The 57671-nt window shown below is 49.9% G+C and carries 52 protein-coding genes (1 of these 52 running past the window's edge); 29 read left to right on the top strand and 23 right to left on the bottom strand.

All coding sequences use genetic code 11. The features are described from left to right. A protein-coding gene (locus PPL9_RS24005) for a Gfo/Idh/MocA family oxidoreductase (protein ID WP_057465084.1) crosses the window boundary here: on the top strand, positions 1 to 220 show its final stretch. It extends 938 nt beyond the left edge of the window; 220 of the gene's 1158 nt are visible here — the last part of the coding sequence; the start codon falls outside the window, past its left edge; the stop codon is at positions 218 to 220. Between the two features lie 68 nt (positions 221 to 288). Here the strand turns inward: PPL9_RS24005 and PPL9_RS24000 are convergent, their stop codons facing one another. The 6 genes from PPL9_RS24000 to PPL9_RS23975 all read right to left on the bottom strand — a co-directional run bounded on the left by PPL9_RS24000 (position 289) and on the right by PPL9_RS23975 (position 7195). Then, positions 289 to 1290: a LacI family DNA-binding transcriptional regulator gene (locus tag PPL9_RS24000; RefSeq protein ID WP_057465083.1), complete on the bottom strand. Its 1002-nt coding sequence runs from the start codon at positions 1288 to 1290 to the stop codon at positions 289 to 291. Positions 1291 to 1447: 157 nt separating this feature from the next. Then, positions 1448 to 2467, bottom strand: coding sequence for an ABC transporter permease (locus PPL9_RS23995; protein ID WP_057465093.1), 1020 nt, complete (start codon positions 2465 to 2467; stop codon positions 1448 to 1450). 16 nt (positions 2468 to 2483) lie between these two features. Beyond that, positions 2484 to 3467, bottom strand: coding sequence for an ABC transporter permease (locus PPL9_RS23990; protein ID WP_057465082.1), 984 nt, complete (start codon positions 3465 to 3467; stop codon positions 2484 to 2486). A gap of 14 nt (positions 3468 to 3481) precedes the next feature. After that, positions 3482 to 4264, bottom strand: coding sequence for an ATP-binding cassette domain-containing protein (locus PPL9_RS23985; protein WP_057465081.1), 783 nt, complete (start codon positions 4262 to 4264; stop codon positions 3482 to 3484). Between the two features lie 123 nt (positions 4265 to 4387). Continuing rightward, on the bottom strand, positions 4388 to 5317 hold the full coding sequence (locus tag PPL9_RS23980) for a substrate-binding domain-containing protein (protein WP_057465080.1): 930 nt from the start codon (positions 5315 to 5317) through the stop codon (positions 4388 to 4390). A 702-nt stretch (positions 5318 to 6019) separates the two neighbouring features. Continuing rightward, positions 6020 to 7195 (bottom strand): phytanoyl-CoA dioxygenase family protein, encoded by a 1176-nt coding sequence (locus PPL9_RS23975; RefSeq protein ID WP_057465079.1) that lies wholly within the window; start codon positions 7193 to 7195, stop codon positions 6020 to 6022. Between the two features lie 86 nt (positions 7196 to 7281). On the opposite strand from PPL9_RS23975, the gene PPL9_RS23970 reads away from it, so the two are divergent. Continuing rightward, positions 7282 to 8298, top strand: a complete 1017-nt coding sequence (locus PPL9_RS23970; RefSeq protein ID WP_057465078.1) for a LacI family DNA-binding transcriptional regulator — start codon at positions 7282 to 7284, stop codon at positions 8296 to 8298. Between the two features lie 314 nt (positions 8299 to 8612). On the opposite strand, the gene PPL9_RS23960 is transcribed toward PPL9_RS23970, so the two are convergent. From PPL9_RS23960 to PPL9_RS23930, 7 genes are all read right to left on the bottom strand, one after another. Further along, positions 8613 to 10031: an aspartate ammonia-lyase gene (locus tag PPL9_RS23960; protein WP_082597082.1), complete on the bottom strand. Its 1419-nt coding sequence runs from the start codon at positions 10029 to 10031 to the stop codon at positions 8613 to 8615. 3 nt (positions 10032 to 10034) lie between these two features. Continuing rightward, the gene (locus PPL9_RS23955) at positions 10035 to 10580 is read right to left on the bottom strand and encodes an asparaginase domain-containing protein (RefSeq protein WP_161831445.1); all 546 of its coding nucleotides are present in this window, start codon (positions 10578 to 10580) and stop codon (positions 10035 to 10037) included. Next, entirely contained in the window at positions 10573 to 11043 is a 471-nt protein-coding gene (locus PPL9_RS23950; protein WP_057465076.1) for a universal stress protein, read from the bottom strand. Before PPL9_RS23950 ends, PPL9_RS23955 begins: the two co-directional genes overlap by 8 nt. An 11-nt stretch (positions 11044 to 11054) precedes the next feature. Continuing rightward, positions 11055 to 12362, bottom strand: coding sequence for a TRAP transporter large permease (locus PPL9_RS23945; protein ID WP_057465075.1), 1308 nt, complete (start codon positions 12360 to 12362; stop codon positions 11055 to 11057). A 3-nt stretch (positions 12363 to 12365) separates the two neighbouring features. Continuing rightward, complete coding sequence (locus PPL9_RS23940) at positions 12366 to 12893, bottom strand: TRAP transporter small permease subunit (RefSeq protein ID WP_057465074.1); 528 nt, start codon at positions 12891 to 12893, stop codon at positions 12366 to 12368. 57 nt (positions 12894 to 12950) lie between these two features. Beyond that, on the bottom strand, positions 12951 to 13970 hold the full coding sequence (dctP, locus tag PPL9_RS23935) for a TRAP transporter substrate-binding protein DctP (RefSeq protein WP_208989585.1): 1020 nt from the start codon (positions 13968 to 13970) through the stop codon (positions 12951 to 12953). 185 nt (positions 13971 to 14155) lie between these two features. Then, on the bottom strand, positions 14156 to 15208 hold the full coding sequence (locus PPL9_RS23930) for a proline racemase family protein (RefSeq protein ID WP_057465072.1): 1053 nt from the start codon (positions 15206 to 15208) through the stop codon (positions 14156 to 14158). A gap of 93 nt (positions 15209 to 15301) precedes the next feature. Here PPL9_RS23930 and PPL9_RS23925 point away from each other — a divergent pair, with 93 nt between their 5' ends. Continuing rightward, positions 15302 to 16309, top strand: a complete 1008-nt coding sequence (locus PPL9_RS23925; protein ID WP_059279747.1) for a GlxA family transcriptional regulator — start codon at positions 15302 to 15304, stop codon at positions 16307 to 16309. Positions 16310 to 16822: 513 nt separating this feature from the next. Here PPL9_RS23925 and PPL9_RS23920 read toward each other — a convergent pair. Further along, the gene (locus PPL9_RS23920; RefSeq protein WP_082597077.1) at positions 16823 to 18280 is read right to left on the bottom strand and encodes a radical SAM protein; all 1458 of its coding nucleotides are present in this window, start codon (positions 18278 to 18280) and stop codon (positions 16823 to 16825) included. 874 nt (positions 18281 to 19154) lie between these two features. Between PPL9_RS23920 and PPL9_RS23915 the strand changes: the two genes are divergently transcribed. Both PPL9_RS23915 and PPL9_RS23910 read left to right on the top strand, forming a co-directional pair. Next, positions 19155 to 20381: an ATP-grasp domain-containing protein gene (locus PPL9_RS23915; RefSeq protein ID WP_057465069.1), complete on the top strand. Its 1227-nt coding sequence runs from the start codon at positions 19155 to 19157 to the stop codon at positions 20379 to 20381. A 1-nt stretch (position 20382) separates the two neighbouring features. Then, on the top strand, positions 20383 to 21606 hold the full coding sequence (locus PPL9_RS23910) for an MFS transporter (protein WP_057465068.1): 1224 nt from the start codon (positions 20383 to 20385) through the stop codon (positions 21604 to 21606). Between the two features lie 965 nt (positions 21607 to 22571). Here PPL9_RS23910 and PPL9_RS23905 read toward each other — a convergent pair. Genes PPL9_RS23905 through PPL9_RS23895 form a run of 3 tightly spaced genes read right to left on the bottom strand, consistent with a single transcriptional unit; the run spans position 22572 to position 27375 of the window. Continuing rightward, complete coding sequence (locus PPL9_RS23905) at positions 22572 to 25088, bottom strand: Hsp70 family protein (RefSeq protein WP_057465067.1); 2517 nt, start codon at positions 25086 to 25088, stop codon at positions 22572 to 22574. Continuing rightward, complete coding sequence (locus PPL9_RS23900; RefSeq protein WP_152986817.1) at positions 25088 to 25471, bottom strand: hypothetical protein; 384 nt, start codon at positions 25469 to 25471, stop codon at positions 25088 to 25090. The genes PPL9_RS23905 and PPL9_RS23900 overlap by 1 nt, the downstream gene beginning before the upstream one ends. After that, the gene (locus PPL9_RS23895; protein ID WP_152986816.1) at positions 25465 to 27375 is read right to left on the bottom strand and encodes a hypothetical protein; all 1911 of its coding nucleotides are present in this window, start codon (positions 27373 to 27375) and stop codon (positions 25465 to 25467) included. Before PPL9_RS23895 ends, PPL9_RS23900 begins: the two co-directional genes overlap by 7 nt. 285 nt (positions 27376 to 27660) lie before the next feature. Between PPL9_RS23895 and PPL9_RS23890 the strand changes: the two genes are divergently transcribed. Beyond that, positions 27661 to 28995: a site-specific integrase gene (locus tag PPL9_RS23890; RefSeq protein ID WP_082597075.1), complete on the top strand. Its 1335-nt coding sequence runs from the start codon at positions 27661 to 27663 to the stop codon at positions 28993 to 28995. On the opposite strand, the gene PPL9_RS23885 is transcribed toward PPL9_RS23890, so the two are convergent. Then, positions 28895 to 29500, bottom strand: coding sequence for a hypothetical protein (locus PPL9_RS23885; protein WP_057465064.1), 606 nt, complete (start codon positions 29498 to 29500; stop codon positions 28895 to 28897). The two genes, PPL9_RS23890 and PPL9_RS23885, sit on opposite strands and share 101 nt — an antisense overlap. Positions 29501 to 30058: 558 nt before the next feature. Here PPL9_RS23885 and PPL9_RS23880 point away from each other — a divergent pair. The 4 genes from PPL9_RS23880 (at position 30059) to PPL9_RS23865 (ending at position 31773) form a co-directional block, all read left to right on the top strand. Continuing rightward, a complete protein-coding gene (locus PPL9_RS23880) occupies positions 30059 to 30307 on the top strand; it encodes a helix-turn-helix domain-containing protein (RefSeq protein WP_057465091.1) in 249 nt (82 codons plus the stop codon). Beyond that, positions 30304 to 31008 (top strand): helix-turn-helix domain-containing protein, encoded by a 705-nt coding sequence (locus PPL9_RS23875; protein ID WP_057465063.1) that lies wholly within the window; start codon positions 30304 to 30306, stop codon positions 31006 to 31008. Before PPL9_RS23880 ends, PPL9_RS23875 begins: the two co-directional genes overlap by 4 nt. A gap of 61 nt (positions 31009 to 31069) precedes the next feature. After that, positions 31070 to 31354: a hypothetical protein gene (locus PPL9_RS23870; protein ID WP_057465062.1), complete on the top strand. Its 285-nt coding sequence runs from the start codon at positions 31070 to 31072 to the stop codon at positions 31352 to 31354. An 11-nt stretch (positions 31355 to 31365) separates the two neighbouring features. Continuing rightward, positions 31366 to 31773 carry a DUF6362 family protein gene (locus tag PPL9_RS23865; RefSeq protein ID WP_057465061.1) on the top strand — a complete coding sequence of 136 codons (408 nt, stop codon included), beginning with the start codon at positions 31366 to 31368 and terminating at the stop codon, positions 31771 to 31773. Here PPL9_RS23865 and PPL9_RS23860 read toward each other — a convergent pair. Continuing rightward, entirely contained in the window at positions 31770 to 35366 is a 3597-nt protein-coding gene (locus PPL9_RS23860) for an AAA domain-containing protein (protein WP_057465060.1), read from the bottom strand. The two genes, PPL9_RS23865 and PPL9_RS23860, sit on opposite strands and share 4 nt — an antisense overlap. Before the next feature lie 571 nt (positions 35367 to 35937). On the opposite strand from PPL9_RS23860, the gene PPL9_RS23855 reads away from it, so the two are divergent. Next, positions 35938 to 36201, top strand: coding sequence for a hypothetical protein (locus PPL9_RS23855; RefSeq protein WP_057465090.1), 264 nt, complete (start codon positions 35938 to 35940; stop codon positions 36199 to 36201). Positions 36202 to 36453: 252 nt separating this feature from the next. On the opposite strand, the gene PPL9_RS23850 is transcribed toward PPL9_RS23855, so the two are convergent. Both PPL9_RS23850 and PPL9_RS23845 read right to left on the bottom strand, forming a co-directional pair. Beyond that, on the bottom strand, positions 36454 to 36675 hold the full coding sequence (locus tag PPL9_RS23850) for a hypothetical protein (protein WP_057465059.1): 222 nt from the start codon (positions 36673 to 36675) through the stop codon (positions 36454 to 36456). A gap of 98 nt (positions 36676 to 36773) precedes the next feature. Continuing rightward, entirely contained in the window at positions 36774 to 36977 is a 204-nt protein-coding gene (locus tag PPL9_RS23845; protein WP_057465058.1) for a hypothetical protein, read from the bottom strand. A 745-nt stretch (positions 36978 to 37722) separates the two neighbouring features. On the opposite strand from PPL9_RS23845, the gene PPL9_RS23840 reads away from it, so the two are divergent. Genes PPL9_RS23840 through PPL9_RS23815 form a run of 6 tightly spaced genes read left to right on the top strand, consistent with a single transcriptional unit; the run spans position 37723 to position 45435 of the window. Then, entirely contained in the window at positions 37723 to 39063 is a 1341-nt protein-coding gene (locus tag PPL9_RS23840) for a site-specific DNA-methyltransferase (RefSeq protein WP_057465057.1), read from the top strand. Positions 39064 to 39107: 44 nt separating this feature from the next. Further along, entirely contained in the window at positions 39108 to 39686 is a 579-nt protein-coding gene (locus PPL9_RS23835) for a hypothetical protein (RefSeq protein ID WP_057465056.1), read from the top strand. Continuing rightward, the gene (locus PPL9_RS23830; RefSeq protein ID WP_200962365.1) at positions 39679 to 41664 is read left to right on the top strand and encodes a phage terminase large subunit family protein; all 1986 of its coding nucleotides are present in this window, start codon (positions 39679 to 39681) and stop codon (positions 41662 to 41664) included. Before PPL9_RS23835 ends, PPL9_RS23830 begins: the two co-directional genes overlap by 8 nt. Next, complete coding sequence (locus PPL9_RS23825) at positions 41661 to 41870, top strand: hypothetical protein (RefSeq protein WP_057465055.1); 210 nt, start codon at positions 41661 to 41663, stop codon at positions 41868 to 41870. The genes PPL9_RS23830 and PPL9_RS23825 overlap by 4 nt, the downstream gene beginning before the upstream one ends. Next, positions 41867 to 43405, top strand: coding sequence for a phage portal protein (locus PPL9_RS23820; RefSeq protein WP_057465054.1), 1539 nt, complete (start codon positions 41867 to 41869; stop codon positions 43403 to 43405). Before PPL9_RS23825 ends, PPL9_RS23820 begins: the two co-directional genes overlap by 4 nt. After that, a complete protein-coding gene (locus tag PPL9_RS23815) occupies positions 43405 to 45435 on the top strand; it encodes a prohead protease/major capsid protein fusion protein (protein WP_057465053.1) in 2031 nt (676 codons plus the stop codon). The genes PPL9_RS23820 and PPL9_RS23815 overlap by 1 nt, the downstream gene beginning before the upstream one ends. A gap of 246 nt (positions 45436 to 45681) precedes the next feature. Here PPL9_RS23815 and PPL9_RS23810 read toward each other — a convergent pair whose 3' ends face one another. Then, the gene (locus PPL9_RS23810) at positions 45682 to 46431 is read right to left on the bottom strand and encodes a hypothetical protein (RefSeq protein WP_152986813.1); all 750 of its coding nucleotides are present in this window, start codon (positions 46429 to 46431) and stop codon (positions 45682 to 45684) included. A 375-nt stretch (positions 46432 to 46806) separates the two neighbouring features. Here PPL9_RS23810 and PPL9_RS23805 point away from each other — a divergent pair, with 375 nt between their 5' ends. The 11 genes from PPL9_RS23805 to PPL9_RS23755 are packed head-to-tail and all read left to right on the top strand — an operon-like array spanning position 46807 to position 54258. Then, positions 46807 to 47151 carry a DUF2190 family protein gene (locus PPL9_RS23805; RefSeq protein ID WP_057465051.1) on the top strand — a complete coding sequence of 115 codons (345 nt, stop codon included), beginning with the start codon at positions 46807 to 46809 and terminating at the stop codon, positions 47149 to 47151. Beyond that, a complete protein-coding gene (locus PPL9_RS23800) occupies positions 47151 to 47486 on the top strand; it encodes a hypothetical protein (RefSeq protein WP_057465050.1) in 336 nt (111 codons plus the stop codon). Before PPL9_RS23805 ends, PPL9_RS23800 begins: the two co-directional genes overlap by 1 nt. After that, positions 47483 to 48130 carry a DUF6441 family protein gene (locus PPL9_RS23795; RefSeq protein WP_057465049.1) on the top strand — a complete coding sequence of 216 codons (648 nt, stop codon included), beginning with the start codon at positions 47483 to 47485 and terminating at the stop codon, positions 48128 to 48130. The genes PPL9_RS23800 and PPL9_RS23795 overlap by 4 nt, the downstream gene beginning before the upstream one ends. Then, entirely contained in the window at positions 48130 to 48570 is a 441-nt protein-coding gene (locus PPL9_RS23790; RefSeq protein WP_057465048.1) for a hypothetical protein, read from the top strand. The genes PPL9_RS23795 and PPL9_RS23790 overlap by 1 nt, the downstream gene beginning before the upstream one ends. A 12-nt stretch (positions 48571 to 48582) precedes the next feature. Continuing rightward, on the top strand, positions 48583 to 49542 hold the full coding sequence (locus tag PPL9_RS23785; protein WP_057465047.1) for a phage tail tube protein: 960 nt from the start codon (positions 48583 to 48585) through the stop codon (positions 49540 to 49542). A gap of 60 nt (positions 49543 to 49602) precedes the next feature. Continuing rightward, complete coding sequence (locus PPL9_RS23780) at positions 49603 to 50130, top strand: hypothetical protein (RefSeq protein ID WP_057465046.1); 528 nt, start codon at positions 49603 to 49605, stop codon at positions 50128 to 50130. Then, positions 50127 to 50318: a hypothetical protein gene (locus PPL9_RS32745; protein WP_057465045.1), complete on the top strand. Its 192-nt coding sequence runs from the start codon at positions 50127 to 50129 to the stop codon at positions 50316 to 50318. Before PPL9_RS23780 ends, PPL9_RS32745 begins: the two co-directional genes overlap by 4 nt. Then, positions 50311 to 52311 (top strand): phage tail tape measure C-terminal domain-containing protein, encoded by a 2001-nt coding sequence (locus tag PPL9_RS23770; protein ID WP_057465044.1) that lies wholly within the window; start codon positions 50311 to 50313, stop codon positions 52309 to 52311. Before PPL9_RS32745 ends, PPL9_RS23770 begins: the two co-directional genes overlap by 8 nt. Further along, complete coding sequence (locus PPL9_RS23765) at positions 52311 to 52940, top strand: DUF2460 domain-containing protein (protein ID WP_057465043.1); 630 nt, start codon at positions 52311 to 52313, stop codon at positions 52938 to 52940. Before PPL9_RS23770 ends, PPL9_RS23765 begins: the two co-directional genes overlap by 1 nt. Before the next feature lie 5 nt (positions 52941 to 52945). Continuing rightward, positions 52946 to 53830: a DUF2163 domain-containing protein gene (locus PPL9_RS23760; protein ID WP_057465042.1), complete on the top strand. Its 885-nt coding sequence runs from the start codon at positions 52946 to 52948 to the stop codon at positions 53828 to 53830. Then, on the top strand, positions 53827 to 54258 hold the full coding sequence (locus PPL9_RS23755; RefSeq protein ID WP_057465041.1) for an NlpC/P60 family protein: 432 nt from the start codon (positions 53827 to 53829) through the stop codon (positions 54256 to 54258). Before PPL9_RS23760 ends, PPL9_RS23755 begins: the two co-directional genes overlap by 4 nt. Before the next feature lie 12 nt (positions 54259 to 54270). Here PPL9_RS23755 and PPL9_RS23750 read toward each other — a convergent pair whose 3' ends face one another. After that, a complete protein-coding gene (locus PPL9_RS23750; RefSeq protein WP_152986812.1) occupies positions 54271 to 55836 on the bottom strand; it encodes an LA2681 family HEPN domain-containing protein in 1566 nt (521 codons plus the stop codon). A 126-nt stretch (positions 55837 to 55962) separates the two neighbouring features. Here PPL9_RS23750 and PPL9_RS23745 point away from each other — a divergent pair. Beyond that, a partial coding sequence (locus PPL9_RS23745; protein WP_200962364.1) for a glycoside hydrolase TIM-barrel-like domain-containing protein occupies positions 55963 to 57671 on the top strand: 1709 nt, incomplete at its 3' end.

The following is a 57671-nucleotide window of genomic DNA, read 5'->3' as shown; positions in this document are numbered from 1 at the left end:
TGGCCACTCCGAAGGCATGCCCCTGGCCTTTGCAAATATCTATTGCGACCTTGCAGAGATGATCCACGCGGACAAAGCCAGCGGATCTTCTGAGAGATCAGCTTTCCTATTCCCAAGCTGTGAAGATGGTTTGCGGTCTATGGCAAGTGTTTATGCGGCAGTAAAGTCAGCGCATGCAGCTGGTGCATGGCAAGACGCAGTCCCAGCCCTGCTGAAGTAACACTTTTGAAAAGGGGCCGTATACTTACTGGCCCCTTTTTTGTAGGCGCCCCTAGTATTTGCCAGCAACTAAGCGGCCTTTAGTAAAAGTGTTCCACGTTCAACCACACGGCATGGAAACATACGTGTTTCAGGAATCCGATCTGGATCTTCCAGGCAGTCAACAAGCAGCTCAACAGAGGATGAAATGATTTGCTGAACAGGTTGATGGATGGTTGTCAGATTGATATTTGCCCAACCTGCCATTTCCATGTTGTTGAAGCCAATAAAGCCTATTTCTTCCGGTACTTTTAGACCAGCGGTCTGCGCGGCACTCAATGCTCCGATAGTAAGCACGTCATCACCACAAAAATAAGCGTTAGCGCGGTCTTTCAGCAAGATGCTCTGCATCGCTTTCCTACCTGCATCATAAGAGTAATCCTCCGCAAAATCGACGGATAATTTTACACTAGGATGCTCAGCGAGAACTCGTTGAAAACCGAAGAGGCGATCCTGCGTAGATGACGCATTTTCCGGCCCACCCAAAAATCCGATGTGCTCATACCCTTTAGAGAGCAAGAGCTCCGCAGCCAACTCACCGGCGTAACGGTTATCAATGCCTACGGTGTGCACAGTCGGCGTCGCGCTGCATCTCCCAAAGGAATGCACAACCGGAATTTTTGCATGCCGGAATGATTCAGCAAAATCAGGAGGCAGAGTGGAAGACGCTACAATTACTCCATCAACGCTGTATTGCAGAAGCATATCGAGTGATTTAGCCGGATCAACCTCACCTGAAAGGTTTACGAGAAGAGGCCTGAGCCCTTTTGCCTGCAATGACTGCGTAAACAGATCAAAGACCTGCAGAAAAACTGGGTTATGGAAATTGTTGGAAACCAGACCAATGAGCTTTGTCCGCCGCGTTGTTAAGCTGGAAGCTAAGACATTGGGTCGGTAGCCCAGCTCTTGTGCTGCTTTCTCGACTTTTCGGCGAGTTTTTGCAGAAACGCTTGCACCTTCCGTAAAGGAGCGCGACACCGCTGAAGCAGAGACCCCGGCACGCAATGCAACATCTTTTAGCGTAACAGCCATCCTCTGCCTTTTCGTTTTCACGCATCTGGAAGATACAAATTAATCCGTTCATCAATGATGGCCCAAGTAAAAAAACACAATTAAATTTTGGTGTTATTACTTGGTTATCCCTTCGAAACTGGGAGCAGACCTCCCAGCTTCGAAGTTTTACATATCATCAGGCTGCAACTCGCTTTTGGCGATAAGTATCTGCCACTACGGCCGCAACAATCAGAACACCTTTCACGATATTGATGTAATAAACATCGATACCTAAGAAGGTAAATCCTGACGTCAATGTACCCAAAATAAGCACACCAATGATGGTGCCCATAATGCGACCACGACCTCCGAAGAGAGAGGTTCCACCAATCACAACTGCCGAGATTGCATCCAGCTCCAACATCAGGCCAGTGCCAGATTGAGCGGTCATTGCGCGCGAAGTTTGAACGATGGAGGCGATGCCGTAGAGTGCGCCAGCCATGGTGTACACAAGGATTTTGTGTCTTTTGACGGCAATGCCTGCAACACGGGCTGCATCTTCATTTGAGCCAATTGCATAGGTACGGCGCCCATAAACCGTGTACTTCAAAAGCACATGGAAGACGCCAGCAACAATCAAGAATGTTATGACTGGCCAGGCTCCGGAACCGAAGATAGCAAAATCCTCAGTCAGGAAGCTCACCTGCTTGCCACTTGTATACCAACGCGCCAAGCCACGCGCTGCGACAAGCATCCCAAGGGTCGCGATAAACGGCGGAATTGCGGTAATGGCAATTACGCTCCCGTTGACAAAACCAAGCAGCGCTCCGACCGCAATGCCTGCGAGTACCGGAAAGATGATCGGCAGATCTGTAAGTGCTGGATAGACAGCTCGGGCATACTCTGAGCTTTGTGCCAGAGAGGCCGCTACGATGCCGGCGAAACCAAGAATGGAACCACCGGAAAGATCGATGCCTGCCATGATGATAATCTGACCAACGCCAATAGCAAGAATGCCAATGATTGCCATCTGCAGGATCATGATGAACAGACGTTGACCGTTGAAGATGAAAGTCTGCTCAACGACAAACCAGCCCAAAACTTCAAAAATTGCGGCGATTCCGACGAGTACCAGAAGAATACCCGTGTCCTTTGGAAGACGCTGAAGGAGAGACTTTTGCGTTTCGGCTGAGCCTAATGTTGATGATGAATTAATCAAGATGGCCTCCGAACTATGCCTTACGAGCCTGCCGACGCTGGTCAGCGATAACGGCAGCAACGATGATCATGCCCTTGGCGATTTCCTGATAATAAAAATCGATCCGCAGGAAGGTGAAACCTGATGTGATAACGCCGAGAATGAAGACGCCGATAACGGTCCCCGAAATCTTCCCTTTGCCGCCGAACAATGACGTTCCGCCAATGACGGCTGCGGAGATTGCATCCAGCTCGTACATGAAGCCCATGCCAGGCTGGCCCATTGTCGCTCGCGCACTCATGACGATACCGGCAAGACCGGCAAGGCCACCCGCAATCGAATATACAAGAACCTTATGGCGGTTTACTTTGATGCCGACTATTCGGGCCGCCTCTTCGTTGGATCCGATCGCATAAGTCCGGCGCCCATAAACCGTGTGCTTCAAAAGAATATGAAAGAGCACAGCAACACCGAGGAAAATCAGGACCGGATTAATGCCTTGCCCAATCGCCGTATATTGCTCGGTCAAACCAAAGATTGGCTGGCCTTCTGCATACAGCACAGCAAGCCCACGAGCTGCAACAAGCATCCCCAGTGTAGGAATAAACGGGGGAACACCGGTATAGGCGGTGATGGCTCCGTTGATACTTCCTGCCAGTAGCCCAACCCCGATACCTGCCAGCAGAGGAACAATAACAGGCAGATCTACAATGCCTGGATAGAAGATGGAAAAGCCGCCAGACGCCTGCGCAAAGCTCGCTGCCACCATGGCAGAGAGTGCTGCTACGGACCCGCCCGACAAGTCGATACCAGAGGTAATGATGACTTGCGTTACACCAACAGCAATGATGCCGATGATAGATACCTGAAGAACAATGATAACGAGCCGCTTAGAGTTAGCCAGAAAGCTTTGCCCAACGAAAATCCAGCCCAGGATCTCAAAAAGCGCGGCAATTCCGATCAAAACCATCAGAATGCTCGCCTCCTGAGGAAGCTTTCGGATTGCAGTAGTGTTCATCTACGTGCTCCCAATTATATGTAGCTGGCGTTTTCATGCACGCCAGTTTTCACACCTGTAATAAGGGAGACAATTTCGTTGCCATCCGTCTTGTCCGCATCCACGACGCCAACGATTTCACCACGCCGAAACACGAAGATCCGGTCTACCAGGTTAAACACCTGACGTAAGTTGTGGCTGATCAGGATCAGCGGAACGCCTTGTTTTTTCAGGCGGCGAATGATGTTTTCGACCTGCGTGGTTTCCTGAACCCCAAGTGCTGCGGTTGGCTCATCCATGATAATGAGTTTTGAGGCAAAGGCTGCAGAACGTGAGATTGCAACGCACTGGCGCTGACCACCGGACATTTTACCAATTGCGTTGCGCAAGTTGGGAATCTTAACAGCGGTCTTCTCAAGGCCTTCTTTGGCTTTCGCCAGCATTTTCTTCTCATTCAGAAAACTGAAGGGCCCGAGATTGAAATAGACTTCTTCACGTCCAAGGAAGATGTTGGCTGGAACATCCAGATCGTTTGCGAGTGCCAGATTCTGAAATACAGCTTCAATACCTGCTTCCCGAGCATCCAGAGGGCTTTTGAAGCTGACCTCCTTTCCGTCGAAGAACATCTGACCAGAAGAAGGCTGCTCAACGCCAGTGATTTGGCGAACAAAGGTGGACTTCCCTGCCCCGTTATCACCAACGATTGCGATGTGTTCGCCTTCACGGAGCTCAAAGTCTGCACCTTTCAGAGCTTGCACTCCACCATAGTTTTTGCAAAGACCTTGCGTTCGCAGGACGATCTTTCTCGCATCATTCATTGTTCTTTTCCTCACCAGGGCTGAGATAAAATCGGTCAAACCGACATCGCGGCCAATAGACTATGAGTTGCAAAGCGAGCAGCGCTCCGCACAGATGCACGGAGCGCCCTTACTGAAAGCCTGCTATTGGCTCATGTAGGATTTATGATTGTCCTGAGTGACCAGTTCGAACGGAATATTGATCCAGTTTGGCAGAGCTTCGCCGCTCATAGCTTTCACAGCAGCATCAACAGAGCCAGTTGCCTGCCCCTTGGCATTCTGGAAGACAGTGACATCCAGCTCATTTTTACTCAGGGAAGCAAGAGCGTCATCCGTTGCATCAACGCCAGCAACCAGAACATCATCCATATTCACGCCAGCAGCTTTGAGAGCCTGCACCGCGCCAAGAGCCATCTCGTCGTTGTTGGCAAATACGATATCGAATTCAAGACCAGAGCTGAGCCAGTTTGACACGACGTTGTTTGCTTCTGTGCGCTGCCATTTGGCTTCCTGCTCCGCAACAAGCTCGATGCCGTTACACATGGAGAGGCTCAGGACTTCGCGTACGTCTTCAGAACGAGTAACAGCAGCTTCGTTTGAAAGAATACCCATCAGCATAACCGCTTTACCAGTGCCTGCCGCCTGCTTGCACACTTCAAAAGCTTCCAGCGTGCCCGACCAGGTTTCATCGGAACCCACAAAGGCAGCCTTTTCACCCAGCGCATCCAGATCTGCAGGGCGACGGTTCACATAGATCAACGGAATACCCGCTGCTTCTGCCATTTTGGTAATTTGAGGGGCCGCTGCTGCACTTACCGGAGCTACGATGATTGCTGCAACGTCAGAGGCAATAAAGTTCTGAATTTGGCTCAACTGCATGCCGACATCTTCTCGGGCATCTTCGATCTGAATTGAATGCCCAAGTTCTTCTGCGCGACTTTTGGCAGCTTCTCGAAGAGCTGTCTGGAAATTATCATCAAAATTTGGACTTGAAAAACCGATAGTGTCGGCGCTTACGGCTGTTGCCATCATCGTGAACGCAGCGACTGCTGCCAGTAAACCAGTTTGTTTCATAGTTTCCTCCCATTTGCGTTAGCAACCGATTGCAAGAATTAATGAAGCGAATTTGGGAGCCATATCAACACCAGAACCCAAATAAACACTATACTAACCAAATCTTTCCTACCGATCACTACGGGATTAAACTAACCTAGCAATTACCAATATTGCAACCGCTTGCATTAAATTTACTATTTTGATGATTTGAAGTAGCCGTCTGCAGCTTCAAACAAAGAGATTAACATCAGCTCGGAAAACAACAAAACAGCCACGACGCCTACATCAAGCAGGCAACACCGCAACTGAATGGCAAGATAGGACGCTCACACCGATTGGTTGCACGTGTGGATGCGGGAAGACGGCCTGTCTGTTTTAGACTGCTCCAGTTACACTGCTTTTGCCGCGCAGTACCACGGCATAAGGTCGTTGTTATGGTTGATCTTATGATCGCAATCTCAAAGGGTGATTTGTTTGACGCCAAGCTAATCGCCGGACAGCCAGATGGGGAGCGAAGCAGCCGTCAATGCGACTAAGGCCATCATTCCCCCCCACCAAAAACCAGCTGAACCTTGGTTAGCGCCACCAGCAAGTCCAGTGATCGCCAAAAGTCAGCGCTGAGTTATTCCTTGATTGGATTCTTTCACAGATCGGCTGAGTGCGCTAAACGGATGGCGGTACTGTTGTCAAACAAGATCACTGCGATTAGGGAATTGGGCTTTAAGGCAGGCGATGGGCACTTTGCTTTTGCAGTTCCTTCGTGAAAACGTCCGCGGCCATCCCTTCATTCAACGCGCGTTTCAATAGCATTTGTTGAGTTTCAGGAGCTAACCCGCCGACTGGTGGGTCCAAATCCAGATTGGTTGGGAACGAGTACCCTTCTCCGCAGGATGCTATTGCCGCGTCAAGATGTTTGCCTGATAGCACCCCTTGCTCAGTCAGATGCTTCAGGGCCGGAAAAACCTTAGAACACATAGCACTACGATCAACACTTTCCATTGCGCGGCCAAACGCAGATGAGACCTGAAGCAAGTTCACCATACGATGAATATCTGTCGTCGTGTTTGCACCAGCTGCATGGAACAATGCAGGATTGAAGAAAACCGCATCTCCCTTTTCGAGTGGAAGCTGCACATAGTTAGCCTCGAAATATTCCCGGAAATCGTCTCGCCTCCACGCCACATAACCTGACAGGTATTTTTGTGAAAACGGCAGCAACTTTGTAGGTCCGCTTTCAAGGGGCATATCGCAGTGAGCAATCGCGCCCTGCAAGGTCATGTAGGGTGACAGGTGATGGACATGAGCCGGATAATCCTCGCAGACCTCGGCAGTCTGAAAGCCCAGATGATAATCTCTGTGTGCTTGCTGTGCTGCCCCTCCCGGATGGACCAGATTGACCTGTGTCGTCATCTGATAATTCGGCCCAAGCCAGCTCTCACAGACCGCGTCAATGAGCGGATTGGCAAAGTAACGAGCAAATACAGATGGATCTGCCAAGCATAGCTTCTGCAGGCTGTTCCAGATACGATCGTTCGCACCAGCAGCAGCAAAATGATCACCGCCATTGCCGGAAGATCTCTCAGCAGAAATAATGCTCTCAAATATCTGCGTAGCTTCGTCTATCGCTGCGATATTTTCTGCTGCTCCCTTAATCACCAGAACACCAGCTGTATTTTGCAAAACACTAGCCCACTCTGACAACAAGCTTCTGCGCTTGGATGTGTCTTCAAGCATATTTCGCAGGTTCGCTGCGCTGTAAATAGGGATATTGCTTTGCACATGGGTGGCGTTGGGAACTGTCTCAGCGGACAGCTCCTGTTCCACGAGTGCCTTGAACTCGTTTAAGTCACAGGCCGATTGCCTGTAAAATCCATCAATTTGTTTGCTACTGACCATCTTAGCCCCTCTCCTTGATGTATCAGGCATTAAATAAGCAAAATGTTGAATTGCCAGCCATATGCATTTCCATCAAGAATCCATCAATGACGCATCGTTTCCCTGTTAAAGAAATCGCTCTTCAAGCTGGATTAAGTACAGCAACGGTTGACCGCGTACTTCACAGCCGCACAAACGTAAGTCTGCAGTCTGTCCGCAGAGTACAAAACGCGATTGCAGATTTACACCTGCAGGAAAAGCAGCTGTCTGCACGCGGCAAGAAGCTCTTTATCGACTTTGTTGTCGAAGCTCCGGACCGCTTCTCCTCTGAAATACGGCGCGCTGTTGAAAGTGAAATTGGCAGATCAAACCCTGTCGTCATCCGGCCGCGTTTCATCATGCAAGAGCATATGCAAGAGGCTGAGGCCGTCAGTTACCTCAAACGCATTATGACTCACGGTAGTAATGGGGTTTGCCTGAAGCTGCGTGACACGCCAAAGCTCAGAGACATGATCAAAGCGCTCTCAGAAAGGAATATTCCTGTCCTCACGATGTTCACCGATATTCCGATCTCAGAACGACTGACATACATTGGAATTGACAATGCAAAGGCGGGAAAAACTGCAGCTTACCTGATCTCAAAGATGCTGCATTCTGCTGGCGGAACCATATTGATGAGCCGCAGCCACGAGCATTTTAAAGGTGAAGAAACACGCGCAATCAGCTTTCGATCATGGCTCACACGTAATCGTCCAGACCTGAAATTTGTTGAAACCATAGGAGGCTCTGGAGTTGATCATAAAATTGAAAAAGACCTGGCCTCTATTCTTGAGAAAGAGCAGAACATATGTGCTGTGTATTCCATGGGCGGAGGAAACAGGGCAATTATTCAAATGCTTGAGCAGTATAAGATGTATCCGGACAGCTACATTGCACATGACCTTAATCAGGAAAACAAAGCATTGCTCAACGCGGGCAGAATTTCATTTGTACTCCATGACGAGATCACTCAGGATATCTTGGCTGCCTTTTTTCACATTAGCCGTGCCAACAACATAACCCTAGCGGAGCCTCCAACTCCCAATGGTTCTGATGTTCACATAATTGCACCTGAGCTTAAATGAACCGCCCCCTCACCCACGCATTTATCCAGAAGGCTTCGATGGGAACAATTACGAAGGCCTCGCTCTCTTCAAACATTCCTCTACTTGTTCTCCAAAGTAGCTTTGTCATTCAAATCGATAATCGTGCTTACGATAGCAGTCATGAGCTATCAGCAACACTCCATGATCTGTTGTCAGGTTTTGTATCATGCTCACGATCTGAGTAGCATTCGCCTCATCCAGCGCAGAGGTCGCTTCATCGAAGATTAGAATATCAGGACTGCTCAAATGAGCCTGTTCAAGAAGCCGCTTTCGCTTTTGCAAAGGCTGGACTGCTAGATCAGGGAAATTGCTTCTTTAGAGCATTTTGCGGAGCCCCAAAGAGCAGCATTCGAGAGTTTGCTTATGATCTGTTCTCGTGACATCAAGCCCATTTCGACAATGACATCGACAAATCGTTTTCCGTTTACATCAGCTTCCTTCACAATCTTGGAGACCTCAGCATATCCAAGTATGGGTACGAATACGGTAGCAAGAGCAGATGAGTTGAGGAGATTTTGAAGCGCCTTATCTTCCAATGCTTCTATTCCATTCACGCATTTTTTCGCAAACAGATCCGCACCATGAGTAAGCAAATCTATGCTGTCAAACAATCGAGACGCGATAATCGGTTCGAAGTGGTTGATCTCGAGTTGTCCATTGAGAGCGGCAAGTGAAATCGCCGTGTCATTACCAATCACAGCAAATGCCAGCTGTTGAACCATCATAGGCATCACCGGGTTCACTTTACCTGGCATGATCGATGAGCCTGGCTGAATCGCGGGTAGCTTGATTTCACCGATGCCGGATTGTTTGTCGGAAGACATCATAATTAAATCGAGGCTGATCTTGCCCAAAATCTCAGCAGTAACTCGCAGTTCAGCAGAAAGTCTTGAAAACCCATCTGAGTTCTGCATCGCATCAAACAGGTTGTCAGATTGCTGTACAGGATGTGGCAATTCTTGACCTAAATACCGATAAACAGCTTCCTGATAACCTGCACGAGCACCGAGCTCTGTTCCGATTGCAGTTGCTCCCAACGGCAGAACTTGCAGGGCTTCAGTAGTATCCATGATTTTGTCACGGGCTCGAAGAATAGCAGCTGAGTATCCGCTGAACTCCTGTCCCATGGTCATTGGTTGCGCACCTTGCATACATGTACGGCCAATTTTGAGTACTTCGGCAAGCTCATCTGCTTTTAGCTGAAATGCCTCTCCCAGCCTTGTCAGAGCCTTAGTAAGCGCTGGAACTTTCTGCAGCACAGCCAGCTTGACAGCAGTAGGAACCACGTCATTGGTTGATTGTCCCATGTTTACATGGTCGTTAGGCTTCAAGTATTCGTAAGCTCCAGCCTCATATCCCATAATCTGCAAGGCACGATTAGCGATGACTTCGTTGGCATTCATGTTGATAGACGTACCACCGGAACCTTCCAACATGTTGATGATGAACTGGTCATGATGCTTGCCACCCATAATCTCATCACACGCCGCGGAGATCGCATTAGTCTGCTTGACGGTTAGACCTCCCAATACACCATTAGCTTGGGCAGCTGACTTCTTGATGATCGCAAGAGCCCGGACCAGAGCTTGGTCGTCACCGATCGTTGCAGAAGAGATCAAAAAGTTTTCTGCACCGCGAAGCGTGTTGATGCCGAACAATACATCATCAGGTAGTTCGCGAGACCCGATGCTATCAGTTTCAATTCTTGGCATCCGTCATGCCTCCGTAAATGTCAGGTTAGAATGATCTTTCCGTGCTCCAGGCAACGTCAGAACGCGGTTATGGAAGGCGATATAGATGCCGGGCTGTAAGAGCCGCGCGCACACCAATGCCTCAATCATGTTCTGAGAAGCATCAGACCCTTCAATGACATAGGGAACCATCGCACCTGTAAAAATCACCGGCACACGAGGTGCTTTGACCGCACAACATAATGCCTCACCACTCAGCGCCATGCTGTCTGTACCATGCGTGATAATCACCGCATCATGAGTTGCAGCAGCACTTGTAACTGAACGGGTAATTTGAGCACGTTCTTCATCACCAATTTCAAGTGAGTCCAGATGCATCAAATCAATGAACGTGAACTCCAGATCTGGTAAGCTTAAGGAGGTAATGATCTCTTTGACTTTAAGTTCAAAATTATAAAGTCGGGCTGAGTTAGGATCATAGCTTTTCGCTATCGTCCCCCCCGTCATGACAACAGCAACCTTCAGCAGCCCACTCTTATAATTCATCGTTGAGTTGGAGGCATCAGTCATGAACAGCTCTCTTGTTCTTAGGACGTACCACCAGCACAGAGCAATTTGCATGACGAACAATCTTTGCTGCATTTGGGCCCAGCAAATAATCTCCGAAATCAGGAATGTGAGACATCAGGATAATGAGATCTGCTGATAATTCATCAGCGGTTTGCAGAACCTCCGAATAGATATTGCCAGATCGAACAAACCTATTGATGGTTCCGAACTCCTCTGTTTCGGTTATCTCGCCAAGTCGGGTTTGCGCGACCTCGAGGGCTTTGTCCTTCAGCTCGCCAGGCACAAATGATGCAAAAGGTGCAGCCTGAGCGGCCTGCGCAATCACTGTGCCCAGATCAAGAACAACTGTCATGCAGGTCAACTCAACTGAGTTGCCTTTTGCATGAAGCCTTAGTTCCGGCAAAATCTCTGTCCATGAGCGTTTTTCTTCCACATCAATGGGAATGAGAATTCGAAGTGTCATTTACCCACCTCCTACCTGATGCCAGTTATGGCCATTGGCAGCCACATGGATAGTATTGGGACAAAAGTGGTGAGCAGAACCACTGGCATATATGCGAGGAAAACAAACACCAGAGTAGGTTTTAGAACCTTCGCAAGCGACGTCTGCCCTATCAAAGTACCAAAATAGAGGATTGGCGCTGTGGGCGGCGTAATAAGACCCATGCCCAGATTGGTTCCAATAATCGCAGCAAAGTGCACCGGATGTACGCCAGCCTCGGTCACCACAGGCAGCAACAGCGGAGCTGCAAGCAAGATGCCAGAAACATCTTCCATAAACATCCCAATAAGCAACAGAAAGCCATTTACAAGAAGCAAAAGTACGATCGGATCATCAGAAATGGAAAGCATCGTCTCTAGTATCTGTTGAGGCACTTCTTCAAGCGTCAACACACGCGCCAGCATGTTTGCTGTAAAGATCACAAGCATCAGTACCGAAGTCACTTGAGCTGCTTTCCAAACCACATCGTAAAACGACTTGAATGTCAGCTCCCGGTATACCAGAAATGCGACTGGCAACGCATAGGCCACAGCCACAGCAGCAGCTTCAGTAGGCGTGGTGATACCTCCATAGATAAACCCCAGGATGATCAAAGGCATTGCTAACCCGAAGCCTGCTTCTCGCGTACGCTGAAAAACTGTTTTGATCTGCACATTCAACGGCTGTGCTTCAGGAACAGTAATCTCCATCTTACGGGTCAGGACCATGTTCCAGAAGGAAAACAGACCAACCAGCAACAGTGCAGGAGCCAATGGCGCAAGGAAGCTTGCTGCAATAGAGGTACCTGTTACCCAACCATAAAGGATCATGGTTGCGCTGGGAGGGATGAGCAGTGCCAGAACAGCAGAGCAGCTGACTAGAGCAGTCGCATAGCCACGGTCATATCCTCGCTCCACCATTCTTGGAATGGCAATAGAACCGATTGCAGCAACAGCTGAGGACGCCATCCCGGAGATTGCACCAAAAACAGCCGTTGTAATGACGGTTACAACACCTAGGCCCGAGCGGTATCGACCAAAGAAGCTGTCTGCAACCTCAAGCAAACGTTTGGCAATTCCACCTTGTGTCATGATACCACCGGCTAGAATATACAGTGGTATCGCAAGTAATACGACTGAAGATAGCTTAGAAAGGCCTGCAGTTATCAAGAAGGTTGTCGAGTTGTATTCACCAAAGATGATCAGGAATGCGGCTGCGGCGACAAATGTCAATGCAACAGGCACACCAAGGATCATCAACGTCACGAGAAGCGCAACGTCCATCAAAATTAGGGAGCTCATGATTTAGGATTCCGTATTTGGTGCGTGCCAGATTATTGCGCGTAAGCTTTCAATAAACTCGAGCAGGAAATAGAAAGCCGTCAGAGCCAGTCCCACGAACATCACCCCATAGATCCAGATCATTGGGAGACGTAGCTCCGTTGATACGGTGTTCATACGCTCTGTGAAGACGAGCAGCCCCCAGAGTGAGTTGAGGATATAAACCACCAAAATTGCAGACAAGAGGCGTGTGAAGGCATGGACGCCTGCAGTGATGCGTCCTTCTCCGAATATTGTGTCCACTAGACTGGCCGAGATGTGGCTGCGTTCATGCATTCCATACGCTGCCCCAACGAAGTACATAATGACACCAGCAAAACTGGCGAACTCTTCAACACCAAAAAGCGAATAGTTAAACAGATATCGCATCACGACCTGAAGAAAGACTGCTGTGGTGAATGCGATACTTGTGATGAACATAATGAACCGCAACAGCTTCAGCTTGAGTTGCCAGATTGGGTTCTTAATGTGTATTTGGCGCTCTTGAAGCATACCGCCCTCTTTTATTTTGTCCGAGGACCGGAGGAGATCTCCGATCTTCGAAACTCATTAGTTTGAGTAGCGGCTTTCAAGCAGCTCATAGAGCTCGTCGCCGATCTGATCTTTCATCTTCGGCCATGCATCAACGCGCACGGCTTTTGCCATGTTTTCGATCTCATCACGTGAATAGATAACAACAGTCACACCATTCTTGCTAAGCTCTTCAAGGTAGCGGTTGTCAGCTTCTTCTACGGCGTTAAAGCGCTCCGTAGCCATCTGGGCAGCTATCTCGTTCAACACGGCAGCATCTTCTTCTGGTAACTGAGCCATGGAGAAGGCTGATGAAAGCAACCAGTTGATTTCAAAATGATCGTTGATCTGCAACCATGTATCGACAACACCATTCCAATCACGAACCGCATTTTCAGGAACGCCACCAACCATTCCGTCGATTACGCCGGTCTGCACTCCAGTGTAGAGTTCCGCCCAAGGCATTGTGGTTGTTGAATACCCCAGACGCTCCAGCAGCGGCTTGTGCGTACCCACGCCCGATGGCCAGACGCGAATCTTGAGCTCACTATGGTCCGCATTCGGATCTTTCGGATCATCGACAGGTTTGCCAACAGCCAAACCGCCCAAGCCGTTTGCATAAGGTGCTAAAACCTGAATTTGCTGCGGCTTTACGAGGTCATTCACGATATTGAAGAGAAAGCCACCATTGTTCCAGGCATCTTTTGCGCTGTCATAGTCAACTGCGGTGTAAGGAAACCATGTTAGAGAAAGTCGCGAGTCAAATTTCGTTGAGATTGACTGAATTGCCAGATCAACAGAACCTTGGCTCAGCTGCTCATAAACTTCCTCCCAATCACCTAGTTGGCTTGCAGGAAAAATGCGAAGATTTACGCGGCCATCAGAAGCTTCCGAAACGCGACTTGCAAAGTCCTTAGCCCAGTTATCCATGTCACTGCCTGGAGGTGATAAGTGAGATAGTCTAAGCGTTGTCTTTGCTTCAACCGCAAACGTTGAAAGCCCAATTGTCATTGCCGTCGCCAACACAACCGCAGCTGTTTTCCGCAATTTAAAAACCAAGTTCAATCCTCCCAAGTTAAATTCCCTCACTAGTTCGATTGTGAGATCACCCTGAGAATAAGAGACTGATAGCACCCTATAAAAGAACACATAAGTCATTTTGGAGAACGTAGCAGACAGGATTAAGGGGAATTACATTCAGTAACTTCCCCCATCCGAAACTTTACGTTTGAGTTGTTCGCCCGTTAGTCTAGCGCACCTGGAATAACATGGTCGATGCCAGTTCCCCAGGTGTCTGCCATGGTGTAACCCAACTGGTAAGGATCTGTTGGATCAGCTCCCAACTGCATGGTTGCATAGATCCAGGCCCTCCCAGAGATACGAGGAATAACTGCGGGTTGCCCAGCCACTTTCGTCTCAGAAAGAATAGAAGCCTCAAAACGAGAGTTGATCGTGGATCGCATTTCGAGCTGCTGATTGGGTTCAATCAATCCCTTGGCATGCATGGCAGCCAGACGAGCAGCGGTACCGGTTCCACATGGTGAGCGATCAACACGTCCTGGTGGCATAATCGTAGCATTGCGGTATGAGCTCTGCTTTCCATCAATCATATCAGTAAACATCAAAAATTCGACACTGTTGAAGTTCTCAATCTCTGGATGCTGAACTGTGAGCTGCTCCTGGGCTGCCCTTTTGATCTTGTTTCCGAGCACAACCATATCTTGCGCGACATCAGGCCCAATACGAAACCCAAGCTGTTTTACATCTGGCAGTACGTAGTAAACACCACCAAACGCAACATCCACCGTGAGCGTTCCCAGTCCTTCTACCTCAAGCTGAGCATTCAGATACTCAGCAAATGCTGGGAAGAAATCCAAGGACACTCGCTCGACACGTCCCTCTTTGCAGTGCGCAACTGCTTTTACCAGTCCAGCCGCAGTGTCCAAAACAACTGTCGTTTCAGGTTCATGCATTGACAAGATGCCAGTCTCCAGCAACACCGTTGTCACACACATTGCATTGGATCCAGACATGGCATGCGTCCCATCTGCCTGCATGGGTATAAACGCAGCATGTGCCTCCGAATGTGATGGAGGTAGCAAGAGGTTCGTTGTCATCTGAGCACAACCGCGAGGTTCACGATTTACAAACTGACGAAGCTCATCATTGGCCTTCAGGTACTCCATCTTCTCAAGTATATCAGCTCCGGGAACATTCAGTACTCCACCCGTCAAAACACGCCCAACTTCCCCTTCAGCGTGTGCACCAATTACCGTCACAGATTTATTCCAGCGCATATGCCCTCCTTGTTAGCTAAGGAGAAATGCAGTACGTAATGGGCTAATAATAGAACAAAAAAGACATTTACTTGCAGATTCGGGAGTATCAGCTTGCTAAGCCCTCACATCACAGATGAACAGATTGAACCAGACGTTCGCTTTGCCTTTATTCTCGCTCCGGCGTTTACAATCCTGCCGCTAGCAGGATTTATCGATGCTGTGCGTCACTCCTCAGATGAAGCTGATAGAAGTAGACAAGTATTCTGCCATTGGGATGTTTTAAGTCATGATTTGGAACCCGTAGCATCAAGTTCTGGTCTTGCAGTTATGCCATGGAAAACGTTTGAGGAAGCAGGGATTTATGATTATGTCGTCATCGTCGGCGGCCAACTTGAACAAATGGAACAGATTCCAGAAGAAACCTATGCATTCTTGCGAGACGTTCACGCCAAAGGGACAGAACTTATCGGACTTTGCACTGGTAGCTTTATCATAGCCAAGGCAGGCCTCCTTAACGGTAGAAAGGCCGCAATTCACGCGCACCATCGCCCGCTTTTTTCGCAACAATTTCCAAAGGTAGAGCCCGTAGAAAATGAGCTATATGTCCGCGATGGAAGTATCCTGACCTGCCCTGGTGGAACTGCTGCGATTGACCTTGCAGTAGAAATTTTGATTAAGCACTGTGGACGCTCTCGTGGAATGAAAGGCCTGACGGCCCTCGTTGTAGACGAGCATCGATCAGCACATGAGATTGGGCGGCTTCCCTATCAAGATTTAGAGGAATGCGGAAACTGGCGTGTGGAACAGGCCATTAAAAACATGCGTCAGAAGCTGAGAGACCCAGACACAACAGAAAAGCTTGCCGAAATGCTGGGTTCCACCGTCAGGCAACTGAACAGAGCCTTTACTGAACATGCAAAAGCCACACCACAAGAAGTCTGGCGTGACATGCGCCTCCAGCATGCTCGCTGGCGCCTCATGAACTCAAAACGAACCGTGACCCAAATCGCCCATGAATGCGGTTTCTCCGACAGCAGCCACTTCTCCCGCTGGTTCAAAGCTAAATTCAACCAAACCCCGAAACACTATAGAGCGCAACGTTTGGTGAAGCAGAGATGAACCAACGATTATGTATCGTCGACGCTGAAAGGAAAATTTAATATTACGGCAAGAGTAAAATATAGAATCTCCGTTGCGTCAGTTAATTTAAATATATTATATCAATAATCAGGTACTAGCCCAGATTCAACAGTTTGTTACTTATGCTCAAATCGCGGACATTCGCACTGGCGTTGACCTTTGATTATTGAGGCGCTCTTACTATTCCTGGTTGCTATCCCACTTAAAAGTGCGGAGAGACAAGAAAGTGCACTCGCCTTCCACTAGGGCAAAACAGGTTTGCGAACGAGAGTAAACACTTGCGTGGCCAATTACACGCGGCGATAATTGGCAAAATTGTGCTGTAGGACGGATCTAAGCTCTATATGCTGCAGCCTCGCATTTTTCAGATGGTTTCATTGCACGGTTAGGAATGGCTATTCTGCTTGGCTCCTTCTAGAAAAAGCAGAAGGAGCCAAGGATTATCAACTTAGGAAAAATAACAAAGTATGAGATAAACTATTCCGTACTCACCTAAATTCGTTCAACGACGCTCTGACGATTATTCGCAGTGTTGTCATGATCGATTACACCAGCGTTAATCGCCTCACCAATCTTGAAGCCTTCATGGATGTATGCATCAATGATTTTCTGGCCTTCCTCTTTCTTCAAGAGCCTTACTATGTGGCCCATGAAAACCTCTCCCAATATCGAAAGTCGGTAATCATGAGGTCCCTCGATGACAAGCGCTTCATTGATCAAATCTTGTAGAGTAGAGAGCTGTGCTTCATCCACATCTCCGGCATCAATCATTGCTTGAAGGCGATCTTTTCTCAGCCCTTCATAAAACAATGGGAACGTCCACAAAGACATGTCCTTCTGGTGATGAAGTGCTGACTTTCTGAGGTTGAAACCAAATTCACCATTACGCACAGCTTCTTTCCAATGATTGATATCTACAGTGTTTTCAAACCGGACACCTGGTGCTGAACCGATAGCCTGTGCACCAGCGGCAATCAGAAACGTATCGTAATGTGCTGCCCCAATACATTCGTTGCCCGGCAAATGATCAATGATTTCCTTACTAACGGAAGCTTTGTCGACATAAGTGTTTGTTCCACAACGAACCCAACCTGACTGCTGCAGAGTACTGTAGGAATGCAATCGCATGATTGCTTGTTCTTTATGCATTGGCACATGAGGCACCTTTTCGCTTTTCACATCCGCAACCAAAGATGGCGCTGCACCTGGTGTCAGTAGGTATGTACTGACAGCATTGATGATCGGGTGCTTCAAGGCATAATCCAAATCCGCTTCAACATCAGCAAGTGTTTGACCAGGCAAACCGGTGATAAAGTCGGTATTTACGATTGGAATCTTGCCACCAACGTATTCACATAACTCTTCTACTTTACGCATTGATCGCGGCAGACGGATATTAGCCCTGATATCTGGATTGATGCTTTGCACGCCGAAGCTGAGCTTTGTCACATCATGAGTAATCAGTTCGTCCAGAAAATCAGGTTTGGTTGTTGCTGGAGCACATTCAACTGCAATCTCCGTGTTTTCATCCATACCCTCTAGCGAACGTACATAACTTAAAAGTCTTCCGATATGGCTACGCACCAGATCTGGGCTCCCGCCTCCAATGTGTACGGAACGAATACGTTTTTGACCATAAGTCGGCGTAATTTGCAGTATCTTGCGGAGTTGCTGAATCAATAGGTCAATATATTCACCCGCATTAGCGAAATCCAGAGTATTGCCTCCGGAGAATGCACAGAATGAACACTTCTGGGCGCAAAACGGGATGTGAAGGTACAGCTGTAATGTTGTTTCATCAGTTACTGGAGCTGCGGAAATACACTGAACTATTTCCGTCTCACTTAATTTCTTACTATCTGGGACCATCCAGTAATCAATTGTATTTCGTGCCATGTATTTAAAGCGTGTATTTAAAAGATTTTCATCACCTACGCGAAGATCAACCATGTATAACCTCAAAATATAATTTGTTAATATTGCGTTGACGTTAACAAAATTAACTCACATCAATCAATTACTAGAAGTATATTATATAATGAGAAATATTTATTCATATAAAATTCGATATTATTACCAATACGCACGCGTTAGATTAATTAAAATAAGTAACATGAAATATATTATTATATAAAGAGGATTTTTATACATATATTACGTAGAGGTAGTTTTCTAAATAGCTTGGCCTTGTTCATTGAAAAATAACAAAGCCGATGCTCCATGAATTAAGAATAATGGCAATGAACGCTATGAGACAGGATCAGGCCACCAGATACTAAATTTCATGCTATTTTAAAGTAATCCATGAACTCTATACGGACTTCTTCTGAAGAATAAGTAATTTGGCTCATCAAAGCAGGTATTTTCTAGTTTTTTCACACAGCAATCAACTCATGGGGAGGCGATCAGAAAGCCTTTAGCTCGTGAGTTGAGGCTATTTGCTGCTAATATTTTGGGTTGCATTTTTCTAATCTACACGCTTATATGTTTTTGCTTTCAATATAAGATTGTCTTTTTGATTATTTATTTTAATCTTATTGAGAGTTACTTTAGAGCGATTCATCTAGCTTAATTTAAGATGACTTCTATGTGCGCATACCAAGTACATGATTAGAAATACAATTGACTACGAGCCATCGCGCTAATTTGTCAAGAAATACAAAAGACAAGCGCGTTTGATGCCCATATTCAGGAGAGTTCTAATTGGAGTGCGATCTAGATTGGCGACAGGCTGTAGGGCAGATTGGTCTCCCAGTATTGGTGAGATTGGTAAATTAATAAATTTTGTAACTTAATATAGATTTCAAATAGGATTCTTTAAATTATGAAAAAGATCGTAATATTTTTTCGTGGTGAAGTTGCCATGCACTTTAAATATCTCGACAATTTCGTGAGAGTTATAAAGGATCTGAAATATTCTTTGCATGTTATGTTCCATTCTGGAAGCACGCCACCGAAAAGCATGCTCAATAAGCTCATGACATATGAGTTTATTGACTTGAGTTCAGTGCCCGACGTGCGTGCACGAGTGGATGAGATTTGCTCTAAGGAAGCGATCGAACGTATTTTTGTTTTCCACGATGAAGATGTTTACACTGCTTGTCTGTGCAGGGAAGACAATAATATTGTCGGATTACGACCAGCAGCCGGCATCCATTTTAGAGATAAAAACGTGATGCAACAGCGTGCTAAAGAACTCGGCCTTAAAACACCTCATTGCTGCGTTCCCCATACAAGGGCCACCTTAGATGAGTTCGCAGGACAACACGGTTATCCGATAATTATCAAACCATATGATGGTTATGGCTGCGGTAATACCTTTAAGGTTGAAACGCCGGAGCAACTTGAGGAAATTTGGAAGAAAATTCGTAATGAACGCCATGATTACCGTGTTGAGGCATATATTCATGGAGTTCAATATTTTATCGATAGCTTAGTGCAGAATGGTGAGACCGTTTTCGACAATCTTTCGCAATATACTTACAATATTATTGACTATAAAGAGTCAGGACAACACCAAGGCGTTATCACCCTCGGCCAGGGCGAAAATACAGAGCAGAGAGACATTCTTGCGCAATGTCGACACCTCTTAAACCATTTTGGCATGCACACAGGTGTTGCTCATACTGAGTTCTATCTTACTGACGATGGAGAAATTTACTTCGGCGAGTCTGCTGCTCGCTGTGGTGGGGGCCCCATAATTTCCCTTATCAACCATGCCTACGGATTTGATCTGGTAGAACAATGGGTCAGGCTTGATCTTAATGAAGAAGCCCATATCACCCAAGACTACACGACAAGTTTTGGTGCCGAATACCTTTCCACTCTGGTTACAGGTTCTATAACACAGATCAGTGACAGTGACGCCATACGCGCGTTACCTTCAGTCCTTGAAGCCGAAGTGTGGGCGCAGAAGGGAGATGTTCTGAAAGAGGCTGAACATTGCTATGAAGTGCTGGGCTATTACATTTGTCATGGCGATGATTTTGCAGGGGTCGCCCAGAAATTTCGAAACATTCGCGAAGCCTTCCAGATCCAAGTAGGTAACTGATATGTTTACTATAGCCAAAGACTTCCAACAGTTACCCCGGCAACTATATTTCATTTTCCTCTGCTCGCTGGTGAATAGATTGGGTATGTTTGTTTATCCCTTCCTCACCCTATATCTCGTAAATGGGCGCGGTTTATCTGTCGCTGCTGCAGGCACTATGCTGTCAGTTGGTAGCTTGGGAATGATCCTGGGTAATCTGCTGAGCGGCAGTCTAGTCGATCGTTGGCAAGCAAAAGGAGTCATTCTCTTATCATTTTCTATCCATATCATCGGTTATTGGGGCCTGATGACCCAGGATGCATCTCCTTATGCCTATACTTTTTTTCTCTTTATCGGACTACTTGGCATGGGGATGTACGGGCCAGCTGGTAGTCTATTGATCGCCAAATTGTCTTCTATAGAGCAACGGCAGTTTGCCTATGCTAATGACTATGTTTTCAAAAACTTAGGCATGGCTTTTGGTCCATTACTCGGTGGTGTGCTTGCAGTGCGCTCATTTGAGCTTGTATTTTATGGCGACATTCTATCCAAGACGATTTGCTTGTTACTCATATATTTTGGACTAAAAGCAACAATCGGTGGTAGTCGGCAAAAAGCCCAGCAAACGCAGAATAACCAAAGCTTAATACAACTTCTCATTGCGTCCCCAGCGCTTACATTATTCTGCTTGTCCGGTATCCTGCTAATAGGTGTATTATTCGGCATGGAGTATCTGGTGCCGTTATTGCTAAAAAACGTATTTCACACCAGTGAGATAATGGTTGGTGCTGTCTACACATTGAATGCAGCAATCGTCCTTGGCGCATCATTCATTGTCGAGCGTTTGATACGTGACCGTAGTGAGCCGCTTATGATGGTTATATCTGCTTGCTTCTGGGTTGTTGGCATGCTGACGATCGTTATCGGGTTCAACACGACGGCATTGCTACTAGGGATTACATTCTGGTCTCTTGGAGAAATCATCTACTCCATTATTCTACCGGCTTACGTCTCGAAGAATGCACCGGAGCATTGTAAGGGTCGTTTCCTAGCATTGGTTGACCTTACAGTGAGTGGCGCACGTATAGTCTTCCCCGCGTTACTGGGATACATGTGGTTTAACTATGATGTGCAATCTGCTCTCTGGCTTTTGACTGTTATGCCAACTCTCGGGCTACTGGTTTATGCCAGTATTTTCCTAATGCATAGCCGTCGATCACCAGCATTGGAAACCGCTAGAGATTGACCGAGCCTTATTAGTACGAACGTTCCTTTCTGAAGGCATCTATATTTGTTCAGATCACAGCAAACGCTGCTTACCCTCTGAAAAATGAGCGTGGAACCTGAGGGAGAGCTAGACGCTATCGATATCGACTGCTTTGATGATCGCAAAATTTAGAAAGGTAAACGGGCTCAGGGTTGTCTATTTTTTTTTTGGGGGGGGGAATAGACTGATCATTTGATTTGAATAATGGAGTGTTGTGACCATATTTGCGAAGATAACAGTGAGAGATGAGCCAAAAACCAATAGTAGACAGCAATTTATGGGCAAAATCTAAAACCCTTGGGGAATAGCTCGAATGTCCAGAGTTGGCCCGTTGCACCTTGAAACAGCCACATGCATTTTCAATTTTCTGCATCGCAGCAAACGCCAGCATTATACGCATTGACTAAGCCATTGCCGCTCAGTTAAGCGCTTGGTCTGTTGGCTACGCCTACGAATGATAGTTCAATCGAGCATTAGTAGCGTACGTGGAATATATTAACTCCGCAAGCCAATTAGAAACTACATCTCATCCCAATCCGTTAGAAGAACATATGCCACTTGGCCCCCAGCATTGTCTCATCAGGCTTTTACAACTGTGCCTTTAATGTTGACGTGGTGTTGACGCGAACGCAAAAAGCCCTGAGCAGTTGGCTCAGGGCTTTTGTTATGTGTTTGATCTATTGATCGAATTTTGGTTGCGGGGGTAGGATTTGAACCTACGACCTTCAGGTTATGAGCCTCCAATTTAGCAAATTGTACTATTACTATTTTTCAATAAGTTAGGCCACAAACGACTGAGCCTGCTTAGCAACTTTCACAAAACGCTTACGGAACATACGACAACAAAAGACGTTATGTACGGCTCAAACTACGTACAGCGGTTGACGTGGTGTTGACGCAAAAGCCTTCAAAATGGCAACCATCTGATGCCCCATATGCACTCACTACCCTCCTAACAAGTGAGCTAACTCGACAATCTCAGATGCGGAGCCGCCAGTAGATACACGATTTGCAAACATTTTCCCGATTACTGCACGCAGCTGATCAACTTGGCCCATCTTAGCTGCCTCCAATCCTTCAGCAATATAATTCAAGTGCAAATCTTCATCGATGGCGAGGAAGTCCTCCTCAGCAAGAGACTTGAACATAGCAATCAAGAAGTCTGGACTCTCAGATAAAACCTTTACGCGAATACTGCGCATGTCATTGATTGAACGCCTAGCCACATCGTAGTTGCGTTCACGTATCGATCTACGCGTTGTAACGAGCAGCTTGTCATGACGCTCCTCATCTATCGATGATGATAAGTCGCGCAACTCCTCAAAATCCTTCTCAGCAGAATCTACTTCGCGATCCAAGACCCTTGCTTCATTCTGAGGGGACAATCTGATAAGGGCAATATCCTGCCGCAGCTTCCTAGCCTCTTCAGCAACAGACCGATGTGTATCAGCATCAATAGATGTAGAAAGAGCCTCATGTTGACGCTCAATTCGCGTCTTTAATACCTCATCTGGATCAGCTGCATCACCTATTGTATCTTCTAACTCATTGAGATCATTTTCCACCATCAATAACAATGAATTAGCTACTTCAGCACCCTGCTGACCATCAAAATTAACATGTCCATCTTTTGCTAAGTAAAGGTTTTTTACGTCAACTATTCTCCCAATCTTCGGTAGCTCTACCGAAAAGCTGAGGGCACCGTTATCGCTCATTTTCCAATAGATGACCAAGTCATCACCTCGATTAATGCGCTCACCTCGCTCCAATTCTTCAAAGCTGTCTAAACGAAAATTCCCAATGTGAAGGTTATGTTCCGGGTTATCAATTCCCTCAGCCATCTCATAAAATTCAAATGCAATAAAATCTTCTTCGCCACCAATAAGTGTTTTACCGGCTCGGAACCGGTGCTCACCCTGAGCGGGAAGAGGCGCTCCTTTTTTAAGGATCGGTTCCAGTTTATTCCGCTCGTAGCCAACCATTCCGGTTTGCGTCTTAACTGCAAGTGTATAAGTCATGGGAATACTAGCAGCACTAGCTTCAGATCTCTCAATCAATATTTCACGAGATATTTCGTCTACGATGCGCCCATTAGGATCATAAACAACAAATTTATATTTATTCTTCCCATGTTTACGAACATTTACGTTTATACTGAGAGGGCCATTAATTGGAATCTTCCCTGTCGAGCCGCCCTCCTCATCGAAAATTTCAACTTCAAACCCATTTGGATCTTGGGCAACAGGCTTAACTCTCACCTTAGCAGTTTTGTCTGAAACTCTAGATTTATAATCTAACGTTAGAGATATTGCCCCTTCCAAGTTCTCCCTGCTTTGAGCCGGTTTTCTTGTTGATTTCTCACCATCCCACTCACGGCTTTCAGCAAAGATAGCAGCTCCAGTCGCAACAGCTGTCATTGGATCAAGACCATGCTCCACTTCAATAGCGAGTTCAGACTGCAACACCTCTCTAATCACAGGCATCTTAGAAGGCCCACCAATTGGAACAATCCGAGAGATATCTTCATTTTTATAGCCGTTTTGGGATATTATTTTACGACAAAGGGCAATAGAGTCATCAATACGATCTTTAAGTAACTCAACCATTTCATGTCGAGACAAATCAATTGAGATATAGATTTCCTGTCCATCTAGATCGGCGACTCTAATTTCGTCTTCCGAGGCAAAAATTGATGCTGATGTAGACGCAGACAACTGAATCTTGGCTTTCTCAATCGCATAGCGACACACAGTAGCCAAATGACGAAATTTTTCATCACTTTGGAAATCAGCAGGCAGGTTAAAATTATTCAATAACCAAGGACGAACCACACTATCGAAGATAATGCGATCGAAGTCTCGTCCTCCAAGCATATTGATACCTTCATGAGCAACCACGTTTATCGCACCGGCTGTGCTCAATACAAGAGCAAGGTCAAACGTACCTCCTCCTAGGTCGTAAACCAAAAAGACGCCATTTTTTTCTCGATTGTGTGCAATCGAAGCTAGTGCTGCGGCAACAGGCTCCTGCAACAGTGTTACGCGCTCCAAACCAGCTTGACGCGCAGCTTCAATCGTTGCCTCACTTTGCATTTGGTTAAATGCAGCAGGAATTGTGATAACTGCACCTTTAATGTCACTGGTTCCCGCTTCTGATACAGCCTGCCCTACCAATGACTTAATAATCTCCGCGCTACATTCAACAGGCGTCCATTCAGCATGCCCAATTCGGATTGGGCTGCTGGTACCCATTAACCTCTTAAATCCAGACGCTATATTACTTGGAGCAGAAAGAATACGATCTTGAGCTGCTTTACCTACAAAACGATGGCCACGTCTATCAAGATAAATAACGCTAGGGAGTACATCAGAACCATCTCCTGTCTTGAAAAGCTTTAAGTTACCACCGTCTTTACCTACAACAGCAGAATTCGAAGTACCCAGATCAAGGCCAAGATACATCAGAGTTGTTCCTTTGAGCTATGCGTTTGTTCTACTAACACTCGCCCCAATTTTAAGACTTTCATGCCTGCAACAATTGCTGGCTCGAGTGTTTTAACGATTACAAGTTCGTCATTGTCTGAGAAATCTTCAGCATTATCTGCAGACGCAGAGATCCCCGCGTGAAAGATTTCACCTTCAAATTCAATAAGTTTTAGCCCTAATTGGTGGAGCAAAGAACTTAGTTGCCGCTCAGAGTACTTTACTTGTCCTTCCAACCTCCGCCCATCGGGGTCACCAACAAGAGATGTAGCCTTCCTTGTGGTTTGAACTAATTTCCAGTATTCGACGCAAAGCACTGCGACTGTATCTGGACTAAAACTAGCATTATCGATTGTTACCATAAGGATACAGTTCTCCGCGCTTCCGACCGTAAGATGCTTTCTCGTGAATCAGCCTCGCGATTGATTGAAGCTAGTACGCCCGCTCGATATCGGTAGTTTGAGCATCTTCTATTATAGTCATCTATCAAGTTATTAAACTTGATCACCTGATTACTTGTCGAGGTAATAGATCTCATAAAATTTAAACGCTTGTTCTGGAATACACAGTATCTAACTTGCAACTTATTAAGGGTCACCCCAGACCCAATAGGAGGTATACTTTCCGCATAAGAGTTTGAATTAGAATTTAATTTGGAAGGCTGTGTCATCGTGCTCGATGTGGGTCGATAAGAAGGCTTATACCTAGGACGATTCAGCTCTTCTGATATGAGAAAAAAAACGACAACTATAGCAACGGCCCCATAAAAGCCCCACTTTACCTTTTTAACATTCTTTCTTCCATCTATCTGTACCTTTAATCTTCTTAATTCCGGCAACTCTGTTTTTGTCGCATACTCCATTAATTCATCTACAATTTTTGACATGACAAAAACATTATCTGTGCTTTTATCAAGCTCATTCATTTTCCAGTTTCTATGAAGAGTACTACGTTCTTCTTTCAGTTTTTCTAGAAAATTCTCATTTGCAGATGAATCAGGAAACAAGATCAAACCATTAATTAAATAAAACGCAAGTTCAGGATCCTCCAAATCATTATTAAAATATAATGCAAGATCTCTTATGACTAAGTATGCTAGTGTATTGTTAGTCAGCAATTGAACTACATCACGAAATGCAGCTACAATATCTGCTACTGGACCTTTTTTGGCTGATCTAAATCCATGGTCAATTATACTACGCTTCAGAAGATGCGGATTTTTCTTTGCAGCTTCACAGGCATTAATCAGAGGATCAAGAAGTTGTTCTTGCTGTTGTTGCTCGCTAAGGCTCTCAAGGTCAGCCACATCTCCTTTTAACACTTCTGCAACTGACTCCAGTTCAGGAAACGTATCTAACAACGCATTGGCTAGTTGTTTAGCTTCAGTGTATTTCTGATGATCATTTGCCAAGTTAAGACATAACGCTCGAACATTCTCATATATGCGCTTTGATCTAGCCTCTTCATGACCGTGATGCTGCTCATATAATTGGACGGGCTGATTTATCTCGTCCCACATTGCTAGCAGGTTTACAATTCCGTCTATATGAACTGAAACTTCATTTATGTGTGTCGTAGCTGTGTCAATATAGCTTTCAATTTCATTTCGAATGCAGCCTAAGTCATGTTCACTACATGCGTCATAATCGCGAACTAATCGCTCTAAAAAAGAAGCTTCGGGGTTTCGTGCCAACTCCGACTGAACAAACTCATCCATCAGCTTTCCAGGTGTCGCACTCCCCCAAATGCTAGAAGCGATCGTAACGGAATGGCTTTTTTGGACTTCTGCTAATGCCTCGCGAAGCTGTGGCTCATCAACACCTGGAAATCCAGACTTTTTTCTAGAACTATTGACAAACTCAAGAAGGTACTCGGGCTCTATTTCATCCCATGTAATACCCACAGTTTGAACCAATTGAAGATCTACATTCTTTTGATCACAAAAATGCGCTAAAATATTTGCTTTAGCGAGCTCTGGAAAAGATGAAATTGCCCCAAATATCGGCGCCATATCATCATTTTTTAACGCAGCAAGCACTGCAGAAACCTGCATATCGCTGAGCTCAGGTAACCAAGAGAGTTCCTCAACGAGTCTCGTACGAGGCGTTACTAAACACTGTTGGGCTCCGTGTAGCTCTTCTGCATTATAACATTCATCAAACTCTGCATCTTCGACAAGTTCAGATATAATTGTCAGAGGTGTATCATAGCCCGCTTTTAAGACATAAAACGGGTTCATTGTTAGGCAAAAGTGATTGTTTTTCATGTACCCACAACAGGTATAGAGTGAATCGCCTCTAGAGACTATTTTGCATACTTAGTGATGGCAAGTTCGTTAATCTTAGTAACGGTCTACTTAGAACTAAATTGCTCATACATTCATTTAATATACTCACTACTTACAATATCCAGCACACATGACTGCCTATACGCCTATAAATAGCAGTCTATAGGCTTCCCCACGAGTACGCGTGCCACACCACGAGACTTTGATCTTGCAAGAGCTGGCACACTACGCATTACTTGGATGTTATGTGAGGGGGAGTGTCTTGTGCCTAGTCGTCAACGCCTTACAGAAAAGATAGCACGCGCTGCAAAGCCCACCGTGCGCCAGTATCAATTGTTTGACACTGAAGTCCTGGGCTTTGCCTTGGTGATCTATAAATCTGGCTCCAAGGCGTTTAATCTTTCCTACCGTGTCAATGGTCGCCAGCGCCGCTATACCATTGGCATGTGGCCCGCTTGGAGCGTGGTAGCAGCCCGAGAACGTGCCAAAACCATCCGCCGCGAGATTGAGATGGAGTGCGACCCGCTGGGCAACCGAGAAGCAGAACGTGTTGTGCCGCGCATGAGCGATTTGGTTGAGCGCTACATTGACGAGCATTTGCCCAAGCTTGCCGCCCGTAACCGCTCTGACCAGATTTCTATGCTGACCAAACTGGTCTTGCCGCAGTGGCGCAACCGGCTGGTGCGTGAGATTTCTCCAGCCGATGTCAACAAGCTCTTGCGTGAAATGGCTGCTGGGCGTCACCGTCCTGCCAAGAAACTACTACGCCGATCTACCCCCTGCCCGACACCAATCCGCGCTAACCGGCTTGGTGAGATCTTGCGCAAGATGTTCAATCTGTCTGTGCAATGGAAGATGCGCTCCGATAACCCTGCGCAAGGCTTTCACAAGCGTCCTGAGAATGCTCGCGAGCGCTTTCTGTCCTTTGATGAGATCAACCGTCTCTCGGAAGCGCTAGAAAACAGTGAAGACAGACGCGGAGCCGATGTCATCCGCCTGTGCTTGCTAACTGGCGCCCGCCTTGGAGAAGTGCGTCATGCTCGCTTTGAACACTTCAATCTGGAACTACTCACGTGGTTTAAGCCTGCCACAACTACCAAACAGAAGCGCACCCATCGCCTGCCCATTTCAGCAGAAGTGGCTGATCTAGTGAGACGGCGGTTAGAACTTGTACCAGAGGACTGTCCCTGGCTGTTTCCAGGAGATGGGACTGGCAGACCCGTTCATGAAATGCGCCGTTATTGGCAAGGCATCTTGAAGCAAGCAGAAATCTCCGACGTCCGCATTCATGACTTGCGTCACACCTTTGCTTCTCTCTTGGTTTCGGGCGGCGCTTCCCTTGAAATCATTGGTCGTCTTTTAGGTCACACTCAGATGAGCACTACACAACGCTATGCCCATCTAATGGAATCTCCACTGCGTGATAGCGTCAATGCGGTGGCGGAGTATGTGAAACAAAAACCATCACAACAAACACAGCAGATTGCTGCACCTCCCTCTAATTCTCCTGCTCCTTCTTCAGCGCTTCCCAAATGGGGCGAATACGGCGGCGGATGGTACTCATATCAGGCGCCTCTCCGGTTGGAGACGCCTCAATAAACCAGGCCTGTACTTCATTCGCCAACTCCTGCATGGTAGCAGGCACGCCTTCTGAAAAGACATGCGCGCAAAGCGGTGCCCACATTCCCTCCCAATCATATTTCGGCTCACGTCCACCTTTGCCTGCGCGCTGGGCAAGGCCGTACTTCTCTTCAAAGCGATAAAGATCGATGGCTGGAATCCAGAGTTCATCGGGTTGGACCCTCAAACCTTGTTCTGGCTTGGTCACATAAAGCAGCTCAGTACAGTCCTGATGAAACGGGATCACACGCCGGACCAAACAACAGCGGGAGCGCTTTCCTGTCGTACTCAGCATCCTGAACAGATCTGATCCAAACAGCTCCACCATGCCAAAAACCCGTCGATCACCGCAGGCGATATGCGGCGTGCTTGTGACAATGCGAAACCGGCCAACTTCTGCCCAACCTGCAATGGTGCCTAATGGAGCTCCCCAGCGCACGCCAGCTTCAATTAAGGTGAAATACTCTTTTGATGGCAGCGTCATTGGTTTCCCTCCCCTCACGCAACCCAAACATCATGAAGAAGAAAAGTTGAGACGCAAGGCAAATCACCTGCGACTAATGTCTGCTGTTTGAGTCCTGCCTTGTGGCATCCAGCTTCTATTGGGCCTCATCAAAGAACACGCCGCCGCATGTAGCTCGCATTCAGCCTGCCGTTTAGGTCAGGTAATTTCCAGCAAAATTTAAGATCTTTCCCGGCTAACAACAGGCCAATCTTTCAATTGTGTTGTCCCAACAAAGTTGATTTGACCAATGCGTCAATCTTTTGAAATACTGAGTGGTTTTGCAGCGACCGAAACTCTAAAACTACCCATTGATATCTATAGGATATTCCAATCCCTCATGACCTAGGCGAGATGAGTTTTGCGTCTCATTACAGATGTCGAGCTGCGTTACTCAGAAGTTTATTTCGCCTCAATAGGCAATGCCCAGGCGTTTGAACGCCTATGAACGCCCATCAACGCCTACGCGCCTATTGACCTTCCATGCTTAGCTCTTCTGCAAACCGTTTGAGCCCGAGCGGTTCTGCTTTGGAGGAGCACATGGAAGACAACGTCCCTACCCCGGAACTTGAACAAACAGAACCTAAGGCCATTCTTGATGGCTGGATGACACGGGCAGAGCTGGCCAAAGAGCTTGGCGTTTGTGTCGACACACTGAGCCGCTGGCAGACCATGCGCATTGGTCCACCATGTGTGCGCACTGGACGGCGGGTGTTTTATCGCCGGGAAGCTGTACTCGACTGGCTCAGGCAAAAGGAAATCCGCGAGAACAGGATTTCGAACCTATGAGCGTTCAAGCTATCACCTGGGCCTACGGGCGGAGCGACATCACCGATCCAATCGAGAAGTTTGTGCTCATCACCATCGCCAACTTTGCAGATGAGTACGGCCTGTGCTGGCCATCGCAAGCCACGTTGCAGGAGGCGTGCTGCTGCTCGGAGCGCAAACTCCGCAACTGCCTAACCCATCTGGAGGTGTTGAACCTCGTCACCCGTTACCAGCGTCGTCGTGCCAATGGTTCTCGGCGGTCCGATATTTTCGTCCTCACCGGCTTTGCCGAACGCAAGGCCATCCCCGATCAAAATGACCATCCTGCCCTAGAAAACTTACCGGCGATCAAATCGGGAACAAGCAACCGGCATGGTGTGCCGGAAGGCCCCACCACCAACCGGCACGTGGTGCCGCACCAACCGGCATGTGGTGCCGCTACCAACCGGCACGTGGTGCCCCCCTTGAACCGTCATTTAGAACCATCAAAAGAACCTTTTCCCCCTTACCCCCAAAACCCGACCTGTGAGCAACATCGGGCAAAACCTCCAGCACAAGCCAAGGAGAACTACCATGAGCAACCTGTTCGATCCCATGAACCCTCCAAGCGCAAAAAATCCATTTCCCATGTTTGGCAGAGAGCCTGGGATGAGGCTCTTGCAGCAGCTGATAGTCTCCCGGCCAGAACGACGACTAGCACCAAGAACGGCTCAAGAGATTGAGGAACTGGAGCAACTCCTCAGCACACTCACACAGGCCAACGCACCTGGTGGGTCAAAACCAGTGAGCCTGGCTGTTGGTCAGCTTCTCAACCACTATCCGCAAAAACGGCTCTCACCAGAGGCCATCACACAACTGATTGAAGATTGGATCCAGGATCTGGGCACCTATCCAACCGATGTGATCTTTGCCACCTGCCAGGCCTGGAGACGCAGCAGCAAGACGATCGCTCCCACGCCCGGCCAACTGATCACCCTGGCTGAACCCATCATGGCAGCTCGCAACTTCCATATCCGCGTACTGCACAGCGTTTTGGAAGCGCAGGTAACGCCTCAGTCCAACAGCTAGGAGATACTTGCTTGACCCTGAACACCACCCAGATCGTCGACCGATTGGAGCTTGCCGCCAGCACCTTGCGGCGCTTGCCCAATCCACCAAGATCCACACCACGGCGGGATGGCAACACCTGGCCGCAGGTTATCCATGATGTTCATGAAGCCTATGGTTACAACAAAACCCAAATCCGGGCGGTGCCCAGCGCCAAGGACATTCAGCGCATGGAAGAAGCCATTGATTGGCTACGATACGTCCCTGAGCCTGATGACCGGAAAATCCTTTGGATGCGGGCGGAAGGTTTCCGCTGGCGCCCCATCTGCATTCAGGTCGGGCTCACCCGCTCCACCGCACATCGCCGCGCTGTGGCTGCTATTCTGACGATACAAAAATTACTCAGTTACCCCAGTATGAGAAGCTTAGAACGACGTTAGGCAAATGTGCTTTCGTTGTACTCCGCCCATACCTCATCAATCATCTGACTAACTTCAGCCCCTCTCAGCAGAAATGCTCTTTCTTGCTGCGAGAAGGTTTGACGGTTAGCACTGAGCCAGTTGAAGCTCCCCTCCACGATGAAGTCGTGATCAACGCAGAGCGTCTTATTATGCACGTTGTGCGCAGCGATCAGTTTTACACCACTATCCTCCAGCAGTTTGCGTCCATCGACAAACCACTGATTGTTAGCTTCTTTGAGCACGTCATAGACGATGCGAACATCAACGCCACGTTTCACAGCTGCATGGTACAGTTCAATGACGTTATCTTCCTCGATTGCTGCTCGCGATAGAAACGGAGAAACAACGAGCAGACGGTTTTGAGCTTGTTCAAATGCCCGCCGTAAAATCGATTGAAACTGCTGCAGAGTTTCTATTCGCTCAGGCATCATCCCAGGAAGCGTGGTCAGCTTCGGAGCTGCATCAATGTTCTTGATCTCATTTTGGGGATCATCAAATAATCGGCGCGCCAAAATACTAGAGGCGTTCTGCGCCAATGGGTTCATGATGTTCATGTCACCAAAAACTAAGAAGCTGAGTTTAGCGCGGCTCACAGCAACATTGAGGATTGAAGCATCACTATCGAAGAACAGAGAATTTACCTTCTTCGATGCATTCGCTGAGTATGTGGTCGAAAAGATCACAATAGGTCGTTCTGCACCTTGTAGAGCATGCACCGTTCCCACAGTAATATCATCCTTAATCCCTTGCTTAGCCAACGCTGACTTGATCGCTTGTGCTTGAGATTTAAAAGGCGAAATCAACGCTACTGCTTCACTCAACCGTCCTTCCGGCAGATTTGCCTGTTTCAGCAATACCTCTCTATTTTCAGAGATCCACTGGGCGATGGCAGAGGCTTCAGAGGGATTTGCCCAGCTTCCACCCTGCTTATTTGCACGACCTTGTATGTGGGCGTAACCGAGCGGAGGCAACATTCCTTTATCGCGTGGCGCTGTCCCCTTCAAAGGCTCCATCTGTCCGCTATAAAATGCATCATTGCAGTATGAGATGATATCATCGTAGCAGCGCCTATGTTCGCGAAGGAACATACCACTTCCTCCTTCACGGTTGTAGCAACTAACGGCCATTGCCGCTGCCATAAGGCTCCCGGTTCCAGCCCGAAAGCCACAATCCTCTACTTGTCCTTCCTGCCCACCACCTGCTAAATCAGCAAATGCTTCAGTCAGGCCACACGCTTCAATGTTTCCCAGATCGACAAAATCCGGCAGCTTAGACACCGGTTTGATTTGCTTGACGTCGCCAATACAAACGGCAGCCTTTGCTAAGCCAAATGGAGCAGCACCAATATGCGGAGCGCTCTGACCAGCTTCATCAACGATAATCAAGTCGCAGAAGCCCCAAAGTGGTTCTAACTTGAAACCCCCGCTTTTACCTCGTCGTAGGTTGAAGAACTTTGCTGCCTGGAAAAAGGTTGCAACAAAACATGGCGTCAGCATTGCGTAGCGATGCAAACGCTCTTTTACTGTCTTCTCTCCGCTATTTGCGTTGATACCACCTTTTTTGGAACGTTCTGCCTCGACCTTCGGGAGATACTGAGCCATTTCCTCCAGCCAGCGAGCTTCCCAATAGCGGCATGCCAACATGAACATGTCACGGCGCAAAACTCTGTCTAGAAGATCCTGCGTCTTGCTTGACTGGAACCAATCAGGCATTTCGATGAACTTTTGCCCTTCGATGCCAAGCTTTAAGAGCAAGCCTTTCAAACGCTCCATGCTGGCTTGAAATTGTTTCTTATCTGTCTGCAGACCTTCAAACTCAAATCGATAAACATCTAAATCTCTAATTTGAGATTCCAGCTTATTACACTCGGTTTTCTGAGCTGCGATCTGCTGATCAAGAAACTCTTCTGCATCAATAGGCTTACGACAATCCAAAAGTGCGTTTGCAATGTCAAACGCTTCATGTTCGCGAAAGAATTTGGCAGATCTGCTAACTCTTCGACGAGGGAAGAGCCTATCGAGAAAACCAGCAGTGTTTAGCAGCTCACGCCCGGCATAAAGCTCATGACTGATGTGCCGTTCTTTGGCAGACTTTGTCTCTTCAAGACCTTCAACGACGGGTGCAGCTTCATTCCACTGACAATGCCTCAAGCGCTCGTCGATTTCTTCCACCACACTTGCGCAGTCAGAACCGTACTTTTTCGCCAATGTCGAGATCACAGAACACTCAGCAGAGAACGCTTTCAGCTGAGTATCTAGTCTTTTCAAGCGCTGATGTAGAGCTAGTTTAACATCAGTGACGCTTTCAAAACTTTTGGAGAATGTGGCTTCCGCAGCTTCAAGGAAATGGGATTTTGCAGCTTGGAAGTACTCCCGACTTTCAAAGAGAGTATGCCCTCCGCACCACCGGCGTTTGTTCCCATCGATCTCAAGCGTCATCGTCAAGACCTGGTTCACGTCAACGTTTTCTACTTGGCCTTCTGACGCGAGATAAGTGCCAAGAGTGTCGACAGCAACATCAGTGGAAAGAACCTTACGAGGAGACGGCAACCACCTTTTGCTTAAAGTGCTCACGTCACTACTGTTCGCTGCCTCTGCCAAGCTCTGATTTAGGTTCAATACGGCTTGGTTGTTCACAGAGCATGCGAGAACCACAAACGGATCTTTTCCTCGTAATGCAGCCTCAACAATACCGTTTGCCAATACAGACTGCATCAGTGTCGTTTTTCCGGTCCCGGGAGGACCTTCAATGGCAAGCACTTGTCCAGTATTGAGCGCTGAAACCTGCGCCTGAGCTTCTCGCTGAGAAGGAGAAAGCCCAAATTCTTTTGCGATGTGTCCACAATGGCGCGCAAGGGCGTCCTTTGAGTAACCATCCAGTGCCTGTACACCCGAGCTCTTTAAATCAATAAATGCCTGAAGCGAAGTTTTGCCACGTTGCTCACTTGCAACCTGCTTAAACCCTTTCAGGTTCTCAGCAAGGTTACGTGCAATGCCCTGCACCTCTGCCGCTCTTAAGCTCAAGATACCTGTATTTTTGTTATCGTTGAGAATGGCTTCAAGTGGTCTTCCGTTTACATTCTCCCAGAGCTCATTCATGTAACGCACCTGCTCACTCCAACCGCCTTGAGTGAGCATAAACTTGTGACTTTTGTGAAAAGACTCTTGAGCTGCAGCCTCACCAATCAAAACATCTGCATTCGCGTTTGGCGACAGCATATCCCTCACAAGAAACGGCGGTGTCTCTGTGTCCGTGGCTAACCGCCCTTCCCGGTCAACCGAAGCGGTTATCCAAATTGGAGCGAAGACCTTCGGCCTTTGCCCTAAGACCGCGCGGCGAAAAGAGAAAGGCGCGATCATGACTGCAAGCTCTTCGAGCATTGGTTCACCAGGCTGTCGCCTTTGAACCTTGCGATCCGCTACCGTAAACAACTCCTCACAAAGAGAGAGAGGAAGCACGCCACCTTTTGCGCTATCCCATTTGATGGGCACGTTAACGCCCTTCTTGATATCAGGGGCGCAGTACTCCATATCGCGAAGAGATGAAATCCAGTAATCGATGAGTTCTGACAAAGGACTATCTTCAAATTTCCAGCCTGCACAAACTACAGTTAACTGCTCTGGGCTAGCTTTAACCGACGGTACCGCTATGGGTTACACTTACAAGTTTCATAGCACCTTAGACGTTCCAGTTCTGCTGAACAATCATCAGCTTTTAGGTGCTTCCAAAAGGTCACCCAAGAGTTTTGTCATGTCTTTCAGAGAGACATTTTCTTAGAACCGTCCAATTCCAGAGTGCACAACTAAAGCCCTTTGCTACCGGCTAATGCCATGGGTTTGTGGAGGAATTCGGTTTCCTTGCATTGACACCTTGCGCCAATCATCGCATGGTCATCTTGAGGCATCACAACCTCTTTTACAGAGCGGTCACCGTAGCCGTAAACCGCGGTCATTTGTGTTTGGAGTTAGTTCTCCTTACGCAAGCTCTCGCTTATGGGCGGGAGGGCGGTGAATATAATACCCTCTCGCGGGGGGAATAAACCCGCCTGTCTCTGTCAGGTTGTGAACCTCCCGCTCACCAGTGGGTTGTCACAAGCCTTCTGTGGAGTGGTTTGTTCAACAAGCCAACAGAGAAGGCTTTATGATGACTGATACTGGTAAAGAGAAATGTGCCCATACGTCCCTTCGCAATGAAGTGGATCAGCTTCGATTATCAACCAACCACCTCAAAAATCTAGTCTATTCCATGAGCGTGGTGATGAGCGAGCGCATGGAGCATACCCAGGAATATGAAGCGTTGCTGACGCTGTTTGATACTGTGCGCAATCACATAGAAAATGCGCAGGCAAGTAGCGAGAGGATCTCCGATCTACTTGATCCTTGCGCACTGGAAGTCTCAAAAGACTAAAAAATATGGAATACCGAGAGGTCCTGCCTCTCATGGAATATTCTGGCTTGAGAGGTGCAGTGCCTCTCAGGCCTTTTCGAATTTGACCTGAGTTTCCAATGATCATCCATAGACCGGGAAGGGGCTTCACTAGAGACCCGGAAGGGGTATTGGCCTCCATTGCCTCAAATCAGGCTTCTGGCTGAACCACCCTGCCAAAAGGCAAACCCCGCACGAGGCGGGGTACAATCCATATCCTAAAATCTGTCTGGCTCAAATCAGCCCGAGTTCTCGCAGTGTGGTTGCTGCATCAAGAAGCTGATTGGTATTCACTTCCACCGTCAGTGTCATGCTGTCTGCATTGACCCGCGCCTTGATCGCGGCTTTGTCATCAAGGGCATGGGCGATCGGGTCGCAGGCCTCATAGGGCCTGTGTTCGTCAAATCCGACCTTGGCTAAGTCGTGTGCTGCAATCCTGATTGTGCTGGTTCTCATAGAACTTCCCTCTGTTGCCACCGAGCCCCCTGCTCGGTTTCACGACCACAACCCCGCACCGCTGGCGGGGTCAGGCTTATTTACGGGTTGGGCTAGATTCAGGCTTCCAGTTCAGCTGCTAGCTTCTCTCTGGCGGCGCTGAGCATGTCCAGGTACGCGCCACCCTTGTGCAGGATGATCTTGCCCGACCACAGCTCCTCAGCTTTCTTGTCGCCAAAGATCTCTCGCATTTCCTCGTTTGTATAGCGTAGGATTTCTGTGCCCCATTGGGGGTGCTCTGTGTAGATGTAAGTCACGTGCATGGCGCTTGCTCCTCTTCTCGCTTGTGCCTCCTACACATGGCTTGAGTTGGTTCTACTCGGTACCGCGCAATGCCATACCCACCCGCACAATCAAGGGCTTATAGGTGTCATACCGTTGGTTTTGCGGATGTGTCGCTGTCGTTGAGTGTGGCTGGTGCGCGCTTTAAAACAAGAGGCGTCTTGCTTGCTGGTGCCGTCCCATCCCGCCTGCTATTGTCTCGCACTCACGTTGGGCTGTGTTCAAATGCATTGCCCCGCACTCCCCTACAAATGACCCCGTACTTCTGGCGCGACAGAATCGGGCTCTCTCGGGCAGTTTATCGCTATGCTCGGCGGTGCCGTGGTCTCCTCCTCCAGCCGCAGTCAAGCCGTGCAATATCCTCCTCGCAATCCCATACCATGCTTCCCCTACCCCGGCTTTTGGGTCCTTCCGGGCCGCAATCGTATGCGGTGGGGCTTTGCGCACCAGATCGCCAGTCACAGACCAAAATTTTGGGTTCGCACTTTGGGTTCGCGGTTCGCACCCTAGCGGAAACGAATGAGAACGCTGCACCGCAACATGTCTCAATAAAGCATTGTTGCATCGAGCATTTTAACGGTGGCACTCTGATCTCAAAAATCACCTGAAGGTGCGAACTTGGAGGTTTGGGTTCGCAGCCTAGGTTCGCACTTAAGGTTCGCGGGTTCGCACCCTGATTTCCATGGTTCGCACTAAGCCGACAGGAGCTATTCTTTGCAAGTCGAGATGATACCCGTTACGGAGCTGGTGCCCTATGCCCGCAACGCGCGAACGCATCCTGACTGGCAGATCACGCAGATTGCAAGCTCCATTGCTGAGTTCGGTTTTACCAACCCGATCCTAATTGGCGGGGACAACGACATCATTGCCGGCCATGGGCGTCTGCTGGCCGCACAGCAGCTGCAACTTGAAGAAGTTCCGGTTATCCGGCTATCGCATCTAAACGAGGTGCAGCGTCGAGCCTTAATCATTGCTGATAACAGGATCGCGGAAAATGCCGGTTGGGATGAGACCTTGCTGCGTGAGGAACTGGCTGCGCTTAGTGACGTCAGCTTCGATCTGGATGTGCTGGGGTTTTCCGATGAGGAGCTTGGCGAGCTTTTAGGGTTTGGAGGCGAAGACACTCCACCACCTCCACTGGGTGACGAGGACCATGTTCCCTCACCAGAGCCAGTTCATGCGTCTGTTCCAGGTTCCATCTGGCTTTTGGGCGAACACCGCCTCATGTGCGGCGACAGCACGTCTTCAGATCAGATGGGCATGTTGTGCGATGGCGCATTGATCGATGCTGTCTGGACCGATCCTCCCTACAACGTGAACTACGAAGGGGTGGCAGGAAAGATCAAGAACGATAATCTCAGTAAAGACGCCTTCCGCAAGTTTCTAGTGGATGCGTTTTCCTGTACTGCAGCGGTAGTGCGTGTAGGCGCACCCATCTATGTGGCGCACTCTGAGACTGAAGGCGTGAGTTTCCGGCGTGCTTTTGTAGAGGCCGGTTTCAAACTGTCCAGCTGCCTCATCTGGGTCAAACCGGCTTTGGTGATTGGGCACGCCGATTACCAGTGGCGCCACGAACCTATCCTCTACGGCTGGAAACTTGGAGCCTCTCACAGCTGGTATGGCGGGCGCACTAATACGACTGTGTTCGAGGACGATGGCAAATCCTTGCGGGTAATGCCGGATGGCAGTCTACAGATCGACTTGGGTGATCAGGTGGTCATCGTTGAAGGGGAGAAGATGACCATGCGCTCACTCGATAGCACTGTCATCCATCACGACAAGCCGGTGAGAAGTTTGGAACACCCAACCATGAAGCCAGTATCTCTCATTCAGCAGATGCTGGAGAACTCCACCAAGCCCGGCGACCTGATGCTGGATCCGTTTGGCGGCTCAGGCTCCACACTGATTGCCTGCGAAAAGACAGGTCGCAAGGCGCGGCTCATGGAGCTTGATCCCAAATACTGCGATGTGATTGTGGCCCGTTGGCAGGAGTATACCGGCAGGCAAGCAACGCTTGCAGGTGATAAGCGTAGCTTTGATGACATCAGAGCTGTGGTCAGTTCCTGAAGCCAACGCACAATCGAACCGAAACCATTCAAAGGATCGGACTGATGGGGCTATCTCGGCGCGCTTATGCGGAGCATCGCAAAGCTTTGGAATTACCTGGTGCGACCGATATGGCCGTTCGTAAGGCGATCCAATCCGGCAGGATTACGCTTGAAGCAGATGGCAGCATTGATCCAGCTAAAGCAGATGTTCAATGGGCAACATCAACCGATGGCTCCAAGCGACGTTCACGCAAACACACGAAGTCTGGGCAATCTAGATCAGAAGAAGCAAGACCAGCAGCACCTCCTGCCATTCCTGAAGGCTCAGACCAACTCGGCGGTTCCCAAGGCATCACCTACGCCAAGGCCCGCGCCGCCAACGAGGCCCTAAAAGCACAGCGCTCCAAGCTGCTCCTGCAACAGCTCAAGGGCGAGCTTATCGACCGTCAGGCAGCAGTGAACCATGTGTTTGATCTGGCGCGCAAAGAACGAGATTCATGGCTGCAACTGCCAGCTCGTGTTGCCGCCAATATGGCAGCTGAGCTTGGCGTCGATGCCCACAAGATGGAACAGTTGCTTGATGAGGTCATTCGTGACCACTTAGCCCGGCTTTCCGAAATCAAGATAGAGCTCGGTGGGTGAGTATCAGGGCACAAGTGACATTCAAACCGCCTGGCTTTCGGGACTGGCCCCGGATCCGGCGCTTACGGTTACGCAGTGGGCTGATGCCAAACGCTATCTATCCTCAAAGGGCGCAGCAGAACCCGGCAAATACGCAAGTTCGCGCACCCCGTTTATGCGCGCCATTATGGATGCGCTCTCACCAAGTCACTGGGCTCAGAAGATCATCTTTGCCAAATCCGCTCAGGTTGGCGCGACGGAGGTGGGCATCAACTGGATCGGGCACACCATGGAGGTGGCGCCCGCTCCGTTTTTAGCCGTGCAAGCCAATGAGACCACTGCCAAGCGGTTCTCCCGCCAGCGGGTGGATCCGATGATTGAGGCAACACCAACGATACGAGGGATAGTGGCCCCGGCCAAGTCGCGAGACAGCGGCAACACGCAATTGGAAAAAAGCTATCCTGGCGGTCATCTCTTCATTGCTGGCGGCAACTCAGCAGCGGGCCTCAGGTCCATGCCAATTCGCTATGTGCATCTGGATGAGGTGGATGCTTACAAAGATGATCTGGATGAGGAAGGCGATCCGGTCACGTTGGCTGAAGCACGCACCCATACGTTTGGCCGGCGCAAGAAGATCTACATCTCGTCCACGCCAACCATCAAGGGAGCCTCGCGCATCGAAGCAGAGTTCGAGCTGAGTGACCAGAACCGCTACTTCGTGCCCTGCCCCCATTGTCTGGGCCTACAACATCTAAAGTTCGAGCGCCTCAAGTGGGATTGGGGCGTTCCGCGTTCCGTACGCTACCTCTGTGAGCATTGCGACCAACCGATCGAGGAGCGCTTTAAGACATGGATGATGGATCTTGAAAATGGTGCGTGCTGGCAACCAACTGCAGATCCTGAATTAATCCTCAAGGCCCATGAAGCTGGTATTGTTGGGTTTCATATCTCAGGGCTTTATTCTCCCATTGGCTGGCTGTCCTGGGAGGCGATTGCCCGCTCCTGGGAAACAGCACAGGGTAAGGATGCGCTTCTCAAGGCGTTCAAGAACACTACCCTTGGCGAGACCTGGGAAGAACAAGGCGAAGCGCCGGATTGGCAAAAGCTCTATGAGCGCCGAGAGACCTTCAAACTTGGCACTGTCCCACATGGCGGCTTGGTGCTTACCATGGGCGTTGATGTTCAGCGAACCGGGCGATTAGAGGCAGATGTCTGGGCCTGGGGCAGAGGTAGTGAGAGCTGGTTGGTTGATCACATCACGCTGGATGGCGATGTTTTCAGCGATGACGTCTGGGAAGCGTTGACCGAGCTTTGCACCAGTACCTGGCCTCATGAAAGCGGTGTGCCCATGTCTCTTGCCCGCGTTGGCATTGATACCGGCGATGGCATGACCGTGGATTCAGTTTATGCTTGGGTGCGCAAGATGGGACGTGGCCAGGTGATTGCCCTCAAGGGCCGCGGCGGGTTTGATCGCATCGCCCCTGTTGATGGGCCAAGCTATGTGGACGTGACTGAGGGCGGGCGCAAAATCTCCCGCGGTGTGGCTCTTTGGAATGTGGCCGTTTCCGTTTTCAAGTTAGAGACCTATCGCTATTTCCGCTTGAATGTGCCCACCGACGAAGACCTTGCTCTTGGCAAAGCCTATCCTGCAGGCTTCATCCATGTAGGACAGGGCATTACCGCTGAATGGTTCAAGCAGATCACCGCCGAGCAGTTGGTTCAACGCAAAAACAAGCGCACTGGGTTTGCCAAATCAGAATGGGTAAAAACCCGAGAACGCAACGAGGCCCTTGATTGCCGCGTCTATGCCCGCGCGGTGGCATGGCTGCTGGGCATCGACCGATGGGATGAAAGCCGTTGGCAGGATCTGGAAGCCCAGCTAAGGCAAGCCCAGCAATCCACCCCAGAACCAGCAGGCCAACCACGCCGCCAGCGACGCTCCCGCAAGATCAAGCAAAACACCTGGTTCGGCAAACAACGGAGGAACTGGTTCAAATGAGCTGGACATCGGCAGAGCTGGCAGCCTTGAAGAAAGCCTATGCAGCCGGTGCCACCCGTGTGTCCTATGAGGGCAAAACGGTTGAGTATGACAGCGGTGCCCAGCTGCTAACCCGCATTCGCATTATTGAAGCTAAGATCTCTGCCTCAAATGGCAGGAAAAAGCCGGTGGCAGGCTTTGTTCGGTTCACCCGGGAGATCCGATGAGAACGAAGTCGGTGCACGTTCCTTTCACCTGGAGCGATCGCGCTCTGGCCTTGTTCTCACCAACGCGGGCTGCAAAGCGCTATGCCAGCCGCGCCACCCTTGCCAACCTGCGCCGGCTTTATGAAGGCGCGCAAAAAGGACGCTTAAGCGACGGATGGCGTTCCAGCAATACGGCTGCGGATAGTGAGATCACAGCAGCAGGCGGTCTTCTGCGGGAGCGCATGCGTGATCTGGTGCGCAACAATCCACTAGCAGCTCAAGCGGTTCAGGTGCTGGTCAACAACATGGTTGGTCCCGGCATCCGGCCACGGGCGGCAACAACGAGCAAAGCGCGCAACAAGAAGATCGACAAACTCTGGAACGCGTGGTCCAAGTCCTGCGATGCCCATGGTCATACAGACTTTCATGGGCTGCTAAGTTTAGCGGTGCGTGAGATGATTGAAGGTGGCGAGGTCTTTGCTATCAAACGCCCTCAGCGTAGCTCGAAAGGCAAGGTTCCGTTGCAGGTCGAGCTGCGGGAAGCCGATCATTTGGATACCTCTCGCCTAAGCGAGGCCAAAGACAATTCTATCCGTCAGGGCATTGAATACGACAAGACAGGCCAGCGTACTGCCTACTGGATGTTTCCCGACCATCCGGGCGATACCACCTCAGCTTTTACCCGCCGACTGGAATCCGTTCGCATTCCTTCTGACATGGTAGCGCACCTGTTTGAGCGTCAGCGGGTGCAGTCTCGCGGCGTGCCCTGGGGAACGCCGGCCATGACAGCGCTGCGGGATCTGGGGGACTGGCAGCTTGCTGAAATGGTGCGCAAGAAAACCGAAGCCTGTCTGGTCGGTGTGGTGCTTGGCGAAGACGGCGATGGCGGCGCTTCTGTTGCCCCCTCAGTTGAAGATGCTGACGGCAACCAGATCGAGCAGTTCTCGCCCGGCATGATTGCCTATGCGCGGGGCGGCAAAGACATTCGCTTCAACACACCCGGTCATTCAGGCGGCATTGCAGAGTGGAACCGGGTGCAGATGCATATCATCGCCTCGGGTTTTCGGGTGCCTTATGCGCTGATGACGGGTGACCTCAGTCAGGCCAACTTCTCCTCCAACCGCGCTGGACTGAATGAGTTCCGCCGCATGGTTGATCAGGTGCAGTGGCACATCATTATCCCGATGTTCTGCGAGCGTATCTGGGCCTGGTTTATTGAGGCCGCCTTTACCGCAGGGCTTATCGACACGCTCGAAGTGCCAGCTGAATGGGCACCGCCCAAGTTTGAAAGCGTTAATCCCAAGCAGGATGCTGAAACCGATCTTATTGAGACCAGAGCGGGCTTCACCTCCCTGCCCCAGCAGATCGCCAAGCGTGGCTATGACCCCCGAGAGGTGGTGGAAGAACAAGCTGCCTTCCTTGAGGAGACCGACAACCTCGGCCTGGTTCTCGACAGCGATCCACGCAAGGTCTCCCGTGCTGGTCTTGCACAAGCTGAACTCGAAGCGGGCCCGCAACCAGAACCATCCAGCAGCACAGCGAAAGACGAAACCTGATGCCAGAACAAACGTTAGGCCTGCCGCTTTTGGGGCGGGCTGCAGAAGTGCGTGCAGACAGCGTGGATCGTGATGCACGCACCATTGAGATTGTCTGGACGACAGGGGCCACCGTGCAGCGCATGCGCTGGGAAGGTTGGGATGAGCTTGTTGAATATGATGAAGAGCTGCAGGTGGATGAGCGATCTGTTCGCCTGGGCAGGCTGGATGCCGGTGCTCCGTTCCTCAACTCCCACAATGCCTGGCGGCTGGAGAATGTTCTCGGTTCTGTAGTTCCTGGCTCCGTACGACTTCAAGACGGGAAAGGCTTTGCCACGATCCGGCTGACGGATGCGCCTGATGCCTCTGGCATTGTCCAGCGCATCCTGGAAGGTTCGGTTCGTAGTGTCTCTGTTGGCTACCGGGTGCATTCTTACGAGATCACCGAACAGAAAAGCAAGCGCGAGCTTTGGCGAGCCACCGACTGGGAGCCTCTGGAAGTCTCAGCAGTCGCCATTCCAGCTGATCCGGGTGCGCAAACACGGGCCATAGGAGAAATGCCCCACTCCTTCAGTCCCTGCACCCTTATTCGCAGTGTGCCGTTCTCCCCCTCGCCCAAGGAGGCATTGATGCCCGATACGCCCAAAGCCCCACCAGCAGAAGATAAGACAAGGACAAACCCTCCGAAAACACTAGAGCAAACAGCTTCGCCCTCAGTGCCCACGGAGGAAGCACCAAACGTTGAGAGCGTGCGTGCAGAAGAGCGCACCCGCGTCAGCACCATCACTCAGCTTTGCCGGCGTCATAAACTGGAAGAAAGCTATTCAGATGATCTCATCACCCGTGGCGTGTCCCTGGAGACCGCCCGCTCTGAAATACTCGACAAGATCTATGAGGCCGATCCGCTCAAAGGTAAAACCACAGAGCCTGCCCCAGCAGAAGCACGAGGACAAGACACTCGAGAGATCTCTTATCGCGATGCCCTCACCAATGCATTGCAACACCGCGCATCGCCCGATCTCAACAAACTTAATGAGGACGCCCGGCAATTCCGTGGCATGACGCTTTTGGAACTCGCTCGCCATGCTTTGGAAAGGCGCGGTTTCAGCACCCTTGGCATGAGCAAGATGGAGCTCGCCACCGCCGCCTTTGCCATGCGCTCAGCTGGCTATCATGCAACCTCAGACTTTCCAGCTATCCTAGCTAATGTGGCCGGCAAGACCTTGCGCGATTCTTATGACATCACCCCGCGCACCTTCCGCCCCTGGGCGCGGCGTACAACCATCGTTGACTTCAAACCCGTACAGCGCACCCAGCTTGGCGGTGCGCCTGACTTACAAAAAGTGCTGGAATCTGGTGAGTTCCAATACGGAACCATGGGCGAAGGCAAGGAAGTCTATGCACTGGCCACCTACGGCAAGATCATCGCCATCACCCGACAGGCGCTGATCAATGATGATCTGGATGCTTTTACCCGCATTCCGCGCTCGTTCGGAGCCTCAGCCGCAGACCTTGAAAGCGACATCGTCTACGCCATCCTCAAGGACAATCCGGTCATGCAGGATGGTACCGCGTTATTCCATGCAAAACATAACAATCTGGGAACTGCTGCCCGGATTGACGAGACCTCGCTCACCGTAGCCTATCGAGCTTTTGGTCAACACAAGGGGCTTGAAGGCAGACTGATTTCCATCCAGCCACGTTACATCATCACCCCGCCGGGTCCACGGTCAGTCGAAGCACGCAAGCAGATTACTGCCACCACACCCGCAAATACCGCAGATGTGAATGCGTACGCCGGACGCTTGGAACCCATCGAAGAGCCGCGCCTCATTCCAGCATCAGGCCAGGATCCCTGGTTCATGGCTGCAGATCCGGCACGCATTGATACGGTGGAGTTCGCCTATCTGGAAGGGCAGGAAGGCGTCTTTACAGAAACCCGCACAGGCTTTGAGGTGGATGGCATCGAGATCAAGGCTCGGCACGACTTTGCCGCCAAGGCCATTGATCACCGCGGGCTCTACAAGAACCCTGGAGCGACAGCTTCGTAACGTTCTGGAGGCTCAAGACGCACCCACGTCTGTCAGGCTCTTCCAGAGCAAGGTGTTGGAGAGAATATGTCCCCTATTGCTTTGTCCATGGCAACCTCAAGTGAATATGTGCATTGCACAAAATAGATAAAAGCCCTCATGACTGAAACTTCTGTTTCAGTTCATACTTGTGTCGAGCAGACGGAGCGGCTGTGAATATAGAAACACAATGGGTAGCTTGCATAATCTCGCTTAGGGCTCATCATTTCAAGGTTTACCTACCCCTTTTTGATGTGCTCTCTCTTCACAAAAGGCATCAACGCAACTCAATATCAGCTCGGTTGCATCATGTAGAGACATTGGAACAGATGGAGGCTGCCACCCTGTTTGACCGTGCCGTGCTAGTGGACCAATCGCAGCAAAGTTGTTTGCTGTTTGACTAAACAACTTTAGCTTTTGGGTATTGCATCCAGAGGCATTTGCAATTTTATTATCATCCCAACCAAAAGACTTAATAAAATCTTTCATTGCATAAAGAGTAATCCAGCTCACTCCATTGTATCCGAGAAAAATCAGCATGTTTTTTATCGTATCACAATAGTGTGCGAGGTGGATGTTTCGGCTGACGACATGCCGTATAGGACGGGAGTGGTCGCTGCAGTTGGAAGACTTCCAATTGCAAGAAAAGGGCTCGAAAGGAAATTCAATATTTTTATTGAAAGAGCTTGACGATGTGCCATTCGGGGCGACAATCCCACGGTGATAGAAACTCCCTCGCCGATGAAGTAACATCGCACCATCGAAAAGAGCTTTCAACGCTGCAGCTCTGTGGGCCATTAAATCTACATCCGATAATTCTTCGAGATGAGGGGAATACCAAGAGTAATAGGGAGGCTGCCCATCATCCTCATCTATCATAATGACGAAATCATTAGACCCATAATTGAGTACGAAATCATAAGTCCAACTGTAATTTTCCGGAAAATCAAACACCCATTTAGGGAAAGAAGTATTCATGTTACCTATACATATCATTAGTCTAAACAGTGCCTTTTTAGCACTGAAAATCGGCAATTATTATCGGTTTCTTATAAAGGAATAAAACAGCTGGAGGTCAAATATCTAATAAGTAGTCCGTAAATCTCTACAGGAACTTAGTAGCATGAAATACAATTAAAGGTCTATATTTTTAAATAAGTAGCAATCTGTAAGAAACAATCTTTCCTATTTTCAATAAATGTCCGAATTGCCGCCAGCTAAAACGAATGCATCTAAGCCGGACATAAGTTAATCAATGGCGTAGATTGGCGCCTACCAGCAGCACAATCTCAGCGGTGCTCTCTCACCGCCGCATTCATTTTCTCACCCTTGTTTCCATCCCAAAGGTCCCCCATGAAGAACTTCATCACTCAAGGAAACGCGCTCACGTTCACCAACGACACCGGCGCGTCGATCACCTCAGGATCTGGCATCCTACTCGGCACCATCTTCGGCGTTGCCGCTGGCGATATCGCTGAGAACACAAGCGGTGTCCTCAATTTGGTCGGCACCTATGAGCTCGCCAAAGCGCCATCAGAAGCCTGGAGCTTGGGCGCTGCTGTCTATTGGGACAACACGGCCAAACACTGCACCAACGTTGCTACCAACAACACACTCATAGGGGCTGCGACTGAAGCAGTTGGCGGTGGGGCAACAGACACCCTTGGCAAAGTACGCCTTAACAGCTCGTTTGGCTGATGGAGTTTTTCAAGTCGGCGATCGATCTGATTTTTGCCGATGACAGCATGGCGTATTCTGCGCTTTATCGAAAACAAGGCAAAGTTGATAGCATACCTGTGCGCATTATCTTGCGCTCCCCCGACGCCCTGCAGCAGTTCAATAGCGGCAGGTTTCGCCAAGATGCCATGTTCATTGATGTTCGGGTAAGCGAAGTCCCTGAGCTATCCAAACACGATACCTTCGAGCTCTTAGCCGAAGACGCCACTCCTTCAGGGCAAGTCTACGAGCTTACCGGCGAACCAGCCAGAGACCGTGAGCGACTTATCTGGCAGGGGGAAGCTGCCAGCTTATGAAGCTCCTCGTCAAGGTCAACGGCTCCCCAGAAGACCTGATGGTAAAAGAGCTGGAGCTTGCCGAGCACGCTGTCACCAAAGGCATTCGCTCTGCCGGTTGGGGGCTCAAGGAAGATTGGCGCTCGCAGATCCAAAGTGCTGGCCTTGGCACTAAACTGGCGCGAACCATCCGACAGCAGAGTTATCCGTTGCGGGGTAAAAGCCTCAAGGCAGCCAGTCTGGTTTATAGCCGGGCCAGCAAGGTAGTGGATGCTCATGATCGCGGCGTTCTCATCCGCTCCAATGACGGCTTCTTTTTAGCCATTCCCATTGGCCTTGCCGCCAACATGCGCGGCCCGCAAAACAAACGCATCACCCCTGGCGGTTTTGAACGGCGCACCGGATTTCGTCTGCGCTTTGTCTATCGGCGCGGACAGCCCTCGTTGCTGGTCGCAGAGGATGCCCGCTTTACCAAACGTGGGCGCATTGGAAAGAAAGGGGGCCGGCGGCGCAAGGATGGTATCCTGACCGGGGCGCAGACCATCCCTGTGTTTTTGCTGGTGCCTCAAGTCAAACTCAAGAAACGCCTGGATTTGGACCGTGATACCGAGCTTTGGGAAAGCCGTCTGCCCGGTTTGATTGTTGCCAACTGGAAGGACCGCTGATGGGCTTAAGCACCTCTGAGCAAGTGCTGAGCGCTTTGTTCGAGATGCTGCAAAGCAACACGCCTACAGACGTTAAACTCCTACGCAACGAAGCCTATCCTGAACGCATTCCTGAAGCAGGCATCTTGATCCTGCGCGATGGCGATCCGGGTGAGCCGGAGGTCACGCTCTCACCGCCCACGTATCTTTATGAACACCGCGCTGAAGTGGATCTGCTGGTTGAAGCTCGTGAAGCTGATGCGCGGGACACTGCCTTTGATGCTCTGAAGCAGGCGGTGGGTACAGCGATTGCAGCTGACCGCAATCTTGGCGGCCTGTGCGATTACGTGGAAGCTGAAGCCCCAGCGCCTATTGATCTGGCAGTGGACGGCACAGAGACCATCAAGGCTGCAACCGTCACCATCAAACTCATCTACGCCGCATCCGATCCTCTTGCCTAGAAAGGACTAGTCATGGCCCGTGCCCGAGGTGCCCGCTCTGTTATCGCTGCCGCCTTTGAAGCCACTTATGGCACAGCACCAGCTGCTGGGTCCTATTGGAAACTGCCCTTTGCCAGTTCCAATCTCGGCAGCGAACAGCCCTTGCTGGAAAGCGAGCTTCTGGGTCAGGGCCGCGATCCCTATCCGCCGGTCAAAGATGCCATCACCACAGAAGGCGATATCAGCATGCCCATTGATGTGCGCTATCTCGGCATTTGGCTAAAAGCTCTATTCGGCGAACCGGAAACAACAGGTTCTGCAGCGCCCTATTCGCATGAGTTTCAAAGTGGCAAATGGGACCTGCCCAGTCTTGCCATTGAGGTGGGCATGCCGGATGTACCCTACTTTGCCATGAACACCGGATGCAGGGCCAACTCCATCAGCTGGACCATGCAGCGCTCCGGACTGGTGACGGCCACCCTCAACTTGATTGCTCAGGGCGAAGTTACTGGCACCAGCTCCAACACCGGAGATCTGGAACAGCTGCCCCTCAAACGGTTTGGCTCGTTTAGCGGCTCCATCCTGCGTAACGATACTCAGCTCGGCAACATCACTTCTGGCCAAATCACCTACACCAACAATCTAGAACCCGTTGAGACTATCCGCGGTGACGGCATGATTGATGGCGCAGATCCGGCGATGGCCATGCTGTCTGGCACCATCGATGTGCGCTTTGCTGACCAGACCTTGCTGTCCCAGGCACTTTCTGGCGATCCCTGCAAACTGAGTTTCCGCTATGCGCTGGGCAGTGACACTAGTTTCGAGCTTGTTGCCCATGCAGTGTACTTGCCCAAGCCTAAGCTTACCATTGAAGGTCCTGGCGGTGTTCAGGTGAGTTTTGCCTGGCAAGCGGCCCGTGATGAGACCTTGGGCCGAATGGCAACCGCCACGCTTCAAAATGATGTTGCTTCCTATGACAACCCATCAGTTTAGATCGTTTTCTTATCCGAAAACTGAACCCACTTTTCGGGAAAACGCGACAAGGAGACTGCCATGCGCCTTGATCTCAGCTTAGAGCCCAAATGGTATGACCTCATCCCCGAAGCTGGCATTCGGGTTCTGGCCGATCCTGCCGTCACCGACATCATGGACGCAGCCCGTGAGGATGAGCGACTGACGGCTCTTGCTGGAAATGAAACCCTGTCAGAGGCCCTTGAGCCCGGCAAAGCCTCCAAGCTTGCTCGCGTTCTCTCATTAGTCGTTGCAGAGCAAGTCATACGGGATTGGGAAGGTGTTGAAGATGAAGCAGGCACCAAGTCACAGTTGACACCTGACCACATCGCAGCATTCTTGCGCCACCCACAAGTAGCCGATGCCTGGCTACTTTATTACATGCAGCATTGGCTTCAGGTGGGCGAGATCATTACTTCAGAAAAAAACGCCTTAGCGCCCTTGCTGAATGGCACTTCAGTGGCGGCGCCGAGTATTGCAGCGCGTGCCCCAGTAAATGCAAAGACTGCCCGCAGCGGCAAAACCAGCCGCAAACCCAACAAGGCAGACGGCTCTGGCAGGTTGTCATGAGATTGGGCGGACAAGTGCGCACGGTTTCTTCGATGAATGGTTATGTGGTGGTGGGCTGGGACATGGTGGCAGCTTTGAACCTTGCTGATGGTCTTGGTGCCAATCCATATCTCGCAGCCTTGATCCTTCCAGAGGTCGAGCAAATCGCCTGCGCTAAGATCAACGAGAGGCTACAGGCAGATGGTTGAGCGCAAGGTCTCTGTCAGACTGGCGGCTATTGGCGGTAAAGCACTTAAAGACGATCTTGTTGCCATTGGTAAGTCCGGCAGTGCAGCCCTTACTCAGATTGGCTCTGCCAACGAGGCCGCTAATGCAGGCTTGGATCAGGTCTCCTTGGCTATTGCCCGAGGCCGGGAACAGTTAGAGCAGCTTGCCGCTAAAGCTGCCCGTTCAGCCAATGCGCTGAAAGCCACAGCATCTGCTACAACGCCACTGATTGATCAGATCAACCGCATGACCGGTGTGACACCCGCCATTGGTAAGACCACCGCCGCGTATTTGGCGCAAGGCCAAGCACTGGATGATCTACGCGCAAGATACAATCCAATCTTCGGTGTCATCCGTAAGTACCGCCAAGCCCTTTCTGAAATCAAAGCTGCCCATCTGGAGGGAGCGCTTTCTGTAAATGAGATGACAGCTGCCATTTCTCGTGAGCGCCGGGAAGCTTTGCTGAGCATTGCTGTTTTGAAAAACAGAACCACCACTTTGACCCGCATGGCGCGTGCGTCGCGAGGAGCGACACTGCGCCTGCAGCAAATGTTCTTTCAGGTGAATGATATCGGCGTCTCGCTGGCAGGCGGGCAGAACCCATTTCTGGTGCTGGTTCAGCAAGGCACACAGCTTGCCCAGATCTATGGCTTTGGCAATGGAGGGGTTTCTGGAGCGTTTAAGGACTTAAGATCTCTCCTCATAGGTGCAGCCCGCAGGTTCTGGCCGGTGGCTGTCGCTGTTGGAGTGGTGACAGCCGCCCTTGCAGGTTTGACCTATGAGATCAATCAAACCACCGATGTCTCAGTCACCATGGGTGACACGCTGCTCGCTGTTTGGCAGCTTATCCGTGATGGTTTTAATAGCCTCATAGCCCCCATCATCAACGCGCTGGCGCCTTGGTTTGAGGCGACCTGGACCCGTGTTGTCGTGGCAACCAAAGCCACCGGAAACTTCATCATCAACGAGATGAAGATCACCTATGTTATCATCAAAACCATATGGGAGCAGCTTCCGGCAGCCTTTGCAGCTGTCATGATCGGTACCACCAATGCGGTCATCCGCGGTATCAATCTGATGATCAGCAAAACCATTGAGGGCCTCAATACGCTGATCCAGGCCGCCGACCGGGTTCTATCCAATATTCCAGGCCTTGATGAGAATTTCCGCATTGGCCAGCTCAAAAACATCCAGATTGAACAGATCGCCAATCCTTATGCCGGTCAGGTGGCAGCTGCCTCCAAAGCTCTGGATGAGCGCGTTCGGGAAATCTCAAAACAGGATCCCATGGGTGAGCTGTTCTCTGCCATCAAAACGCGCGCCGTGCAAAATGCTCTCACCCGCATTGCAGAGACAGCAGACAAGACCGGCAAGGCAGTCAAGAAAGCTGCAGAGGAAGCCAAGACTGGATGGGAAGCAGCTCTTGCCTCCCTTGATGCCTATGTGGCCAGTGCCCGTGATATTGGCGCTGCTTTCGGTGATCGCATCGTCAAAGTGTTCTCTGATGGGGAGCAAGCCATCGCGAACTTCGTCCAATCCGGCAAGCTGGAGTTTAAAAGCCTGATCACTTCGCTGATTGCCGACATGGCAAAGCTTGCGGCACGGCGTTTTATCTTCGGGCCCATTGCCTCGGGTCTTTCAGGTGGGTTGAGCAATCCATCAGGTGGTCTGCAAAACCTGTTGGCAGGTTTCTTCAAATCATTCCTGACACCTGCCACAAGTTTTGCTGGCGGCGGGCATACGGGCTCGGCACCGCGCAATGGCGGGCTTGATGGCCGCGGTGGTTTTATGGCTCTCATGCACCCGCAAGAACGCATCATTGATGAGTTCAGAGGCCGCGGGGAGAGGCAGCAATCCATGCCGCCTGTGATCGTCAACATCCAAACCCGCGATGTGGAATCCTTCCGCCAGTCCAGAACGCAAGTTGCTGCTGACGTTCAGCGGGCGGTCGCCCGTGGCCGCAGAGGACTGTGATGGTCTTTCACGATGTGCGCTTCCCGGAAAAGATCAGCCGTGGTGCCAGAGGTGGACCGCGCCGCCGCACGCAAGTGGTGGAGCTTTATTCCGGATTTGAGGAACGCAATGCCTCCTGGGCCAACTCAAGGCGCGAATATGATGTTGCCTTTGGCATTCGCAGTAGTGATCAGCTGCAAGAGGTGACCGCCTTCTTTGAAGCCCGCAATGGTCGCCTTTATGCGTTCCGCTTCAAGGACTGGGCTGACTACAAAAGCTCCCTGCCCTCCAAAGCCATCTCGCCTCTGGATCAGCTGCTGGGTATGGGCGATGGGACAAAGACCGAGTTCCAGCTGCGCAAGCTTTTCGGCACCGAGGCGCTTGGATACTGGCGTTCCATCAGGAAACCTGTTGCTGGCAGCATCCGGTTGGCTGTGAACGGGACTGAGCGATCAAGTGGCTGGACAGCTGATCTTGCCACCGGTCTCGTCAGCTTTGATAGCGCTCCGGCAAAAGGAGCGATCATCACCGCTGGCTTTGAGTTCGACGTACCCTGCCGCTTTGACACCGACAGCATTGACGTCACGTTGGATCTGGAACGCCTTGGTTCCATCACCTCCATTCCCTTGATTGAAGTTCGGGACACCTGACATCCATGAAAAAACTCTCTGAAGACCTGGCCGCTCATCTTGCCAGTGGAACCACAACGCTGTGCTGGTGTTGGCGGCTAACCCGCAAGGATGGCGTGGCCTTTGGCTTTACCGACCATGACTTGGCCCTACACTTTGCCGGTGTCAGCTTTGAACCTCAGACCGGCCTCATTCCGTCAGAACTGCGTGCCTCTTCTGGCCTTGCTGTTGATGCACAGGAAGCGGAAGGCGTGCTTTCTTCCCATCGCATCTCTGAGAGCGATATCTTTGCCGGTCTCTGGGACAATGCCAGAGTGGAAGTCTGGCGCGTTAACTGGCAGAACACAGAGGAACGTGTCTTAATGCGGCGCGGGTCCATCGGCCAGATCCGGCGTGGCAAAACCGCCTTTGTCGCGGAAGTCCGCAGCATGGCACATGTGCTGGAGCAAAGCGTGGGCCGCACCTTCCAGAACGCTTGTGATGCAGCCCTTGGCGATAGCCGCTGCAAAGTCAATCTGGAAACATCACAGTTTCAGGCCACAGGCACCGTCACCAGCCTCATCGGCGATCATGGCTTTGTCGTCTCTGGTATGGATGCGTTTGCAGCAGACTGGTTTGCCCTTGGGCTGCTCACCTGGCAGAGCGGAGGTAACAAAGGTCGTCAGGTGGAAATCTCACGGCATGAGTTCACCTCCGGCGTCACCATAGTCACGTTGCTGGAAGCGCCGGTGCAACCAATCAAGGTAGGAGATACTTTCCAGATTAAAGCCGGCTGTGACAAGCTCTGGCAAACTTGTCTGGAAAAGTTCAGCAACGGCGATAACTATCGCGGCTTTCCGCATATTCCCGGCAATGACACGCTGATCCGGTATGCAGCCAACAGCCGAGGTCATAAGGGCGCGCCGCTGTGAACGAGGATCAGGCAGAGCGCATCATCACAGCAGCACGGCGCTGGATCGGCACACCCTATCACGATCAGGCCAGCGTTTGCGGCGTGGGCTGCGATTGTCTTGGGCTCATTCGTGGTGTCTGGCGTGAGGTCATGGGTGATGAGCCCACCAACATCCCGCCCTACACACGGGATTGGGGGGAAGCCGGAAACACAGAGGTTTTAGCGGAAGGGGCAAACAAGTGGCTGCTGCCGGTGGCGCTTGAGGAAATCAAGCCCGGCTGCATTTTGCTGTTTCGGATGAAGGATGCTGCCATCGCCAAGCATTGCGGGATCATGAGCGATGCCAACCACTTCATCCACGCTTATGAGCGGGTTGGGGTGATCGAGCAGCAACTCGCCTCAGCGTGGAGGCGAAGGCTGGCTTTTGGGTTTATGTTCCGGAGATGAACAGCATAACGGTTATTTTTTGCGACCTCTCACCCTGTCATGATCTGGAACTTCAGAAGTAATTCGTAAAGCACCAGACTCATTATTCTTTCGGTCTTCGATGCAAATAATGGTATCGACCAGATAGAAAATTGCCGCTCTTGCGAGCTTGATTGTGTTCAAACACAAACCTTCAAACTTCATGATGTTTTCATGTTCAATCGCTTTCGAGTTTGAGAGTAGGTCGGAACCGCCTTCATCGTGTAGGACTGTAAATCTGTGAGTTGAAGACCTTCTGAAGGATCGATGTTTCTCTAAATACCCATTTCCTAAGGTTTTGTTTTTTGTGAGGTCATTTGAAAGGCTTAGTAAAGCCATGAGACCAGAATTCCCAAATCGAAGTTCACGCTCTATTTCTGGCTTGAACTCCTGTTTATCGTTCTTATTCTTCTTGAACTTCCACCACATTTTTAGGAAGTCCGTTTGATGCGCCCGAGGCACATTTAAATAAGTTGATGCTAGAACTGCAATTTTGTCGAAAATATCGTAAGCGATACGTTGCGCGGTGGTCAAAGCAGAGTACCTCACCCCATACAATCCATAATCTAATGTATCGCTATGCGAAGTGGTCTCCCTGAAAACACTGTCCCATTCACAATTGGAAGATTCAAAAAACATCTGCCGAGCAAGGGCAAAATCAGATTTAACTATGTTCATCATCCCGAATACCTCAGGAACCAGATGAGGATCATTTTTGTCTTGCGACAATGTAGGGATAGAAAGGAGATCAAATCGCCCGTTGGCATATTCTTCTGAGCTAGAGCAAACAGATAGTGAGAGATTATTGTTCTTTACAAATTGAAAGTACGGATCCTGAGGAGGGTAGTTAGGTACCGTAGAGGCCGCTTTCGCATTCTGTACCGCCTTCTGAACTACTGGTAGCGCACTGGGCCCAGAAAATTCTCTGATTGTCGAATAGTTTCCCTCCACCAGGTAGGCCAAGTCATGTACTCGTGAAACTGTCGCGTCTACATGCGTGTAGCTTTTGTATGTGTCATGCCGAGACCAAACTAAACTCACAAACTTCATCAGAGATCGCATTTCTTGAAATGCGGCTACACCATTTTGAGAATAAAGCTGAACGGCACTCTGGAAACAATCAAGTGCTTCGATCCATCTCCCTTCTTCTTGAAGTAATATGCCAATATTTGTAGAAGCTTGGGTTTTTAGCTTATCAGGATCTCTCTCAGAACTAATCGATTTGCCAAATAATACTCTAGCCCGAAACCGGTTCAATGGTGTTTCACCTAAGAAAGCACATGAAGGGCCATAAACTAACCGTGACATTATCTGTAGGCCGTTGGCCAGATTAAAAGCTTGCTCAAACGTACCTGCTCGCGCAATTTCATATTGCCCTAATATTTCAACACCTTCGCGTACACTTTCGTAGCAGTGGATTGCATCACCGCAGTCAATCAATGTGATCGCTCTGATTATCATCTCTCGAGGAGAGTCGGATAACTTTTCAAGGAGCTTAAGCGCTCTCACAGGATCAGAGTCCCGACATCGGCTAATCTCATCAATGAGTTGATCAGTCACAGCTAACTCCTGTCACAACTGGCGTAGTGAAATAACCCCAATAAGTTGCAAAGTACAATAAGCTCATTTCTTGGAAAAGTGCAGCTTTGTATCTCGTGTACGTTCCTTCGAAACTAAGGATTCTCCATGGCCACACTTGTCCTTGGCGCTGTTGGCACCGCCGTGGGCGGGGCCATCGGCGGTTCATTTCTCGGCATAACCGCAGCCACCATTGGCGGTGCGATTGGTGCTGCAGCTGGCTCGTATATTGACAGCTGGCTGATCAGCACAACGCTTCCCGATCAAACCATCAAGGGCCAGCGGCTCGACCGCCTCCAGATCACCACCTCAACGGAAGGTGCCGTCATCCCCCGTGTATTTGGCCGCATGAGGATTGGCGGCAACATCATCTGGGCCACGGACTTTCGCGAAGAGATCAACCAGCAAACCCAAGGTGGAGGCAAGGGCGGAGGGCCAAAGGTCACAACAACCACCTATGCCTATTATGCCTCGTTTGCCATTGCACTCTGCGAAGGAGTTCTTACCGGCATTGGCCGCATCTGGGCCGATGGTGAGCTCATGGACCTGCAAGGTGTCACCTGGCGCTGGTATGCAGGCGATGAGGCCCAAGAGCCAGATCCCTTCATCAAGGCCAGGATGAACGCGGCACCGGCCTATCGCGGCACAGCCTATCTGGTCTTTGAAGAGCTGCTATTGGAAAGCTATGGCAACCGCATTCCGCAGATCACGGTGGAAGTGTTTCGCCCACTGTTAGACGACACACCGGAAGGACGATTGCAGTCGATCACGCTAATCCCAGCATCAGGCGAGTATGTCTACGCCACACGGCAGGTGACCAAAACCGAAGGCGGCGCCAAGACAACCGGCATCAACGTAAATGCAGAAGCAACACAAGCCGATCTCATCGGTGCTCTAGACCGCTTGCAGGCCTCGGCCCCAAATATCCAAAGTATCTCACTTGTGGTTGCCTGGTTTGGCGATGACCTTAGGTGTGGGACTTGCAAGATCCGTCCCGGCGTTGATCAATCGATCAAGAACGCCAGCACGTCATGGAGCGTCAATGGCATCAGCAGGTCTGATGCTGTTCTGGTGAGCCGTGATGATAAGGGCGATCCGATCTTTGGCGGCACACCAGCTGATTTTTCTGTTGTAGAGGCAATCAAAGAGATCAAAGCACGTGGTCTGCGAGTGACCTTCTATCCTTTCATCCTGATGGATATTCCGCCAGACAATACCTTGCCCGATCCTTACAGCGATAATGCCAGCACAACCGGGCAACCCGCCTATCCCTGGCGCGGCAGGATAACGTGCACCCCAGCTCCCGGCTTTGCTGGCTCGGTAGACAAGAATGAAGCAGCAGCAGGACAAGTGTCTGCGCTGTTTGGCTCTACCTCCATTGGAGATTTCAGTGTAAGCGGAGCAAATATCTCCTGGAGTGGACCACCGGGTGACTGGGGCCTGCGCCGGATGATCCTGCACTACGCGCATCTTTGCAAAGCTGCCGGTGGTGTCGATGCATTTCTCATTGGCTCAGAAATGCGCGGCCTTAACCAGGTGCGAAGTGCGGCAAACAGCTTTCCCACCGTCGATCTATGGGCCAGTCTCTTAAGTGATGTGCGCTCTGTTTTGGGAGCAGATGCCAAGCTCTCCTATGCCGCCGACTGGTCCGAGTATTTTGGCTTCAGGCCACAAGATGATAGCGGCGACCTTTTCTTCCATCTTGATCCTCTCTGGGCCCATGAAGCCTGCGCCTTTATCGGCATCGACAATTACATGCCACTCTCCGATTGGCGCGATGGTTTTGATCATTTGGACGCACAGATCCACCCGCACAT

The organism is Pseudovibrio sp. POLY-S9, from assembly GCF_001431305.1.
Classification (GTDB): domain Bacteria; phylum Pseudomonadota; class Alphaproteobacteria; order Rhizobiales; family Stappiaceae; genus Pseudovibrio.
This window is presented reverse-complemented; position numbering and strand designations above follow the sequence as displayed.

What these genes read in the sequence shown, in the direction of transcription:
- PPL9_RS23815 (WP_057465053.1), top strand. Translation starts at nt 43,405, where the DNA reads ATGCCAGAACAAACGTTAGGCCTGCCGCTTTTGGGGCGGGCTGCAGAA.
- PPL9_RS23980 (WP_057465080.1), bottom strand. Translation starts at nt 5,317, where the DNA reads ATGAAACAAACTGGTTTACTGGCAGCAGTCGCTGCGTTCACGATGATG.
- PPL9_RS23810 (WP_152986813.1), bottom strand. Translation starts at nt 46,431, where the DNA reads ATGAATACTTCTTTCCCTAAATGGGTGTTTGATTTTCCGGAAAATTAC.
- PPL9_RS23845 (WP_057465058.1), bottom strand. Translation starts at nt 36,977, where the DNA reads ATGCACGTGACTTACATCTACACAGAGCACCCCCAATGGGGCACAGAA.
- PPL9_RS23960 (WP_082597082.1), bottom strand. Translation starts at nt 10,031, where the DNA reads ATGCCAAGAATTGAAACTGATAGCATCGGGTCTCGCGAACTACCTGAT.
- PPL9_RS24000 (WP_057465083.1), bottom strand. Translation starts at nt 1,290, where the DNA reads ATGGCTGTTACGCTAAAAGATGTTGCATTGCGTGCCGGGGTCTCTGCT.
- PPL9_RS23875 (WP_057465063.1), top strand. Translation starts at nt 30,304, where the DNA reads ATGAGCGTTCAAGCTATCACCTGGGCCTACGGGCGGAGCGACATCACC.
- PPL9_RS23975 (WP_057465079.1), bottom strand. Translation starts at nt 7,195, where the DNA reads ATGGTCAGTAGCAAACAAATTGATGGATTTTACAGGCAATCGGCCTGT.
- PPL9_RS23760 (WP_057465042.1), top strand. Translation starts at nt 52,946, where the DNA reads ATGAAAAAACTCTCTGAAGACCTGGCCGCTCATCTTGCCAGTGGAACC.
- PPL9_RS23970 (WP_057465078.1), top strand. Translation starts at nt 7,282, where the DNA reads ATGACGCATCGTTTCCCTGTTAAAGAAATCGCTCTTCAAGCTGGATTA.
- PPL9_RS23920 (WP_082597077.1), bottom strand. Translation starts at nt 18,280, where the DNA reads ATGGTTGATCTTCGCGTAGGTGATGAAAATCTTTTAAATACACGCTTT.
- PPL9_RS23940 (WP_057465074.1), bottom strand. Translation starts at nt 12,893, where the DNA reads ATGCTTCAAGAGCGCCAAATACACATTAAGAACCCAATCTGGCAACTC.
- PPL9_RS23770 (WP_057465044.1), top strand. Translation starts at nt 50,311, where the DNA reads ATGGTTGAGCGCAAGGTCTCTGTCAGACTGGCGGCTATTGGCGGTAAA.
- PPL9_RS23910 (WP_057465068.1), top strand. Translation starts at nt 20,383, where the DNA reads ATGTTTACTATAGCCAAAGACTTCCAACAGTTACCCCGGCAACTATAT.
- PPL9_RS23905 (WP_057465067.1), bottom strand. Translation starts at nt 25,088, where the DNA reads ATGTATCTTGGCCTTGATCTGGGTACTTCGAATTCTGCTGTTGTAGGT.
- PPL9_RS23955 (WP_161831445.1), bottom strand. Translation starts at nt 10,580, where the DNA reads ATGACTGATGCCTCCAACTCAACGATGAATTATAAGAGTGGGCTGCTG.
- PPL9_RS23765 (WP_057465043.1), top strand. Translation starts at nt 52,311, where the DNA reads ATGGTCTTTCACGATGTGCGCTTCCCGGAAAAGATCAGCCGTGGTGCC.
- PPL9_RS23850 (WP_057465059.1), bottom strand. Translation starts at nt 36,675, where the DNA reads ATGAGAACCAGCACAATCAGGATTGCAGCACACGACTTAGCCAAGGTC.
- PPL9_RS23880 (WP_057465091.1), top strand. Translation starts at nt 30,059, where the DNA reads ATGGAAGACAACGTCCCTACCCCGGAACTTGAACAAACAGAACCTAAG.
- PPL9_RS23990 (WP_057465082.1), bottom strand. Translation starts at nt 3,467, where the DNA reads ATGAACACTACTGCAATCCGAAAGCTTCCTCAGGAGGCGAGCATTCTG.
- PPL9_RS23780 (WP_057465046.1), top strand. Translation starts at nt 49,603, where the DNA reads ATGCGCCTTGATCTCAGCTTAGAGCCCAAATGGTATGACCTCATCCCC.
- PPL9_RS23950 (WP_057465076.1), bottom strand. Translation starts at nt 11,043, where the DNA reads ATGACACTTCGAATTCTCATTCCCATTGATGTGGAAGAAAAACGCTCA.
- PPL9_RS23895 (WP_152986816.1), bottom strand. Translation starts at nt 27,375, where the DNA reads ATGAAAAACAATCACTTTTGCCTAACAATGAACCCGTTTTATGTCTTA.
- PPL9_RS23930 (WP_057465072.1), bottom strand. Translation starts at nt 15,208, where the DNA reads ATGCGCTGGAATAAATCTGTGACGGTAATTGGTGCACACGCTGAAGGG.
- PPL9_RS23900 (WP_152986817.1), bottom strand. Translation starts at nt 25,471, where the DNA reads ATGGTAACAATCGATAATGCTAGTTTTAGTCCAGATACAGTCGCAGTG.
- PPL9_RS23835 (WP_057465056.1), top strand. Translation starts at nt 39,108, where the DNA reads ATGGGGCTATCTCGGCGCGCTTATGCGGAGCATCGCAAAGCTTTGGAA.
- PPL9_RS23805 (WP_057465051.1), top strand. Translation starts at nt 46,807, where the DNA reads ATGAAGAACTTCATCACTCAAGGAAACGCGCTCACGTTCACCAACGAC.
- PPL9_RS23800 (WP_057465050.1), top strand. Translation starts at nt 47,151, where the DNA reads ATGGAGTTTTTCAAGTCGGCGATCGATCTGATTTTTGCCGATGACAGC.
- PPL9_RS23795 (WP_057465049.1), top strand. Translation starts at nt 47,483, where the DNA reads ATGAAGCTCCTCGTCAAGGTCAACGGCTCCCCAGAAGACCTGATGGTA.
- PPL9_RS23785 (WP_057465047.1), top strand. Translation starts at nt 48,583, where the DNA reads ATGGCCCGTGCCCGAGGTGCCCGCTCTGTTATCGCTGCCGCCTTTGAA.
- PPL9_RS23985 (WP_057465081.1), bottom strand. Translation starts at nt 4,264, where the DNA reads ATGAATGATGCGAGAAAGATCGTCCTGCGAACGCAAGGTCTTTGCAAA.
- PPL9_RS32745 (WP_057465045.1), top strand. Translation starts at nt 50,127, where the DNA reads ATGAGATTGGGCGGACAAGTGCGCACGGTTTCTTCGATGAATGGTTAT.
- PPL9_RS23855 (WP_057465090.1), top strand. Translation starts at nt 35,938, where the DNA reads ATGACTGATACTGGTAAAGAGAAATGTGCCCATACGTCCCTTCGCAAT.
- PPL9_RS23820 (WP_057465054.1), top strand. Translation starts at nt 41,867, where the DNA reads ATGAGAACGAAGTCGGTGCACGTTCCTTTCACCTGGAGCGATCGCGCT.
- PPL9_RS23825 (WP_057465055.1), top strand. Translation starts at nt 41,661, where the DNA reads ATGAGCTGGACATCGGCAGAGCTGGCAGCCTTGAAGAAAGCCTATGCA.
- PPL9_RS23945 (WP_057465075.1), bottom strand. Translation starts at nt 12,362, where the DNA reads ATGAGCTCCCTAATTTTGATGGACGTTGCGCTTCTCGTGACGTTGATG.
- PPL9_RS23790 (WP_057465048.1), top strand. Translation starts at nt 48,130, where the DNA reads ATGGGCTTAAGCACCTCTGAGCAAGTGCTGAGCGCTTTGTTCGAGATG.
- PPL9_RS23885 (WP_057465064.1), bottom strand. Translation starts at nt 29,500, where the DNA reads ATGACGCTGCCATCAAAAGAGTATTTCACCTTAATTGAAGCTGGCGTG.
- PPL9_RS23915 (WP_057465069.1), top strand. Translation starts at nt 19,155, where the DNA reads ATGAAAAAGATCGTAATATTTTTTCGTGGTGAAGTTGCCATGCACTTT.
- PPL9_RS23840 (WP_057465057.1), top strand. Translation starts at nt 37,723, where the DNA reads ATGATACCCGTTACGGAGCTGGTGCCCTATGCCCGCAACGCGCGAACG.